Source organism: Agrobacterium sp. LR_9 (assembly GCF_041954855.1).
Classification (GTDB): domain Bacteria; phylum Pseudomonadota; class Alphaproteobacteria; order Rhizobiales; family Rhizobiaceae; genus Agrobacterium; species Agrobacterium leguminum.
The window spans coordinates 1-57671 of sequence record NZ_JAVAYA010000025.1 but is presented as its reverse complement, the minus strand read 5'-3'; the positions used below and the strand labels follow the sequence as shown (position 1 = coordinate 57671).

General features: G+C 58.8%; 52 protein-coding genes, 1 tRNA gene and 1 pseudogene. 30 read left to right on the top strand and 24 right to left on the bottom strand.

Annotated features, from left to right (window positions below):
• Window positions 1-98 precede the first annotated feature (98 nt).
• From RAC79_RS21905 to RAC79_RS21890, 4 genes are all read left to right on the top strand, one after another.
• On the top strand, window positions 99-551 hold the full coding sequence (locus RAC79_RS21905) for a GatB/YqeY domain-containing protein (RefSeq protein ID WP_003522833.1): 453 nt from the start codon (window positions 99-101) through the stop codon (window positions 549-551).
• Between the two features lie 380 nt (window positions 552-931).
• Complete coding sequence (gene dnaG / locus RAC79_RS21900) at window positions 932-2917, top strand: DNA primase (protein WP_078051817.1); 1986 nt, start codon at window positions 932-934, stop codon at window positions 2915-2917.
• A gap of 393 nt (window positions 2918-3310) precedes the next feature.
• A complete protein-coding gene (gene rpoD / locus RAC79_RS21895; RefSeq protein WP_065655752.1) occupies window positions 3311-5365 on the top strand; it encodes an RNA polymerase sigma factor RpoD in 2055 nt (684 codons plus the stop codon).
• A gap of 196 nt (window positions 5366-5561) precedes the next feature.
• Entirely contained in the window at window positions 5562-6479 is a 918-nt protein-coding gene (locus tag RAC79_RS21890) for a DUF930 domain-containing protein (RefSeq protein WP_174039512.1), read from the top strand.
• Between the two features lie 27 nt (window positions 6480-6506).
• Here the strand turns inward: RAC79_RS21890 and RAC79_RS21885 are convergent, their stop codons facing one another.
• Entirely contained in the window at window positions 6507-9059 is a 2553-nt protein-coding gene (locus RAC79_RS21885) for an HWE histidine kinase domain-containing protein (RefSeq protein WP_174039511.1), read from the bottom strand.
• Window positions 9060-9312: 253 nt separating this feature from the next.
• On the opposite strand from RAC79_RS21885, the gene RAC79_RS21880 reads away from it, so the two are divergent.
• On the top strand, window positions 9313-9735 hold the full coding sequence (locus RAC79_RS21880) for a secondary thiamine-phosphate synthase enzyme YjbQ (protein ID WP_174039510.1): 423 nt from the start codon (window positions 9313-9315) through the stop codon (window positions 9733-9735).
• Window positions 9736-9885: 150 nt separating this feature from the next.
• The gene (locus RAC79_RS21875) at window positions 9886-10221 is read left to right on the top strand and encodes a hypothetical protein (protein WP_065655756.1); all 336 of its coding nucleotides are present in this window, start codon (window positions 9886-9888) and stop codon (window positions 10219-10221) included.
• Window positions 10222-10405: 184 nt separating this feature from the next.
• Here the strand turns inward: RAC79_RS21875 and RAC79_RS21870 are convergent, their stop codons facing one another.
• Window positions 10406-11149: an SIMPL domain-containing protein gene (locus tag RAC79_RS21870; RefSeq protein WP_142846459.1), complete on the bottom strand. Its 744-nt coding sequence runs from the start codon at window positions 11147-11149 to the stop codon at window positions 10406-10408.
• 180 nt (window positions 11150-11329) lie between these two features.
• Between RAC79_RS21870 and RAC79_RS21865 the strand changes: the two genes are divergently transcribed.
• Window positions 11330-11405: transfer RNA gene (locus tag RAC79_RS21865), tRNA-Ile, on the top strand.
• Window positions 11406-11605: 200 nt separating this feature from the next.
• On the opposite strand, the pseudogene RAC79_RS21860 reads toward RAC79_RS21865, so the two are convergent.
• The 3 genes and pseudogenes from RAC79_RS21860 to RAC79_RS21850 form a co-directional block, all read right to left on the bottom strand.
• A pseudogene (locus RAC79_RS21860) lies at window positions 11606-11947 on the bottom strand (tyrosine-type recombinase/integrase); the annotation flags it as partial.
• A 601-nt stretch (window positions 11948-12548) separates the two neighbouring features.
• Window positions 12549-12815, bottom strand: coding sequence for an AlpA family transcriptional regulator (locus RAC79_RS21855; RefSeq protein ID WP_151688233.1), 267 nt, complete (start codon window positions 12813-12815; stop codon window positions 12549-12551).
• Window positions 12816-12825: 10 nt separating this feature from the next.
• Window positions 12826-13044 carry a helix-turn-helix domain-containing protein gene (locus RAC79_RS21850; RefSeq protein WP_097661063.1) on the bottom strand — a complete coding sequence of 73 codons (219 nt, stop codon included), beginning with the start codon at window positions 13042-13044 and terminating at the stop codon, window positions 12826-12828.
• A 95-nt stretch (window positions 13045-13139) separates the two neighbouring features.
• Between RAC79_RS21850 and RAC79_RS21845 the strand changes: the two genes are divergently transcribed.
• From RAC79_RS21845 to RAC79_RS21815, 7 genes are all read left to right on the top strand, one after another.
• Complete coding sequence (locus tag RAC79_RS21845; RefSeq protein ID WP_374997542.1) at window positions 13140-13550, top strand: helix-turn-helix domain-containing protein; 411 nt, start codon at window positions 13140-13142, stop codon at window positions 13548-13550.
• On the top strand, window positions 13547-13900 hold the full coding sequence (locus RAC79_RS21840) for a hypothetical protein (protein WP_374997541.1): 354 nt from the start codon (window positions 13547-13549) through the stop codon (window positions 13898-13900). Before RAC79_RS21845 ends, RAC79_RS21840 begins: the two co-directional genes overlap by 4 nt.
• A 193-nt stretch (window positions 13901-14093) precedes the next feature.
• Window positions 14094-14402: a helix-turn-helix domain-containing protein gene (locus RAC79_RS21835; RefSeq protein ID WP_374997540.1), complete on the top strand. Its 309-nt coding sequence runs from the start codon at window positions 14094-14096 to the stop codon at window positions 14400-14402.
• A gap of 237 nt (window positions 14403-14639) precedes the next feature.
• Window positions 14640-14855, top strand: a complete 216-nt coding sequence (locus RAC79_RS21830) for a hypothetical protein (RefSeq protein WP_374997539.1) — start codon at window positions 14640-14642, stop codon at window positions 14853-14855.
• On the top strand, window positions 14852-15982 hold the full coding sequence (locus tag RAC79_RS21825; protein ID WP_374997538.1) for a hypothetical protein: 1131 nt from the start codon (window positions 14852-14854) through the stop codon (window positions 15980-15982). Before RAC79_RS21830 ends, RAC79_RS21825 begins: the two co-directional genes overlap by 4 nt.
• Entirely contained in the window at window positions 15979-16962 is a 984-nt protein-coding gene (locus tag RAC79_RS21820; RefSeq protein WP_374997537.1) for a hypothetical protein, read from the top strand. Before RAC79_RS21825 ends, RAC79_RS21820 begins: the two co-directional genes overlap by 4 nt.
• Entirely contained in the window at window positions 16959-18041 is a 1083-nt protein-coding gene (locus RAC79_RS21815) for a DNA methyltransferase (protein ID WP_374997536.1), read from the top strand. The genes RAC79_RS21820 and RAC79_RS21815 overlap by 4 nt, the downstream gene beginning before the upstream one ends.
• A gap of 16 nt (window positions 18042-18057) precedes the next feature.
• Here the strand turns inward: RAC79_RS21815 and RAC79_RS21810 are convergent, their stop codons facing one another.
• From RAC79_RS21810 to RAC79_RS21795, 4 genes are all read right to left on the bottom strand, one after another.
• The gene (locus tag RAC79_RS21810; protein WP_374997535.1) at window positions 18058-20160 is read right to left on the bottom strand and encodes a helix-turn-helix domain-containing protein; all 2103 of its coding nucleotides are present in this window, start codon (window positions 20158-20160) and stop codon (window positions 18058-18060) included.
• 294 nt (window positions 20161-20454) lie between these two features.
• Window positions 20455-22308, bottom strand: coding sequence for a type IV secretory system conjugative DNA transfer family protein (locus RAC79_RS21805; protein ID WP_374997534.1), 1854 nt, complete (start codon window positions 22306-22308; stop codon window positions 20455-20457).
• Between the two features lie 66 nt (window positions 22309-22374).
• Window positions 22375-22707, bottom strand: a complete 333-nt coding sequence (locus RAC79_RS21800; RefSeq protein ID WP_374997533.1) for a hypothetical protein — start codon at window positions 22705-22707, stop codon at window positions 22375-22377.
• 3 nt (window positions 22708-22710) lie between these two features.
• Window positions 22711-22965: a hypothetical protein gene (locus RAC79_RS21795; RefSeq protein WP_374997532.1), complete on the bottom strand. Its 255-nt coding sequence runs from the start codon at window positions 22963-22965 to the stop codon at window positions 22711-22713.
• Here RAC79_RS21795 and RAC79_RS21790 point away from each other — a divergent pair.
• Complete coding sequence (locus RAC79_RS21790; RefSeq protein ID WP_374997531.1) at window positions 22940-24073, top strand: hypothetical protein; 1134 nt, start codon at window positions 22940-22942, stop codon at window positions 24071-24073. The two genes, RAC79_RS21795 and RAC79_RS21790, sit on opposite strands and share 26 nt — an antisense overlap.
• On the opposite strand, the gene RAC79_RS21785 is transcribed toward RAC79_RS21790, so the two are convergent.
• From RAC79_RS21785 to RAC79_RS21770, 4 genes are all read right to left on the bottom strand, one after another.
• Window positions 23956-24291 (bottom strand): MobC family plasmid mobilization relaxosome protein, encoded by a 336-nt coding sequence (locus tag RAC79_RS21785; RefSeq protein ID WP_374997530.1) that lies wholly within the window; start codon window positions 24289-24291, stop codon window positions 23956-23958. The genes RAC79_RS21790 and RAC79_RS21785 overlap by 118 nt on opposite strands.
• 143 nt (window positions 24292-24434) lie before the next feature.
• A complete protein-coding gene (locus RAC79_RS21780; protein ID WP_374997529.1) occupies window positions 24435-25196 on the bottom strand; it encodes a helix-turn-helix domain-containing protein in 762 nt (253 codons plus the stop codon).
• Between the two features lie 342 nt (window positions 25197-25538).
• Window positions 25539-25898 (bottom strand): hypothetical protein, encoded by a 360-nt coding sequence (locus RAC79_RS21775; protein WP_174039509.1) that lies wholly within the window; start codon window positions 25896-25898, stop codon window positions 25539-25541.
• 211 nt (window positions 25899-26109) lie between these two features.
• Window positions 26110-26742, bottom strand: coding sequence for an outer membrane protein (locus tag RAC79_RS21770; protein ID WP_065655776.1), 633 nt, complete (start codon window positions 26740-26742; stop codon window positions 26110-26112).
• A gap of 442 nt (window positions 26743-27184) precedes the next feature.
• Between RAC79_RS21770 and RAC79_RS21765 the strand changes: the two genes are divergently transcribed.
• On the top strand, window positions 27185-27637 hold the full coding sequence (locus tag RAC79_RS21765; protein WP_080856597.1) for a hypothetical protein: 453 nt from the start codon (window positions 27185-27187) through the stop codon (window positions 27635-27637).
• Window positions 27638-27848: 211 nt separating this feature from the next.
• Entirely contained in the window at window positions 27849-28409 is a 561-nt protein-coding gene (locus RAC79_RS21760) for a dual specificity protein phosphatase family protein (protein WP_080857058.1), read from the top strand.
• A 144-nt stretch (window positions 28410-28553) separates the two neighbouring features.
• Here the strand turns inward: RAC79_RS21760 and RAC79_RS21755 are convergent, their stop codons facing one another.
• Entirely contained in the window at window positions 28554-29801 is a 1248-nt protein-coding gene (locus RAC79_RS21755; protein WP_174044658.1) for an AGE family epimerase/isomerase, read from the bottom strand.
• Window positions 29802-29993: 192 nt separating this feature from the next.
• Here RAC79_RS21755 and metH point away from each other — a divergent pair, with 192 nt between their 5' ends.
• Window positions 29994-33767 carry a methionine synthase gene (metH, locus tag RAC79_RS21750; RefSeq protein WP_174039507.1) on the top strand — a complete coding sequence of 1258 codons (3774 nt, stop codon included), beginning with the start codon at window positions 29994-29996 and terminating at the stop codon, window positions 33765-33767.
• 190 nt (window positions 33768-33957) lie between these two features.
• Here metH and RAC79_RS21745 read toward each other — a convergent pair whose 3' ends face one another.
• Complete coding sequence (locus RAC79_RS21745; protein ID WP_174039506.1) at window positions 33958-35289, bottom strand: MFS transporter; 1332 nt, start codon at window positions 35287-35289, stop codon at window positions 33958-33960.
• Between the two features lie 78 nt (window positions 35290-35367).
• Window positions 35368-36144 carry an AAA family ATPase gene (locus RAC79_RS21740; RefSeq protein WP_174039505.1) on the bottom strand — a complete coding sequence of 259 codons (777 nt, stop codon included), beginning with the start codon at window positions 36142-36144 and terminating at the stop codon, window positions 35368-35370.
• 332 nt (window positions 36145-36476) lie between these two features.
• On the opposite strand from RAC79_RS21740, the gene RAC79_RS21735 reads away from it, so the two are divergent.
• Window positions 36477-37121: a hypothetical protein gene (locus RAC79_RS21735; protein WP_174039504.1), complete on the top strand. Its 645-nt coding sequence runs from the start codon at window positions 36477-36479 to the stop codon at window positions 37119-37121.
• 44 nt (window positions 37122-37165) lie between these two features.
• On the opposite strand, the gene RAC79_RS21730 is transcribed toward RAC79_RS21735, so the two are convergent.
• The 6 genes from RAC79_RS21730 to RAC79_RS21705 form a co-directional block, all read right to left on the bottom strand.
• On the bottom strand, window positions 37166-38209 hold the full coding sequence (locus tag RAC79_RS21730) for a zinc-dependent alcohol dehydrogenase family protein (protein WP_078051826.1): 1044 nt from the start codon (window positions 38207-38209) through the stop codon (window positions 37166-37168).
• A 95-nt stretch (window positions 38210-38304) separates the two neighbouring features.
• Window positions 38305-39363 carry an ABC transporter ATP-binding protein gene (locus RAC79_RS21725; protein ID WP_374997528.1) on the bottom strand — a complete coding sequence of 353 codons (1059 nt, stop codon included), beginning with the start codon at window positions 39361-39363 and terminating at the stop codon, window positions 38305-38307.
• A 12-nt stretch (window positions 39364-39375) separates the two neighbouring features.
• Entirely contained in the window at window positions 39376-40158 is a 783-nt protein-coding gene (locus RAC79_RS21720) for an iron ABC transporter permease (protein ID WP_003522814.1), read from the bottom strand.
• Window positions 40155-41039 (bottom strand): ABC transporter permease subunit, encoded by an 885-nt coding sequence (locus RAC79_RS21715; protein ID WP_065655785.1) that lies wholly within the window; start codon window positions 41037-41039, stop codon window positions 40155-40157. Before RAC79_RS21715 ends, RAC79_RS21720 begins: the two co-directional genes overlap by 4 nt.
• Window positions 41040-41138: 99 nt before the next feature.
• Window positions 41139-42245, bottom strand: a complete 1107-nt coding sequence (locus RAC79_RS21710; RefSeq protein ID WP_078051830.1) for an ABC transporter substrate-binding protein — start codon at window positions 42243-42245, stop codon at window positions 41139-41141.
• 291 nt (window positions 42246-42536) lie between these two features.
• Complete coding sequence (locus RAC79_RS21705) at window positions 42537-43415, bottom strand: MurR/RpiR family transcriptional regulator (protein ID WP_003522811.1); 879 nt, start codon at window positions 43413-43415, stop codon at window positions 42537-42539.
• A 174-nt stretch (window positions 43416-43589) separates the two neighbouring features.
• Between RAC79_RS21705 and RAC79_RS21700 the strand changes: the two genes are divergently transcribed.
• From RAC79_RS21700 to RAC79_RS21665, 8 genes are all read left to right on the top strand, one after another.
• Entirely contained in the window at window positions 43590-44363 is a 774-nt protein-coding gene (locus RAC79_RS21700) for an N-formylglutamate amidohydrolase (protein WP_142846467.1), read from the top strand.
• A 227-nt stretch (window positions 44364-44590) separates the two neighbouring features.
• Window positions 44591-46105 (top strand): amino acid permease, encoded by a 1515-nt coding sequence (locus tag RAC79_RS21695; RefSeq protein ID WP_065655788.1) that lies wholly within the window; start codon window positions 44591-44593, stop codon window positions 46103-46105.
• A gap of 65 nt (window positions 46106-46170) precedes the next feature.
• On the top strand, window positions 46171-47538 hold the full coding sequence (locus RAC79_RS21690) for a glutamine synthetase family protein (protein WP_174039502.1): 1368 nt from the start codon (window positions 46171-46173) through the stop codon (window positions 47536-47538).
• Between the two features lie 18 nt (window positions 47539-47556).
• Window positions 47557-48945, top strand: coding sequence for an aldehyde dehydrogenase family protein (locus RAC79_RS21685; protein ID WP_374997527.1), 1389 nt, complete (start codon window positions 47557-47559; stop codon window positions 48943-48945).
• Entirely contained in the window at window positions 48942-50087 is a 1146-nt protein-coding gene (locus RAC79_RS21680) for an iron-containing alcohol dehydrogenase (protein WP_104679546.1), read from the top strand. Before RAC79_RS21685 ends, RAC79_RS21680 begins: the two co-directional genes overlap by 4 nt.
• A 385-nt stretch (window positions 50088-50472) precedes the next feature.
• A complete protein-coding gene (locus RAC79_RS21675) occupies window positions 50473-51189 on the top strand; it encodes a ParA family protein (RefSeq protein ID WP_065655791.1) in 717 nt (238 codons plus the stop codon).
• Window positions 51190-51334: 145 nt separating this feature from the next.
• Window positions 51335-51982 (top strand): TetR/AcrR family transcriptional regulator, encoded by a 648-nt coding sequence (locus tag RAC79_RS21670; RefSeq protein WP_374997526.1) that lies wholly within the window; start codon window positions 51335-51337, stop codon window positions 51980-51982.
• Window positions 51983-52028: 46 nt separating this feature from the next.
• Window positions 52029-53234: an MFS transporter gene (locus RAC79_RS21665; RefSeq protein WP_020813639.1), complete on the top strand. Its 1206-nt coding sequence runs from the start codon at window positions 52029-52031 to the stop codon at window positions 53232-53234.
• A gap of 69 nt (window positions 53235-53303) precedes the next feature.
• Here RAC79_RS21665 and RAC79_RS21660 read toward each other — a convergent pair whose 3' ends face one another.
• Window positions 53304-54692: a L,D-transpeptidase gene (locus RAC79_RS21660; RefSeq protein ID WP_220317221.1), complete on the bottom strand. Its 1389-nt coding sequence runs from the start codon at window positions 54690-54692 to the stop codon at window positions 53304-53306.
• A 156-nt stretch (window positions 54693-54848) separates the two neighbouring features.
• Here RAC79_RS21660 and RAC79_RS21655 point away from each other — a divergent pair, with 156 nt between their 5' ends.
• From RAC79_RS21655 to RAC79_RS21645, 3 genes are all read left to right on the top strand, one after another.
• Window positions 54849-55682 carry an aldose 1-epimerase family protein gene (locus RAC79_RS21655; RefSeq protein ID WP_374997525.1) on the top strand — a complete coding sequence of 278 codons (834 nt, stop codon included), beginning with the start codon at window positions 54849-54851 and terminating at the stop codon, window positions 55680-55682.
• A gap of 117 nt (window positions 55683-55799) precedes the next feature.
• Window positions 55800-56138 carry a TIGR01244 family sulfur transferase gene (locus RAC79_RS21650; protein WP_003522797.1) on the top strand — a complete coding sequence of 113 codons (339 nt, stop codon included), beginning with the start codon at window positions 55800-55802 and terminating at the stop codon, window positions 56136-56138.
• Window positions 56139-56186: 48 nt separating this feature from the next.
• Window positions 56187-56528 carry a RidA family protein gene (locus RAC79_RS21645; protein ID WP_003494829.1) on the top strand — a complete coding sequence of 114 codons (342 nt, stop codon included), beginning with the start codon at window positions 56187-56189 and terminating at the stop codon, window positions 56526-56528.
• Between the two features lie 269 nt (window positions 56529-56797).
• Here RAC79_RS21645 and RAC79_RS21640 read toward each other — a convergent pair whose 3' ends face one another.
• Window positions 56798-57562 carry a HugZ family protein gene (locus RAC79_RS21640; RefSeq protein WP_065655795.1) on the bottom strand — a complete coding sequence of 255 codons (765 nt, stop codon included), beginning with the start codon at window positions 57560-57562 and terminating at the stop codon, window positions 56798-56800.
• Between the last annotated feature and the right edge of the window lie 109 nt (window positions 57563-57671).

Below are 57671 nucleotides of genomic sequence, written 5' to 3'. Positions count from 1 at the left end.
GCTTGAGCGTGTCTGCTCGTTTATGTCGTTTCGCAAAATGAGGTGGAAAGTTTCCGTATCGAGAAGCTGCGGAAAGCGCTTTCCCAAGGAGAAGAAAAATGATGCGCGACACGTTCGCAAACGCTTTGAAGGACGCATTGAAGGCTCGTGATGCACGCCGCACCTCGACCGTGCGCCTCATCCAGACCGCCATCAAGGATCGCGATATCGCCAATCGCGGCGTGGGCAAAGACCCCGTCAGCGATGAGGACATCATGCAGATCCTGACCAAGATGGTGAAGCAGCGGGAGGAATCCGCCAATATCTATGAAGGCGCCGGCCGCCCCGAGCTTGCCGCTCAGGAGCGCGAGGAAATCGTCATCATCAAGGAATTCATGCCGGAAGAAATCCCGGCCGAGAAGGTGCGCGAACTCTGCCAGGCCGTCATCACTGAGACCGGCGCGTCCGGCCTGCGCGACATGGGCAAGTGCATGAATGCGCTGAAGGAGCGTTATCCCGGCCAGATCGACTTCGCCAAGGCTTCCGGCGTCGTCAAGGATTTGCTGAAGTAAGTTCGGGCATCCTTAAAAAGTAAAGGCAGGGCAGATGTGGGCTGCCCTGCCTTTTTTCTGTCGACGAAAACGCATTCCGGCGGATCAAAATGCGGTCCTTCACAGGCTTTTTTCGGGGGACGTGCCTGCGGGCGTCGGCAGATTATACGGAGGTCAATTGCTGCCTTCGCTGATGTTTTTACATCGCCGCCGCGGCCGGCTCAAATTACAAAAACATAATTTTTGGTGATGCTGCGGTGCCATAAATTTGCCCGAAGCGGGCGCAATGGCGATGTGATTTCGCCGTCGTGGCCTGTGAATATCGGGTATTCCTGTTCTTTAAGTTTTGTGCTGGCCTCTTTCCGCGCATATATGAAAGACTGGCCTCGAATAGGTAACCCATGCGCTTTTCCAACTCTTTCCTTGATGAGATACGCGACCGCGTGCACATTTCCGATGTGATCGGCCGACGTGTGTCCTGGGACAAGAAGAAGACCAATACGTCGCGCGGGGATTATTGGGCCTGCTGCCCGTTCCATGGTGAGAAAAGCCCGAGCTTCCACTGCGAGGACCGCAAGGGGCGGTATCATTGCTTCGGTTGCGGCGTTTCCGGCGATCACTTCCGCTTTCTGACCGAGCTTGAGGGCCTGAGTTTTCCGGAGGCTGTGCAGCAGATTGCCGATATGGCCGGCATTTCCATGCCGCAGCCCGATCCGCAGGCGGAAAAGCGCGAGCGCGAGCGCACTTCGCTTCAGGACGTCATGGAAATGGCGACGCTGTTCTTTCAGGACCAGTTGCAGACCGCTCTCGGTGCGCGGGCGCGGGCTTACCTGCGCGATCGCGGGTTGACCGGGCGCACCATCGAGACTTTCCGGCTGGGTTATGCGCCCGATAGCCGCAATGCGCTGAAAGAGCATCTGGCGAGCAAGGGCGTGACGAAGGAACAGATGGAGGCCTGCGGGCTGGTGGTGCATGAGAATGTGCCGGTCTCCTACGACCGCTTCCGCGACCGCATCATGTTCCCGATCCTGTCTTCGCGGGAAAAGGTGATCGCTTTCGGCGGCCGCGCCATGGCCGCGGATGCGGTGGCGAAATATCTGAACTCCAACGAAACAGAGCTCTTTCACAAGGGCAATGTTCTCTACAATTTCGCCCGCGCCCGGCGCGCCTCGCAGGCGGCCGGCGGTTCGGTCATCGCCGTCGAAGGTTATATGGATGTCATCGCGCTCTATCAGGCGGGTGTGGAAAATGCCGTCGCGCCGCTCGGCACGGCGCTGACCGAAAGCCAGCTCGATCTCCTCTGGAAAATGTCGCCGCAGCCGATCCTCTGCTTCGATGGCGATGGCGCTGGCATTCGCGCCGCCAACCGTGCGGCCGACCTTGCCTTGCCGCATATCAAGCCGGATCGTTCCGTCAGCTTCGCGCTTTTGCCCGATGGCAAGGATCCAGACGATCTCGTGCGGCTGGAGGGACGCGCGCCTTTCGACCGGGTGCTGTCTGAAGCCAAGCCGCTGGCCGCGATGATCTGGAGCCGCGAGACCTCCGGCGTCACTTTCGATACACCGGAAAAACGCGCGCAGCTTGAAAGCCGGTTGCGGCAGATCGTGGCCGTTATCGGCGACGAGACAGTGCGCCGTTTTTACCAGCAGGATATGCGCGACAGGCTGAACGGCTTTTTCCAGCCGCGTTTTCAGCAGGGCGGGGCTCAGAACGGCAATTTTCGCCGCAACGGCGCGCAGCCCGCGGGACGCGGCTTCCAGCGCAATGCGCCGGGGCGGGGCGGGGCGATGGCCGCGCCGGCCAGCAGCATTTCCGACCGGCTTGCGCAGTCTGGCCTTGTCAGGGGCTATCAGACAAAGCCTTCGCTCCGGGAAAGCGTTCTTGCCATCACCATCGTCAACCATCCCGAATTGCTGCTCGAGGAATATGACGAGATCGCCGCTATCGACTACGAAAACCGCGATTTGCAGCGCCTGTGGTCGACGGTGCTGACCTATGCGGCGGAAAGTGCGGCGGAGATTTCGCGGGCAGGGCTGATCGAGCGCCTGTCACAGCAGGGTTTCGAGGTGCTTTTGAAGGCCATGGACCAGCAGGTGCGCAATGCCCGCCTGTGGACGGCGACGGAGCAGGCGGCGATGGAGGATGCGCGCGAGGGTTATGTGCAGGCCCTTTCCCTGCATAAGAGGACGAAATCCCTGCTCTGGCAGAAAAAGGAACTGGAGCGGGAAATCGCCGAGGCGACGGATGACGAACGCGGTACATTGCTGGTGCGGGCGCTGGCCGAAGTGCAGCTGGAAATCGGCCGTATGGAAAATCAGGAGGCGATCATCGATGGTTTCGGGGTCATGTCCGGCCGGGTGAAGGGGCCGGCCGTCGGCCATGGCTGAGGGCGGGCGACAGAATTGAAAGGTGTTTGGGGTTGCCTTTTGCGGCAGGCGTCCTAAATAGGGGATAGTCTGGTGATAATCCGCAAAATGCGGCTCTTTTTAAGAATTTCCTTGGCTGTCTCGCCCTCAAAGGCTTGACGGGGCGGGAAATAGCGGGAATCACCATTTCAGGAAAAGTAAGGTGGAATGAGCCTTGGCGGATAGAAATTGCATGAGCAAGCATTTCCGGGTGCACTGTCTTTGCATTCTGCCTGAGGCTGCCGTGGTTAATCGGCAATTAAAGATCACTCCGTTAGGTGTCTGACAGTGATTCGCGGCAATGCGCCGGATGCTCAAGGGGCGGACGGCGATGCTGCGGAACAGGTGTTAGCGTCAGGGAAAGCGACGAGATAGATGGCAACCAAAGTCAAAGAAAACGAAGAAGCAGAAAACGAACGCGACGGTGCGACGGACGGCCCGCTTCTCGACCTTTCGGATGACGCGGTCAAGAAAATGATCAAGGCCGCCAAGAAGCGCGGCTATGTGACGATGGACGAGCTGAATTCCGTCCTGCCGTCTGAAGAGGTGACCTCCGAGCAGATCGAGGACACGATGGCGATGCTGTCCGATATGGGCATCAACGTGATCGAGGACGAGGACGCCGAGGAAGCCGCCAGCAGCGACGACGACAGCGATTCCGATAGCGACGATTCCGAGGGCGGGGAACTTGCCCCTTCCGGCGGCACCGCGCTTGCGACCGCCAAGAAGAAAGAACCGACCGACCGTACCGACGACCCGGTGCGCATGTATCTGCGCGAAATGGGTTCCGTGGAGCTTCTGTCGCGCGAAGGCGAAATCGCCATCGCCAAGCGTATCGAGGCCGGCCGCGAAACGATGATTTCGGGCCTGTGCGAAAGCCCGCTGACGTTCCAGGCGCTGATCATCTGGCGCGACGAACTCAACGAAGGCACGACGCTGCTGCGTGAGATCATCGATCTCGAAACCACCTATTCCGGTCCGGAAGCCAAGGCGGCTCCCCAGTTCCAGAGCCCGGAAAAGATCGAAGCGGACCGCAAGGCCGCTGAAGAGAAGGAAAAGACCCGCAAGCTGCGTGCGCCGACCGGCGACGAGGATGTGACGGATGTGGGCGGCGATGGCCTTCCGCCGGAAGAGGAAGAAGAGGACGACGACGAGTCCAATCTTTCGCTTGCCGCGATGGAAGCCGAACTGCGTCCGCAGGTCATGGAAACGCTCGACACCATCGCTGACACCTACAAGAAGCTGCGCAAGCTTCAGGATCAGCAGGTTGAAGCGCGTCTTGCCTGCACCGGCACCCTGTCTTCCGGTCAGGAGCGTCGTTACAAGGAACTGAAAGATCAGCTAATCACGGCCGTCAAGTCGCTGTCGCTGAACCAGAACCGTATCGACAGCCTTGTCGAGCAGCTCTACGACATTTCCAAGCGCCTGATGCAGAACGAAGGCCGGCTGCTGCGCCTTGCCGAGTCCTATGGCGTCAAGCGCGACAGCTTCCTTGAGCAGTATCACGGTGCGGAACTCGATCCGAACTGGATGAAGTCGATTGCCAATCTGGCCGCGCGCGGCTGGAAGGAATTCGCCCGCGAGGAAAGCAACACGATCCGGGAAATCCGTCAGGAAATCCAGAACCTCTCCACGGAAACCGGCATTTCCATCGCCGAATTCCGCCGCATCGTTTCGATGGTGCAGAAGGGTGAGCGCGAAGCGCGCATCGCCAAGAAGGAGATGGTCGAGGCCAACCTGCGTCTGGTGATCTCGATTGCGAAGAAATACACCAACCGTGGTCTGCAGTTCCTCGATCTCATTCAGGAAGGCAATATCGGCTTGATGAAGGCGGTCGACAAGTTCGAATACCGTCGCGGTTACAAGTTCTCGACCTATGCGACCTGGTGGATCAGGCAGGCGATCACCCGTTCGATTGCCGACCAGGCCCGCACGATCCGTATTCCGGTGCATATGATCGAAACGATCAACAAGATCGTTCGCACCTCGCGCCAGATGCTGCACGAGATCGGGCGCGAGCCGACCCCGGAAGAGCTGGCCGAAAAGCTCGCCATGCCGCTGGAAAAGGTGCGCAAGGTTCTGAAGATCGCCAAGGAGCCGATTTCGCTCGAAACCCCCGTGGGCGACGAAGAGGATTCGCATCTCGGTGACTTCATCGAGGACAAGAACGCGTTGCTGCCTATTGACGCCGCCATTCAGGCGAACCTGCGCGAGACGACCACCCGCGTATTGGCCTCGCTGACGCCGCGTGAAGAACGCGTTCTGCGCATGCGCTTCGGCATCGGCATGAACACGGACCATACGCTGGAAGAAGTCGGCCAGCAGTTCTCGGTCACGCGCGAACGTATCCGCCAGATCGAGGCGAAGGCGCTGCGCAAGCTGAAGCATCCGAGCCGCTCCAGAAAGCTGCGCAGCTTCCTCGACAGCTAAGCGTTCCGCTTCCTTTAAAATTGAACCCGGTCAGTCAGCGCTGGCCGGGTTTTTTGTTTCCCGCACTGGCGAACTCTGCGACAAGCCTTATGTGTGAAAACAGGCATTCCGCTTTTGCTGGATAAGCCCGGGTTCGATTTGGTTCGATGAGATGCAACAGATTTCGGCAGGCAAATGGCGGAGGGGAGGATGGGCTGTGCCCGTCTCCGTGCTGCTGCATCTTGCCGTCGTCGCGCTTTTCTTTTTCGAGCTGCCGGAGCGGATAGCCGAGCCGCAGGAGCCGGAAAGCATCAGCGTCGATCTGGTGCCGCCGCCTGAGGAGAAAAAGGCGGAAGAGGCCCCGCCGCCGGGTGAAGAGAACGCGAAAGAGGAAAAGCCGCAACCCCCACCGCCGCCCGCTCCTCCAGCGAAAGAGGCAAAACCTTTGCCGCCGCCGCAGGCGACGTTGCCGGCCATCGCCATGAGGCCCGAGGAAGCGCAGGCGGACCCCGAGGACAAGCCGGGCAAGACGGAGGAAGCGGAAAAGACCGAGCCTTCCGCGGAGCCTGCAAGCCAGCCTGAAAAAACGGCTGAGGAAAAGCCCGCAGCTCCTGCCGCCAACAGCGATCTTCAGGCTTCCGCCGCACAGGGGGAGATCACGGTTTCACCCGTGAAGGAAGAAGCGCAGCCCGATCAGCCGCCAGTGCCGCAGGCCAAGCCGACTGAGGAAAAGCCGGCGGAAGTGACGGAAAAGAAGCCCGCGAAACTTCCGGCGGCCAAAAACCTCCTGTCTTCGTCGATGCTGTCACCGGCCCAGAGACGCCAGATGTTTGGCGATTTGCCACCGCGTCGCCGCGTCGTTCAGCTTTGCAGCACTGAAGCTCTGGCCCAGATTCAGGGCGCGGGATTTGCCGCCAGGGGCATGATCCCCTATTCGGACACGGGCGGCAGGATTTCCGGTAATTCGATCGATGCTTCCGGCGGCGCGTTCAACACGGGCAGTGGCTGGCATGACGTCTCGTTCCAGTGCGAAGTCGATCTGGAAAATTACACGGTGACGGAGTTCCGGTTTAAAATCGGAAATGAGGTCAGCCCGGAAGACGCGAAAAAGCGGGGCTTTACGAGATTTCAGTGAGGGCGGGTTTTCCCAATCATTAGTCTCCTAAACCCGCTCCGCATCCCCCACCAGCAGCCCAATGCCCGCCATCAGCGCATCCTCATCATAGGGCTTCCTGATCACCGGCACGGTGCCGAATTCATCCGGCACCATGCTGCCATCCGCATAACCGGTGGCGAAGAGGAAGGGGATGCCGCGGCGGTGGAGTTCCCGGGCGACGGGGATCGATGTATCGGAGCCGAGATTGATGTCGAGAATGGCGACATCCGGCACATAGGTCTTCAGCTTTTCAATCGCCATTGCCGACGAGGTTGCCGTTTCGATTGCCTTGATGCCGTTGTCTTCCAGCATGTTCTCGACATCCATGGCGATCAGCATCTGGTCTTCGACGAGTAATACTTTCAACGGCTCCTCCCGGTTATAGCGCCTGGGCTGTGGCGCGGTTTCATCTTCGGTTTGCGTGTCGGCGACTGCCATGGCCGAAGAAACGTGACGGGAGGGCAGGAGAATTTCCGCCTCCAGCCCATCGGGCAAATAGCGTATCGTGCTGCGCCCGCCGAGATCGTATGGGATGCTGCGGCTGATGAGTGCGGTGCCGAAGCCCGCGCGTGATGGCGGGGGCAGTTTGGTGGGCAGGATTTCGCGCCACTCAATCTCGCAATCGCGGTTCTCGTCGATGGTCCAGCGCACATGTAATTGCCCGCCATTTTGCGAAAGCGCACCGTATTTGGCGGCGTTCGTGGCCAGCTCATGCAGAACAAGAGCCATGACGGAGAAAGCGCGCGAATCGAGTGTGACTTGCGGGCCGGTCAATTTCACAACGGTTTCCGGTGAGCGATGCGGCGACAGCTCGGCATCCAGAAGATCGCGAAGCGCGCCGCCGCCTTCACCGCGAATGATCTGGTCATGGGCAAAGGACAATGCCTGAATGCGGCCCTTCAGGGCGGTCACATATTCCTGCAGGGTCTTGCCCTCCTGCGAGGGATTGCCGACCAGCGATTTGATGATGGCCAGAACATTCTTGACGCGGTGATTAAGCTCCTCGTTCAGCATGCGCTGGCGCACTTCCGCGCGCTCCCTTTCGCCCGCCATCAGCTCGCTGTGATGGAATGCGACCTCGACCAGCGCAATCCTCGCCGCTTCGGCGATTTCCCGGTCGTCTTCCGACCAGGGCTGAGCCTGCCAGCGCACCGTCTCTTTCCAGATTGCAAAGCTTTTGCGCGGCGTGAGACGATCCCCCATCGGACCGGTTTCATAGGATTTTTCCGGATTGCCTGCCCAGTTCAGGTTCTGCACGATCTCCTTGCGGAAAAACAGAAGATAGTCGTTCTTCACCTGCGAGAGTGGAATGGCGAGCATTCCGGCTGCGGTGCCGGCATAGATTTCCGCCTCCGGTATGGCCTGCGACAGCGCGTGCGTTGCCCAGACCCTGCCTTCTGAAGCCGAGGCAACAAAGCGCGCCAGCCTTGGAATGGCGTCATGCGGTGGCGTTGCACCCTGGCCGTGCCAGTTGTTTCCCACCCATAGGCCGACGCCATCGCAGGGCATCAGATCGGCAAAATCCTGAAAGCTGTCGATCAGCAGTTCTTCGATGTTGGCGTGATGGGCGGCAAGCCGAAGGAAGCGGTCGAGCGCGGCGTGGGCGTGGTTGACGGTATCGAGCCGGCGTTTCTGTTTCAGGACCTGCAGGTGCATGGAGAAAAATTCTCCGAACATTTCCGCGGCGATCCGGACCGGCATGGTCAGCACGCGTGGGGAATAGTGATGACAGGCGATCAGGCCCCAGAGCGCACCGTCGACAATTACCGAAATCGACATGGAAGCGCCGACCCCCATGTTGCGAAGATATTCGCAATGGATGGGCGAGACGCTGCGCAGATGGGCAAAGGACATATCGAGAGGTTCGCCCGATGCGTCGAGTGCCGGAAGGACGGAGACCCGGGCGCCGCTGGCATCGGAGATGATGCGTAGTGTGTTCTTGAGATAGAGCGCGCGGGCCTGCTGGGGTATGTCGCTGGCGGGGAAATATTGACCGAGAAAGCTTTCCAGCTCCGGCTGCTTCGCTTCCGACACGACCTTGCCGGCGCCGTCTTCCTCGAAACGATAGATCATCACCCGGTCGTAACCGAGCGTCGCCTTTATCAGCCGTGTCGTTCTGGAGATCAGGCTGTCGATGCTGTCCGCCTCGCGGATGCGGTCCACCATCTTGCGGGCGGTCCCCAGCGGCTGCGTTTCGCTGCGCGAGGGCTCGAATTCGATGATCGTGGTGGATTTGTAGCGATGCAGGGCAATATCGAAGCTGCGGCCGTCTCTCATTTCCATTGCGGGCAGCATGGCGGGACGCGTGGTTCTGCCGGTGACGGTGAGCGCATTGCGAAGATCGTGGACGAGTTTTTTGCCGAGCACCTCCTCGGCCGTCCTGCCATTGATATCGCCTTCGACGCCCAGCAGTTCGCGGCAGTTTTCAGAATGCCGCAGCACCATGCGCATGGCGTTGTCGCAGGCGATGAGACAGCCATGCGGTTGAATATAGCCTGGGATGTGGATGGGTTCGCGGTCGCAATTGGTCAGGTCGACATGATAGTCACTGGGGGCCATGAATCAGTCTTTCGCACCCTGTGCCTGTCTTGTACGGGGAATATTGTGTTCGTCGAGGAACGGGTAAGCTTGAATAATTCATTCTGATAGTGCCAACCCTTCCCCGTTTTTTGCAACTGTGACGCCGGTTTTCCGTTCTGCTTTTATAGGCCGTCGTCACGCTATTGTCGTATCCATTACGTCATTGGATACAATTTGACATGCTGAAACGTTGGCAGCGCCGATTTTGTTCCAACACGTTGAAGGAAAAAATGTGCCGCAGAGAAAAATCATAGTCGCCACCCGGGGGCAGGGTTTTTATGAATTCACATCCGAGGCCAAGGCATTCGTCAGCCAAGCCGGCTTGGAAGAAGGCCTGCTGACGATCTTCGTCCGGCACACATCCTGCTCGCTGCTTATTCAGGAAAATGCCGATCCCGATGTGCGGCGCGATCTCACGATGTTTTTCTCCCGTCTCGTGCCGCCTTCGGACGATCCTTCCATGCGCTGGATCATACACACGCTCGAAGGCCCCGACGATATGCCCGCCCATATCAAATCGGCGCTCACCACGGTTTCCATCGGCGTGCCGATCACCGACGGCAGGCTCGTGCTCGGCACCTGGCAGGGCCTTTATCTTTTCGAACACCGCGATGAGCCGCATCGACGCGAAATCGTGCTGCATATCTCGCCGTGATATCCGGATCCGGATCGAGGCGTTCCGCGTTAACCTCCCTGAACGCCTGCTGAACATTCGGTTCTGCTGATATTCAGGCGGGCGAGTCTAGGGTCTCGTCAATCGCCGGGGGATGCTCCCCTGTCGGCAAAGAAACAACGGAGTGAGTTCATGTTCAGCACCTTCGCAAAAGCCGGCCTGGCTGCCCTCATCGCCCTCGGTGGAATTTCCTTTACTGCGCCGGCGGCTTCCGCGGGCTCGGATGTTCAGTTCAGAGTTCAGGTTCAGGATGGCTATGGCCATCGTCCCGGCTGGGGTCGCCCGGATCGCCCGCGCCGTGGCTGCTCGCCCTGGCTGGCGGAAGAAAAAGCGAGCCGCATGGGCCTTCGCCGCGCCCGCGTGGTTGATGTATCGCCGCGCCGTGTCGTTGTGGCAGGCTTCAACCGTTACGGCCGCGACCGCGTCGTTTTCGCCAATGAGCGCGGCTGCCCCGTCATCCGCCGCTAAAATGTAATCCGCCGCTAACAGCGGCGACCTTATCGATCTGCCGATATCCCCGTATGGTAGATGGATCAAAAATGCCCCTCGCTTGTCCGGAAAGGCAGGCGAGGGGCATTTTATTTCGGGTTATGTGAATGGCTGAACGCAAGATGGGGCAGGAGCGGCGCCGAGGCGCCGCCCGCCGTCGATCTTATTGCTCGAGAGCGAAGGTGACGTTGACCACCACGCTGTAGTTGTTCTCGCCCGAAGCGATCGGAACGCTGTCGGCTTCCTTCATCATCGAAGCGCGCATCGCGCCCGCCGGTACCGGCATCGGGCGCTGCGAGTTTTCGCTGATCTGAATGACCCGGCCAAGCTTCACGCCCGCCGCTTCCGTCAGCGTCTTCGCCTTGGCCAGCGCATCGGCAACGGCCAGCTTGCGGGCATCGGTCACCGTCGCTTCGGGCTTGTCATTGGTGAAGGTGATGTCGCCGCCCTGGTTGATGCCGAGCTTGACGGATGTATCGAGGATCGTGCCGAGCTTTTTGAGGTCGCGCACCCGCACGGTCAGGCCGTTGGACACCTGATAACCGGTGATCTCGGGCGCGACATAGACGCCATCCTTGGGTTCATAGTGCTTGTAGAGCGGCTGCACCGAGAAATTGCTGGTCTGCAGGTCGCGCTCCTCGATGGCGGCCTCTTTCAGCGCCTTCAGAACATCGGCAAGCGCCTTGGAGTTTTCGGTCAGCGCCGCAGCTGCGGTCTCCGCCTGCTTGACGACGCTGAAGGACAGGATCGCCATGTCGGGGGCAATGGCCGACTGGCCCTCACCGGAAACACTAATGGTGGCTTCGCGAGGAGTAGCCTCCTGCGCAGACACCTGGGCGGCGAGCGGCATCATGGCTGCTGCGGTCATTGCGGTGAGTGCGAAAAGGCGGGCCGTTTTTGTCTTCATGGTGTTTCCTCGTTGATTGAGTCCCTTTGAAGGGTATTGCCTTAGATTGTGTAGCTAATACGGCGGCACTGCTTTGCGAAAGCATCATTGGCTTGTCGGGCTCAAAAAATTACGTTAGAGCGTGACCCACCGGATTCGAGCCATTGCGAAACCGGTGTTTCGGACTGGTTTTTCCGAAAAGGGCCTGTAGCTCAATGGTTAGAGCCGGCGGCTCATAACCGCTTGGTTGGGGGTTCGAGTCCCTCCGGGCCCACCATTCCGATCTTCTGACGTTGTTTTTCCATCGTTTTTTCCTCGATTTGTCTCACCGGAATTCCGGCTCGATGAAAGTGGGACATTTTTGCGGGCCACGTAGGTCTTCCGACGCTCGAAACCGGCATCGATAATCCGTTTTGACTGGGCAGCCTTCGTGTAGTGCTGCGCCATCTTGGAATCAGACCAGCCGAAGATCGCCATCAATTGATGTTCGGTAGCACCGGCCTCGGCGAGGATGGTGGCAGACGCCTTTCTGAGGCCGTGCGACGAGCATTCCGGCAAATCAGCATCATTGCACCACTGGCGCATCTTGTTGCCGAAGCCGTTCCCGCTGAACGCCTTGCCGTATTCGGTGATAAGGAAGGTCGGCTGATCATGCGTAATCGCGTCCAGCGCCTCGCGAAGCTCGTCCGTGACCGGCAGGCTAAGCGACTGCGCATATTTGCCGGAGCCCTTCTCCGGCATAAATTCGATGCGGTCGCCGACCAAGTTGCGGCAGCCGAGCTTGACGAGGTCCGACCGGCGGACGCCCAAATTCAACATCAGTTCCATTGCAAGCCGGGCCATGGAGCCCAGCGGATAGGCTGCGCGATAGCGCGCCAGTTCCGCTTCGCTCCAGGTGTGGAAGCCGGGCGACTTGTGGATTTTCGTCACGCCGTTCGCGGGGTTGAAGGTCGCCAGTTCGGCGCTGATGGCCCAATTGAAGAGCGCTTTCAGATACTTCACCAGCTTGTCGGCGGCACCGGGCGTGCCGCTGCGCTTCATCTGACTGGCTTCGATGTCTGATTTGCGGATCTTCTTGAAGGGGAGTTCGCCCACATTGCTGCAATAGCGATTGAGGACGCTCTTTTTGTCTTTCTGCGTGGCCGTCGACTGGCTTTGAAACGCCTTGGAGCGATAATAGGTCTCGACAAGCCAGCGAACCGAGCCGGGCTCCAGTCTTGAAATCGGGACCGTCTTTTCACCACGATCGCCCGCAAGTACGCGATGATATTCCTCGGTAAACGCCTGGGTGACGCTGCCAGCCTCGTCCAGATAAACGGACGTCATGCGATATTTCGGCATACCAGGCAGGCGGAGATAGAACCGCTCGTTCCCGTGGCGATCAATATCCCGCGAGCAATATTTGAAGGGGACGCGCTGATTACCCGACCGCGTAATCAAACGGGTTTTCGCCATCGTCTTCGTCTCCGCTCAGGCCCTGTTCTTTGATGTCGTACCAGGACGCGCGGATTTCCTCGGCATCCCAACGGCGCAGTGCGCCGATCTTCACGCCTTTCGGCATAAGGCCACGGCGAACCCAGTCGTCAAAGGTGCCCGTCGAGACGTCAAGAAGTTCCGCCGCACGGACGCGGCTGACCGCGACCTTGTAAATGGGGCGTGGGACCTGCGCTTCTGCTTGCTGCTTCATGTGCTGCTCCTCACGCTCTGGAGGCGCTATCGGCAAGCGCCAAAGCCTTCTGCTTGGGCTCGACCATATTCGCTGCAAGATACTCATCCACGGCATTTTCCGGCAGGAACAGACTTCCTCCGATCCGGACATGCCGGATTTCTTGCTTCGCAATCAAGTTGCGAATGCGTGCGACCGGCCATCCGGAGCGATCTGCGAGCTGTTTAGGTGATAAAAGCTGAGATTGCATAACTGCCCAACTCCATAGAGATAATTCGACACAAGACAGAACGAATCATATAATCGCGTTAGTCGCAACATTTTTATCGCATTCGAGATATTTTGATGCAAGACGGATTTTTGGAGGCGATGGGGCAAAGGCTCGGGAAAATCCGGAAGGACTCCGGGCTCAAGCAAGTACCCTTTGCCGAAGCGCTTGAGGTGTCGCAAAGCGCTTACAACACTTACGAGCGCGGAAATCGCGAGATACCTGCGAAGCTTCTCCGCCTCCTGCATGTGAAATTCAACGTGAATCCCGCGTGGATGCTGACAGGAGAAGGAAGCCCTTACAATCGGGACAAGGTCGACCTGTATCACCATGTCACTGTGTCGGTTGACGCATTCATCGCAAGGGAAAACTGTCAGGTGGAACCGGTGAAGCGCTTGAAGCTCATCCGGTTCCTGATCGACTACGCCGAACAACACGGTGAATTTACAGAGGAAATCGCAGAAAAATATCTGAGGTCAGCGATATGAGTAAATCGAGCTTCGAAGAGCAGATGATGCAGGGGATATACGCGCTTGGTCGCCAGCGCGACGAACTGGCATCCGATAGACGTAGGCTGGCAAGGCAGTTGCGCTACGCCCAACATTCAGCTCGGCTCGCGAGCCTTTCGAAGCAATACGATTTCGGGATGGTCTTCTTCGCAGCTATGGGAGCCGTTTCGCTCATCCTGTTTGATGCAAGGAGCGGCTCCGCTGCTTGGTTGACTCCTGCGTTCAGCCTGTCGCTCATGCTGTTCGCTTGCGGTAGCGCGTTGCGTGGCCGGAAGATGGTCTGCCGGATCAGAAGCTTCCATAGCCGTTTCGGTAGCTGGCAGTTCTGACTAGGATTGAAATTCGATCCATCTCAATGGGTTGAATGTTTTCCAAAGTCACATTATTTGCCCCACTAAAGGGGTCAATAAATGTGACTAACGGGGCAAGGCCGATTTAGAGATGGGTCACGCCGCTGCGCTGGAAGCCGAAATGACGCCCCGGGGGTATTAAGGCACCGGCGGGCTAGAGGATGACCGACGCATGGCTCGTTGGACGAAGCCAACCAAAGATGAAGTCCTAGAGAACCGCCGGACGCTGGCGGAGCGAGCGCGCTGCGGTGATTTGCGTTTACCTGGTGCCGTGGTGGAAATCCGCAAAAGCATAGGTATGACTCAAGCTGAGTTCTCTAAAGTCCTTGGTCTAACGAGAAGGCAAATTGCTGAAATCGAGGCTGGATCAGCCAATCCAACACTGGAAACACTGGAAAAAATCGGTCGGCTCTTTGGATTCGGAATTGGATTCGTGCCGAAATTTTCCCGAGACGATGAACCCAGGTCGCCGATTGGGTGAAGAAAAAGCCATCGCGCCAATATCGCTTATCGAGATGCACTCAAGCCCGCGAGGTCTTTGGAAGTCGTTTGTTTACATCCATCACTAGTCATCGCCCGCTGGGTCAGCCAATCATTTCTTGGCCATGCTGCCAGCAGGAAACGGGATTGACGAGCATTTTAAACAGTAACTGGATCGGCGTAAGGACATTGTAATCTTTATAAAGTTTGGTAAGTTGTGCTGAATCTGGGGGAAGACATGCCTGAAGAGAAAAAGGACCAGCGCGTCACGATCATGATGTCGGCGTCAGAGCTTGAGCGCCTCGATGATTGGGCGTTCAAGGAGCGGATACGCTCCAGAGGCGAAGCCATTAGGCGAATAGTAGCTGGTGCAGTCTCTGAGGACGGTGCGACTCATCTTCAAAAAGCCAATAAAAGTGGCGCCAACGGCCGCCCTACAGGGAATAAAATATGACTTGGTGGCAAGCAATCCCGCTTAGAGAAGCTGCAAAGGTTGAGGTTTCGAAACTAAGCTTTGATCAGTCCAACCCTCGGTATTCAAGCGACAAAGGTATGCCGCATGAGACAGATGAGGATATTGTCACATTTCTGAATGAGACATCCGACCTAGGCGAGCTTCTCCAATCGATATCGACCAGCGGCTATGTCGATATCGAGCCTCTGATTGTGCTCGGCCAGGATGAAAAGCTGATCGTTCTGGAGGGCAACAGACGATTGGCAGCTCTGCGCGTCTTGAGTGATCCAACTTTGGCTGCTCGTTGTGGAATTAATGCTCCTCCCGTCGCGCCGGACAAAGTCGACACTCTTAAGGCAGTTACCGTCTACCGGGTGCCTGACCGTGGTGAAGCCCGTGACTTCATCGGCTTCAAACACATCAATGGCGCTCACCGTTGGGATTCAATCGCTAAGGCGCGGTATGCAGCTGATTGGCTTGATGAGGAAAGAGCGAAGGGCGATCAAGGGCTAAGTCTTCAAGAGATTGCTCGCCGAATGGGCGACCGCCATTCAACGCTTCAGAGGATGGTAAGCGGCTACTATGTCTTGGAGCAGGCCGAAAACAAGGGGCTCTTTTCAGTCGAAGATCGAGAGCCGGGAAAACAGTTTGCCTTTTCGCATCTGTACACAGCTCTCACCCGGCCTGGTTACCGACGCTATTTGGGCCTAGCTGAAGAATCTCGTGCTTCAGAGCCGACGAAAAACCCTATTGGTGAGGAGTACTTAGCGAACCTGCGGCAGGTGATGCTTTGGCTTTATGGTTCCGATTCGGATACGGTCCCTGCGGTTATTCGTTCACAGAATCCGCATATAAAGCAACTCGGAGAAATTCTTGATAATCCGAAGGCGCGAAAGATCATGCTTGAAAGCAACGATCTTCCTCGCGCCTACTCCGAAGTGGAGTCTCCACAACGTCAATTCGAACGGCGGTTGGTAGAGGCTCACGGAGCAATTGAAGAAAGTCTGAAAAAGGCTTCCGCATTCGACGGCAAAGATGCAACTTTGTTGGAAATTGCAGATGAAATTCAGAAAAATGCTAGAAATTTGGTTCTAATAATGAAGGCTGCCGGCGGGGCTACTGAATGAACATAGATCCGCCTGAAAAAAATTCCGGCGAGGTTGCGTTAGCAGATTGGCTTGAACTTGTTGCAACTTTGTCTGGTGACAGAGCTGCCAATCTCGACCTGATAGCTGATGCTGCGGATATCGCGGAAGATACCGAAATTGACGATATCGCCGACGACGATGCGGCGAATGAGGCATTGATTGAAGCAGTGACAGAGGAGATTCGGCGGAGAGCTCGTGTGCTCCACGAAGCTGCTTATCCATTCAGGATGTCCGCGAATGGAGAAGTACTACATCTCAAGAACGATCTCACCTATGGTCAGGAAGCTTATCTCGCCTGCTTGGTCATCAACCACTCTTGGACTTCAGGCAAACTTTTGGCTCCGACTAAGTTGACTGATGCCGAAGCACGAGAGGCGCGCAACCATTTCGAAATCCTTACTGCGGTTGCGGCTATTGGGATTGCGAATGGCCCTGCTTTCCTATTGGGAACGAATCGCCGCGGCGCCGCTGGATTGCTTCAGAGAGTGAGTGAAATTTGCGCTCACGTCGGTGAGGGGAGAGCGCGCGCGGCATTAGATCCAGCCGCGCCGGCACGCGCAAATGACGACAGCGTAGATGTCCTGGCGGTAGAAACTGAAAACGATGGTCCACCGCACAGGTCGTTTTGGTTCTGCCAATCAGCTGCGGGAGCAAATTTCGACAGCAAGCCCATTATAAATGAAATTGAAAAGTTTATGGAAATTTGGATGGAAGTGCGTCCAGCACATACCAACGGTGCGCTCTTCTTCCCTGCAATCGTGGATGATAACTTTCTTCGATATAATACAAGAAGGCTTGGGCAAATGTACCATCGCCTGAGACTGCCCCTTCAAGCACAGAGGGGTTTTGAACTCTTAGCTGCTGATGCTGCGCTCCTACATTACGTAGACGATGTTAACGCACCCAAGGTTTGGTTATCAACCTACCTTGCACGAGCAGGCAGAGGGGTAGCATTGTGAGACATCGTTTTCATGCTATCTGCCCGTATTTCGCGATGTTTCCGGAGACGTTTGTCGAAAAATATCTCGTGTTCTCCAAACCCGGCGATTTGGTGTTTGACCCTTTCAGTGGCCGTGGCACAACAGGTTTTCAATCTTTGTTGTCGGGGCGGCGCGCGATATCGTCTGACCTAAGTGCTGTTGCTGCCTGTATTTCGCGAGCGAAGATGCAGGCTCCTCCGCAGCGAGATATAGTAATGCGGCTTGCTGAGCTATCTGATGGATTTTGTGAGGTAGACGACGCCGCTCACGATGATGAATTCTATAAGGCTTGTTTTGCTCACCACACCCTCCGCCAATTGACTTATCTGCGCGCGACCTTGAACTGGCAGAACGACATCCGTGATGGATTTATTGCCGCGTTAATCCTCGGACGTCTCCACGGGGAAAGCCACAAAAGCAGCCGATATTTCAGCAACAGAATGCCAAGAACCATTGCCACAAAACCAGACTACTCAGTTAGGTGGTGGAGCAAATACGGCTATGTCGCGCCTGAGAGGGATGTATTTCAAATTCTAAAGACAGAAATTTCATACCGGTTCGACACCGGAAGGCCTGAAGCGGTCGGAGAGGTGGTTCAAGCTGATGCACGTCAGGCAAACGGAGCATTCGCGCACTACAAGAATGAGGTGAAGCTAGTTATTACCTCCCCGCCGTATCTGGATACGACACATTTCGCTGAAGATCAGTGGCTCAGAAACTGGTTTTTGGGTGGCCAGGCACGCGCACGGAAAATGCCACGCGGTGACGACCGCCACACGTCCAAGGCACAATATTGGAAGTTTCTTGGTGAGGCATGGGGAGGAATGAAAGAGCTCCTTGCGAGAGAATCAGTGGTAGTCGTCAGAATCGGTGGTTCAAAGATCGACTTTGAAGAGGCGAAAAACGGCGTCTTGAATTCTCTCGCTGCTGGCCTAGAACGTGATGTTAGTCTTAGGTCTGCTTCTGAGTCGGAAATTATTGGCGGTCAGCTTAGGTCGTTTCGTCCCAGCGCTGCTGGGACAAAACGCGAGTATGACATCGTAGTCAACGTCAACTAGTGAAGCGGAATAGGCGTTATTCTTCAGTGAATGCGGAGCTCGCGATCAGCGCGTCAATAATGATCTGCTCCCAAAGTATTTTAACTTGATTCTCGACTTTTACTGCTGTTGCCAGCGCATCGGTATCGGTGTCGAAGTGAGCCTGGAACTGCTGCGAGACATCGATACGATAGCCGCTGCCTTCTCCATATCGGTCATGGCATGCCTGCCAAAGGTCACCTGCATGGTTTAGGAGGTGAGGCGCATAAAGCATCCGCCCAGCTAGGGCGACACGTGAGAGCAAGTCCTTTCGCCATTCCTGGCTATCTTCGCACATATTTTCCAAAAATTGCGCCACATCGGCGAGGTGACCGAAGTCGTCCTTCAACCCCTCAATGGCCTCATCGATACGGACAAATATATCGTTGGTGCGCAGATTGACGTCGCGCCGAACGCCCTGGCCAAGGATATGCGCGGCATTAAATTGAGGCCAGTCGCCGCGACGGCTGACAGACGCCGCGACCGAGCTCTGATGAGTGTTCTTCACCTCTGCCACAAGGTTTGAGGCGGCCGGCCGCATCACTGGTGGCAGATCGCGAAACCGCTCAGCAGCCTTGCGCATGGTTTCCGCGATGGTCGTACGAGCCTCGCGCGTCTTCGCAACATCAGCATTCGTTATAAAACTATCAGCGGCTTCTACATGACGCCCGATGCGTTCCACTTTTGCTGCGCGTATCGCTCCAATTCTGTCGATCAGCCATTCCCAAACGTCTTGCGCAGAGTCCGTTTCGACATGGAAGAAATTGACTGGCACTGATGGCAGCCCTTCGGTCGCGAATTGTTGTTCGATCTGGCCTTCGCGGATAGCGTAACCCTCCTCGGTCGAGCTAGGTCTATTGCCCATGTCGTCAACAATTTTAAGGGCTTCGTCATTTCGCGGAAGCGCGAGCAAGCAAATGCGGTCGCCCTCGATTGCGCCCGTTCCGGTGTCCAAGGCATCACGCATAATCGACAAAGGTACATTACCGGGCGCATCGGAGAAGGAGCAGCACAGTACTGTAACAGTGCGCTCATCTTCGATCTGTCTCATCAAGTCTGCGCGTTGCGTAGTGCCCTCGACGCCTTTGGTGTCGATAACGCTGAGCGCATAAGGGGTATCTCGCAGCGCATCGAGCGGAAGCAACACTGTAATCCGCTCCGGCACTGAAAAATCTGGATGCTGCCCATAGTTGATACGTGAGATGTTCTTAGACAGCCACTCCATGCTGTCCTCTGTGTCTTTTGAGAGAATTATCTGCGTACTGGTTCGCGACTCTAGCTTCATTCGCGCAACGACCTCTGCTATCACGGCATCGACGTCGCCCATACGTTCAATGAGTTCCTTAAGATGATCGACAGTCGTCGGTTTCTCACCCGCCTTGCGTGATCGAATCGTTACTCTGCGGACATCCGCCATGTTGCGAATAACGCGATCGAGTTCGCTAGGCAGCCCGCCTTTCCCGGTGGCAATTCCGTTGACAAGATCGGATACCAACATTCGGATCTCGTCTTCTTTCATGCTGTCGACCGCGATTCCGTAGGCCGGCGCAATTTTAATCGCCACTTCGCATACGGTCATGCGTCCGCTTCCAGTAGGGAACACGCTTGTCTTTTTTTCACCGTCAGGGACAAGCAAGTTCGTCACGAAGGAGAGCGCAGTCGTTTTGCCAACACCGATTTCGCCGAGAAATGCAATGCCATGCTCGGTATGCCGGATGAAGTCGACATCAGCTGAAAGCCGTTTGCGCAGGTTGTTCAGCGGGTTCTGAAGAATCGGATCGAATTCCTTTGACTTTTCAAATCCATCCAGCTTTTGCAGGGCCTGCTCAGCGGCCCAGATAGCCTCTCGGTCCGGGTGCCTAAAGTCGGGGCGACTGAGATGCCGCCACCGGCGCTCGAAGAACGAGATGATCTCCTTTCCCAGATCCGTATCAAGTGCTTCGAGGTAGCGTTTTGCCATTTTTGCGTCTGTGGTTTCAGAGGCCTCCAGTCGCGAGAGCACGCTCGCGCTAATGCCTAACTTGGTAGCTAGATCGGCTTGCCGAACTCTAGACCGGTCGCGCGCCATTCGAATAAGCGATGTAGGGATCTGGTCATCCATTCGGCAATCCTCGTTTAATGTTGTGAATGCATTCACGGTATGACGGATGCATGACGAATGCAACCACAAAAATTGACAAAGTTTATCGGGCGTAACCAGTTCAATGTCGATGTTTTCGAGATGGCAAGTTTGGCAACCACTGGTTTCTACGGCAACATGAAGAGCGCGTTCCGCCAATGAGGGTGAGAGAATCGGCGAAGCCGCGGTCAAATAGGACTGATTGATCTGCTTAAGGCGTAGAATGGGCGGCTCGCTTTGCTCTCACTGCTTTTCGGTACCTCCGGGCAATCCCATTCATCGCACCATAGGATTACGGTCTAGCTTCCTTCGATATGCCGGATGCCGGTGCGAAACGACTGCGTCAATCAGCGCTGGCGGCTTTGACCCCGTCAACAAAAGCATACTGACCGTCTTCATTTCGAGAATCTGATCGGCCGTCATGAGCTTCTGGCGCTGTTCGGCGGTCGAAGTCTTCTGGCTCTCCCCAAATTTGGCGGCTGATTGCTTGGTACGGGTCAACACCGTCTGATCGCCGAGCGCGTTCGCTGCCCAGTTAGCGGTTTCGAACTCGGCGCGGCCGAGACCGAAAATGCGGGTGGTGACGCAGGAGCCTAGAATGCTGGCTGTGTCGCCCTTGCCGTAGACGCTTTCGATCTGGCCCTTGTCCTGGGTGATGAATAGCGCCTCGATGCCGCAGCCAGCGGCGACGTTGGCGATGTTGATCAGCTTCTCCATGCGGCCGAGGCGGACAAACTCGTCCAAGACCAGCAGCACATTCTTTTTCGGCTTCTTCGCGCCTTCAAGACGCACTGCCATGCCGAGAATGATGTTTGTCAGCAATCGGAGAAAGACAGCCTGGGCGTCTACCTGGTCGAGCGGCACGACCATGAAGAGATCGGCGCGGCCCTCGAACATGCTTTCGAGCGAGCATGTGGAGGCGCTGAGGAAACTGCGCAGTTCGTCGGAACGCGCCCAATCGAAGGCCTTCTTGATCGTCGTCTTGATCGCGCCGCGCTCGTTCTCGCCGGCTGCAAGGAAGGTGGCAGCGGCGGCGGCCGGGCGGGTGCCGAATGTCTCCGGCGCACCGGCCCATTCCGTCAGTGTTTTTTCAAAGCCGGCGGAAAACAGCAGGTCCATGACGGTGATTAGGTTGCGATCCGCTTCCATGCGCCTGGTCATGACGACCTCGATCACGGCGGCGATCATGGACTTCGCCATTTCGGCAAAGTGCGCGCCGTTTCCGCTTTCCGGTCGAACAAGCCCCTCGGCAATTACCTCGATGTCGCGGACCAGGTGCGCTTGCCGGATATAGTCGAGCGGATTGAAGCGATCCTTCGACGGCTCGATGACACCGAAGGGATTGAGAACCACGACCTGACGGCCGAGCGACTGTCGATATCGGCGCGTCACGGCGAAGTTTTCGCCCTTGATGTCGAGGACTGCGACTGGCCCGTCATGGTCGATGATGGCGGGAATGACGACGGACACGCCTTTCCCGGCGCGCGTGCCTGCGATGGCGACGTGATGGCCGGCACGCCATCCGGTCTTCGGGTTGGGGCGATAACGCAGCATTGCGCCGCCGGAGAGACCGAGCGGCAAGCCGCTGTCGTTGTGCCGGAGCTGGCGCAACTCCTGGCGATTCATCCATCGGGCGCGCCATGGGCCTTGTTTTGAAACCCGGCTTGACGAAGCGGGGGCGGCTATCGAGATCGCTCGCAGAATGAGGAACAGCGGCACAGGCAGGCCGATGGCGAGGCTGGTTTGCACGCCAAGCTTTTGCGCCTCGGTGAAGCGATCCCATGTCGAAACCATGCCCCGGATGCTCTCGATTCCGGAATAGCCGGCATTGCGCCAACTCTTGAAGCTGTCGAGCAGGACGCCTGCCGCAATGGTCGGGTCGATAAGGGCGAGAGCAGACGCGGCAAGGAGGGCAGCCCCCACAGCTAAGCCCGACGCGCTGCGGATGCGGCCCTGGGTGTCTCCTGCCAAGGTCAGCAGCGCAAACCCGCAAAACATGACCAGGATCGCTGCGCGCGCATTCTGGTAGATGGGTGGCCAGAACAACGGCGTGGTCTCCATCAGCAGGAAACCGGCGGCCACGACGGCAAGGGAAAGGGCATAGCGATAGGGCTGAATAATCAAATTCATAGCTCGAAACTCCGGACGGGAATGAGGATCAGTTGCGGCCGCGACTTGGCGCAGGCGATCGGGCTGTCACGTCGGCGGCGCGACCGTCTCCAGCATCGCTTCGGCTTGCTCCAGCAGGGCGAACGCTTCCGCCAGCTCGGTCGAGGCCGTGTCGCTGGAATGACTGTTTAAGGCGAGCCAGGCGTTCATGAACGTAGCCTGTGACGCGATGAGCGATTTCAGCGATCTTTCCAAAGCCGCTTGCCGGTTTTCGATCATGTCGGTCGAGCGTTTCTCCAGCGCCTCGAACTGCGCGGTTCCGCTCTGCAAGGTGTTCATCAACGTCTCGACGTAACCCAGCAATTCCCGCTCCAGCGGCGACAGGGTCTCGGGCATCGGTGGCCTGGTGGTTCCGGTCATCGGTCAATCTCCCTGGACGATCTTCAGGCATGGGGTTTTGGCGGTCCCTGCCTGACAGGTGATCAGTTGAAGGCGGTTGACGTCCCATGTCAGGACCTTGCCGTTGCTGGTGTGGTTGATCTGCAAGCCCATCTGCCAGAGGCTGGCGCTCTGGGCTCGGTCGATCATCAGCCCCGCCCAAAACCAACTCGCGGTGAAGCTCAACAGGACGATCAGCAGTGCCACCGCACCCATGGTCAGGAAGAACGGCTGTACCATCGACCGGAGCCTGTTCACGTCCGCCTCGGTCGTCGCCAGCGCCTCGCTCAAGTGCTGTCGGTTCGCGTCCGTGAAGCTGCGGATATCGGTCTCGATTGTAGCTTGCGCGCGCCTCAAGGCTTCGCTCCAATCGGGCTCGAAGCTCGTCGAGGGCGATGGCATCGAGCCGGCTTCCGGAGCGGCTGGGCTCGCCAGCCGATCTTTCAAACGCTCGCTCAAGGGTATTCTCTCGGGTCCAGTCTTCACGGAACAGGTCTCCTTTCAGGCGCCAGCGCTCGTTCGTCTCCGGATCGCGCACGGTGATGTAGTTTTTGCCGGCGCGCGGCAGGTCGAACCCCGCCGCCGTCAAGGCTTCGGTCATGCTCGGACGGTCATGGATTTGGCCGGTCTCGATGCGCTGGACGATCCAGTCATGGATCAACTCACGGGCATCGCCGCGCCTGACACTCTCGATGAGGCTGACGGTCTCGCGGGCACGCTCCGGCGCCATCGGATCGTTCCAGCCGTGTTCCTTGTTCAGAACATCGCGCAGGGCGTCGTAGTGCTTCTGGTAGCCGGGTGGCGCGATATTGAGGCTGCGCCCGCTCGCAAGCTCCATGCGTGGCGTCACGAAATGCAGCTCGACGCGGCCCTCGTGGGTATGGCGGACCCAAAGCATATCGTGCTGGTCGGCTTCGAGGCCGGCAAAGGCAAGGCTCTCGAAGGCGTCCATCACCTGCCGTTGCTGGACAGGGCTCGGCGCGTCTTCCGCCGTGAAGGCGATGACGCCGGCGCGATAGGTCCATTGGTGCGGGCAGGCGTCGATCAGCGCGCGCATGCGGTCTGCATCGCCGCGCAGCACCTCCGGCAGAGGCTCGCGGGCAAACAGCAAGATCTCGCCGCGCTCGTCGCGGATCGCGTTGCGGTTCTGGTCGTAGGCGACGACGTCGCGCTCGACCAGGTAGTCAACCGGTCCCGATCCGCCGCCCTGGCCGTTTCGGAAGAACTTGATCAGCACGGCGCGCCATCCTTGGCCGTGAACTGCTCAAGCGTTTCCGAAAGCGCCCGCTCGATCGCGACCAGGCGCGCTGCAACCGTGATTGCGTCGATGGCGGACACCTGGCCCTGAACCTGGGCCGTGTTCAGCCATCGCGCGATCTGGTTGAGGTTGCCGCCGATCCGGGCGACGGCGCGCACCAGCTCAGGGTCCACCTTGGGGACCGGACGGCGGCGGCGCGCCTCGGTGAGGCCAAGCGCTTCCCGCATCAGCGTGGCGAAGGGCAGACCAGCCCGCGCCGCGCGTGCGGTCAGCGCCTGCTTTTCCGATGCCGTGCAGCGGAAAACCACGACGGCATTGAGGTCGCCTTTGGGCGATCGCCGCGTGCTCTTGGTGGGGTTTGAAGGGGAGGCTTGCCTCCCCTCACAAGGCTCCCTGTCAGAAGGCTCGCCGTATGACAGGGGTCGCCTTGCTCCCTTCAAATCGCCGTCCGTCATGACGCCCTCCGAAGGTCGGTTTGTCGGGCAGTCTCGGTGGCAATGTGGTCACGGCGGCGGCTGAAGAAAGCGATCCAATCCAGCGCACTCGGGCTTGTCTCGTCCGGTGGCCAATAGCTGGGCAAAGCATAGCCTGCCTTCCCGGTTTTCACCGTCCGCATGCCCAAGGCGTCGATCGAAGGAAAGCCGTGTCGTCGCAACCAGGTGCGCCACTGATCGACCTGATCCGCCTTGGTCTCGGCCACGAAAACGAGCGGGACGGCTCGCGGCGTCTCGACGCGCGGCGGGGCGTCCTCGCGCGGGTTAGGTTTATTTATTTTTTCTTTCTCTAAGTTTGGTGGACATATTTGTCCCCCTTCGCCGGACACATCTGACCGCCTTTCCGGACGATTTTGACCGCCTTTGTCGGGGTAAAGGGTGACAACTTTGTCCGTCTTTTCGCGGGCGTCCGATGCGCGTAAAATCGACGCTGCTGAGGGACGATATTCTGTGTTGTGCCCGACGCCATTTCCGCGCTGGACCTCGAACCATCCTTTGACCTCAAGTTCACGGACGGCGCGCTGAATGGTCTTGACGCTCTTGCCGGTCGCGTCGGCAATCGTTTGATAGGACGGCCACGCCTTTTCGGTGTGGCCGTTCAAATGCGTGGTGATGATATAGAGTGCCACGGATCGCGCGCTGTCGCTCAAATCCTTGTCGCAGCTCAATTGCTGAAGCCATTGCAGCTTCACGTCCCGAAACGGCCGCGCCCCGCTCATGCGCGCCTCCCTGGGCGCAACGCGACCGGGAAAGAAGGGCCGGAAACGGCCGGAAAAAGTGGGACGGCGGCTTTACTAAGCCATTGATTTTTATAAAATGGGGTCTTCGTCCCACACAGGGTTAAGCTGCTGATTTTCTTCGAATTCGGCAGGCCCTCCGGGCCCACCATTTTCTTTCAAGATCAATTGCTTGGGATGTTTTGCGGCTCTTCGCGAGCGCGCGTCTGTCACGTCTGACGCGTGATCTCTGCTATGCCGATGGCACAGCCCGGCTGGGGAATGAATGCGTCGGAGCCGATCCGGCGTGCCGATGGGGCAAGCCGGATCGAGAAAGCTTTAATATCAGTCGCAGACCCGCATACTTTCCGTATGCCAGCCGCCGTCATAGGAATTGGGAACGCGGCGGTCTTCGAACCAGCAGCGCGGGCGGGGCGGCGGTGGCGGCTCGTAGTAGCGCGGGCCGTTATTGCTATTGGCGATGGCGCCGCCGATCAGGCCGCCGATGACGCCTGCGGCGAGGCCGCCGGCGATCGCTGCGCCGTCATTGTGGCGGCGGTGTTCGCGGTAGGGCGGCGGGGGTGGGCCGCCGCGGTCATAGCGTGGGCGATAGGGATAGTCCTGCGCGGCAGCGCTGCCATAGGATGCAAAAATGCTGCCGGTGGCGACCAGCGCGGCAATAGTGGAAAGAATTATCTTTTTCATCGGGGCTACTCCATAAGCCTGCTTCGGGAGATAGAGGCTCATTATGCCCGGATCATGGCACGGGACGGGTGAACGGCCTGTGAATATTCCATTTCTGCACAGTTCATATTTCTCTGATTTCAGAATGTAAGAATTCAAACCGGTTCAGGCTTTCAGTCACGAAAAAGCCCGGCGGATCGCCGGGCTTTTTGTCGAAGTCGATTGGTCGCGATCAGAACTTCACGCCGAGACCGACCTTTACGGTGTGCTGGTCGACATCGGTGTTGATGCCGAAGATGTCCTTGTCGCTATAGTCGTTGTAGCGGTATTCCAGCCTGCCGAACACATTGTCGGTGAAGGCATAGTCCAGACCCGCGCCAACGGTATAGCCGTTGAAGGTGGTGCTGTCCTTGCCAGCGCCGGGCGTTTCGATGAAGCCGCGTGTCGCGGTCCAGCCGGCGGTGGCATAGAGCAGGGCATGGTCGAAGGCATAACCGACGCGGCCGCGGACGGAGCCCTGCCAGTCGGTGCCGATCTGCACACCGGCATAGTCATTGTCGTTCCAGTTATAATCGACGTCACCTTCGATGCCGACGACGAAATTATTGTCGAACTGGTAATTGTAACCGGCAAAGGCACCCAGAATGCCGCCATTGAAATTATCCGAAGCGACGGGGCCGCCCGCCGAAAAATCGCCATTCGCCCAGCCCGCGCCGCCTTGGATACCAAGATAGGGGCCAGACCAGGTGAAGACCGGCAGGGTTTCCTGAGCGACCGGAGGTGCCGGCGTTTCGTAGACGGCATCCGCGGCCATTGCGGTGCTGGCGGAAAGGGCCAGAAGTGACGTTACGATCAGCGTTTTCATCGTTTTCTCCCTGAGCTGACTGACATCCATAGCATAGATTAGCTGCTTTTAATATGGGGCGGGGTTCGGCGGTTCCAAGATGCGCTCGTGTCCTCCCGGCGTTGCTGGCCGTCTTGCCCCGGATCGCGGCTTTTTATCGCCCCGCCATGCTGTTCTGATGCGGCGAACGTCTTTGGCCGTGTTTGGTTCCCTTCGCCGTTTCGTCAAAAGTCCGGCAGAGCGCCCAGCCGACGTCACGCTTGGTTGTCTTGACAGCGCAGGGCGCGACCATAGAGTTGTGGTAGACTATGGCGGAGTCGATGTTTTCGCCGCATCGCCGGCGGCATAAGCTGCGGTTGAGACTACACCGTTGCGACTTCCCGGTGAGGGGGATCGTTGCGGGCGGAAAGGGCATGGGAGGATGAGATCGTATGAGGCTTTATTTTAGCGGAGGAGGGGCGACGTGATTGTCGGAGCCGTTCTCAGCGCCATTCTTCTTCTCGCCCTCATTGCATTTCCGCGGCATCTCAAATCCGTTGTCATTTGCCTGTTGCTGATCTGGACGGTCACCGCCGCCTTTGTGATTTATGACTGGTGGCGCGGCAACCAGCGGCTCGACCATATCGTCGCCAGCGCCGGATTCGATGCGGCCTGCCCGGATGCGGCACTGCCGATCCGCGTCAGCTTCCGCAACGACAATGATGTCGCCGTACAGCGGCTGACCTATACGCTCGAAGGGTTCGAACCGGCCTTCCGTGCCTCCGTTTCCTTCGATCCCTATCAGGTGAGCGAAAGACGGATCGAAGCCGGGGAGACTTTCTCGGCCTGCCGGGCGTTCCGTATGCGCAACAATGAAAGGGTGGAGCCGCAACGGCTGGAATGGCGTGTTACCGTCATTTCCGCGGAATTCGACTGAGCGGTTCGTGTGGCTGCCCGTTATCACGGCATTTTGAAAAATTTCGCGCCGGTGAGCGGCGGCCGGAAAATCCCTGCATCACAGCGGTTTCGGGCGGATGGGTAAATTCCCATCGTCCGCAACGGAACCGGCTGGGGCAGTCGCTGACTTGTTTTCGTCCATTTGCGATGCCATCTCCCCCTCCATTCGATGAATGTCGCGGGTTGATGTTTTGCGTAGTGTTCTGAAGTTTCTGAAAATAACCGCCATCGGCCTTGTCGCCCTGCCGGTTCTGGCGGGTGCGCATATGGGCATCGGTCAACTGACCGGAAATTTTCATGAAGTCATTCCCGGAGAGCTTTATCGTTCGGCCCAGCCGAGCGGCAAGGACATCGCCGCCTATGCCAAGGCTTATGGCATCAAGACGATCATCAACCTGCGCGATGAAAAGCGTGAAGGCTGGTATGATGCCGAAAGCCTTGCGGCCAGGAACAACGGCATCCGGCTTGTCGATTATCCGCTGAGTTCAAGCGAAAAGGTCTCGGTGGACGATTCGGAAACGCTGGCGGCCGTGCTGCGCAATGCGGAAAAACCTGTTCTCATCCATTGCGAACATGGCGCGAACCGCACCGGGCTTGCCTCCGCCATCTATGTGGCTGCCGTGGCCGGCAAGAGCGAGGCGGCCGCAGAATTTCAGCTTTCCCCCTATTACGGGCATGTGCCGATCCCCGGTATCGGGCGTTATGAAATGTACCAGTCCTGGGACGATTTCGAAGAAACCATCGGGTTTTGACGCCGCCATACATCGTCACCCCGGACTTGATCCGGGGTCCAGTGCGATCAAGTCATTGATCGCAAAAGACTCTTTTAGGGCGCAGACGCGCCGTGGCTGGATGCCGGCTCAAGGCCGGCATGACGGACGGTTGCGCAGAGCGCCTCAATAATCCCCGCCGCTTTCCCTGATCACCTTCGTCAGGCTTCCCGTCGCCGGGAAAAGCGGGATGAGGCACGCCTGAAGCGCGTGATAGATATCGCCCTTGCCGGGGAACAGCGTGTGTGCGGGAACCAAATCTTCCGTCAGCTCCTCATGCCAGCCGCCATTCTCATGGTCGATGAAATTGTTGGCGATGGTGCTCCAGATGCGGCGATAGCTGTCTTCATAGAAGTTGTCCGCCGGCAGGTTCTCGTTGAGGAAGTGGGCAGCGCCCGCCGCCTCGGACATGGGCCACCAGAGCTTCGCCCGCTTGTCGGGATCGTCGTTCCAGTCGAGCGTATAAAAGAAGCCGCCCTTTTCCCGGTCCCAGCCGAGCGCCATGGATTGCACGAACAGCGATTTCGCAGCCACCGGCATCCAGTCATGGCGGCGCTCGCCCAGCACCCATAATTGCAGGATGAGGCGCGCCCATTCCAGCCAGTGGCCGGGGGTGGAGCCGGAGGGGCGGAACATTTCGTTGCCGCGATACTCCTTGTCGAGCGTCCAGTTCTCATCGAAATGCTCCGGTACACGGAAGTCCAGCTCGCCGGCGCGACGGCGGATGACGAGATCGGCGATGCGCTCCGCCTTGCTGAGGTAGCTATTGTCGCCGGTAACCTCATAGGCCGCCATCAGCGCTTCGGTCAGGTGCATGTTGGAGTTCTGGCCGCGATAATTCTCGATGGGGGACCAGTCCCGATGGAATTCCTCGGCGATGGCGCCGTGTTTTTCTTCCCAGAAGCGGGTTTCCAGAACCTCGGTAATATCGGCCAGCATCTTGTCGGCCAGTGGGTGGCCGACGGTCTTGGCGGAAGAGGCGGCCAGAAGCACGAAGGCATGGCCATAACCCTGCTTGGTGGCGTCCACTGGGCCGGCATCGTTCACCTGCCAGAAATAACCGCCATGCTCGCCATCGCGGTGCCTGTTCCAGAGGTAGGTCATGCCGTGATCGACGATATCGCCGCAGCCCGGACGGCCAAGCAAGTGGCCGATGGAGAAGCAATGCACCATGCGGGCCGAAGCATGGATGCCGCGCACGGGGTCGTTTGGCTGCAACGGCGCGCCTTTGGCATCGAGATCGAAGAAGCCGCCGGCAGGGTTGAGGACACGATACTGGAAGAAATCGAAAAGTCCCTCGGCCTGTTTTACCAGCCATTGGCGATGCCAGGGCAGGGTGTTCCAGTTGCGGCTGTTGTGATCGTCCTCGGGCATTCTCGTCCTCCATGCGGTTTGCTGCTTCGGCTTATATCCTTGCTGTATAAACCTGTCATCTGTCAGCGATATTTCGTAACGTGCTGCAACTGCGCAAAGCCATGCCTGTCTCTTGAAGATATATTGACATAAACATATCTTTATGTGACTTGACGGCTTGCGATCTTGCAAATCGAAATGAGGAGTGTGCCCGTGTTTGACGATCTGTTCGGCCCTGAAGGGGCAAAGCGTGACGGCGCGGAAATTTTCAAGGCGTTGCGCGATGCCGCCAGCGAACGCATCCTCATTCTCGATGGCGCCATGGGCACGCAGATCCAGGGGCTGGGTTTTGACGAAGACCATTTTCGGGGCGATCGTTTTATCGGCTGTGCCTGTCACCAGAAGGGCAATAACGACCTTCTGATCCTGACCCAGCCGGATGCCATTGAAGACATCCATTACCGCTACGCCATGGCGGGTGCGGATATTCTCGAAACCAACACGTTTTCGTCGACGCGTATCGCGCAGGCCGATTACGAGATGGAAAATGCCGTCTACGACCTCAACCGCGAGGGTGCCGCGATTGTCCGCCGTGCCGCCCAGCGCGCCGAGCGGGAAGATGGCCGCCGCCGTTTCGTGGCGGGCGCCATCGGCCCGACGAACCGCACGGCGTCCATTTCGCCTGACGTCAACAATCCCGGTTACCGCGCCGTCAGTTTCGACGACCTGCGTATTGCTTACGGCGAGCAGATCGACGGCCTGATCGATGGCGGCGCCGACATCATCCTCATCGAGACGATTTTCGATACGCTGAACGCCAAGGCGGCGATTTTCGCCTGCGAGGAGCGTTTCGAGGCGAAGGGCATCCGCCTGCCGGTGATGATCTCCGGCACGATTACCGATCTTTCCGGCCGCACACTTTCCGGCCAGACGCCTTCGGCCTTCTGGAACTCGGTGCGCCATGCCAATCCCTTCACCATCGGCCTGAACTGCGCGCTGGGTGCCGACGCCATGCGTCCGCATCTGCAGGAACTGTCTGACGTGGCCGATACATTCGTCTGCGCCTATCCGAATGCCGGCCTGCCGAATGAATTCGGCCAATATGACGAAACGCCTGAGATGATGGCGCGTCAGGTCGAGGGCTTTGTCCGGGACGGTCTCGTCAACATCGTCGGCGGCTGCTGCGGTTCGACGCCGGAGCATATCCGGGCGATTGCGCAGGCTGTGAAAGGCTACAAGCCGCGCGAAATTCCCGAGCACAAGCCCTTCATGTCGCTTTCGGGCCTCGAGCCTTTCGTGCTGACCAAGGACATTCCCTTCGTCAATGTCGGCGAGCGCACCAACGTCACCGGCTCGGCCCGCTTCCGCAAGCTCATCACCGCCGGCGATTACACGGCGGCGCTGGCGGTTGCCCGCGACCAGGTGGAAAACGGTGCGCAGATCATCGACATCAACATGGATGAGGGTCTGATCGATTCCGAAAAGGCGATGGTGGAGTTCCTGAACCTCATCGCCGCCGAGCCGGATATCGCCCGTGTGCCTGTGATGATCGACTCATCCAAGTTCGAAATCATCGAGGCCGGCCTGAAATGCGTTCAGGGCAAGTCGATCGTCAATTCGATTTCGCTGAAGGAAGGCGAGGAGAAGTTTCTCCAGCAGGCGCGGCTCGTCCATAATTACGGTGCGGCGGTCGTGGTCATGGCCTTCGATGAGGTCGGGCAGGCCGATACTTATGAGCGCAAGGTCGAGATCTGCTCGCGCGCCTACAAGCTCCTGACCGAGAAGGCGGGCCTGTCGCCGGAAGACATCATTTTCGATCCCAACGTCTTTGCCGTTGCGACGGGTATCGAGGAACACAATAATTATGGCGTGGATTTCATTCAGGCCACCAAGACCATCCGCGAAACCATGCCGCTGACGCATATTTCCGGCGGTGTTTCCAACCTGTCCTTCTCCTTCCGCGGCAATGAGCCGGTGCGTGAGGCGATGCATGCCGTGTTCCTTTACCACGCCATTCAGGTCGGCATGGATATGGGCATCGTCAATGCCGGGCAGCTTGCGGTTTACGACAATATTGACCCTGAACTGCGTGAGGCCTGCGAGGACGTGGTGCTGAACCGCCGCGACGACGCGACGGAACGGTTGCTGGAGGTCGCGGAGCGTTTCCGTGGTACGGGCGCCAAGGATACCAAGGTTCAGGACCTTTCCTGGCGCGAGCTGCCCGTTGAAAAGCGGCTGGAACATGCGCTGGTCAACGGCATCACCGAATATATCGAGGCCGATACGGAGGAGGCGCGCCAGAAGGCGGAGCGTCCGTTGCACGTCATCGAAGGGCCGCTGATGGCCGGCATGAATGTGGTCGGCGATCTCTTCGGTTCGGGCAAGATGTTCCTGCCGCAGGTGGTGAAATCCGCCCGCGTGATGAAGCAGGCGGTTGCCGTGCTTTTGCCTTACATGGAAGAGGAAAAGCGCCAGAACGGCGGTGCGGAACGCAGCGCTGCCGGCAAGGTGCTGATGGCGACCGTCAAGGGCGACGTGCACGATATCGGCAAGAACATTGTCGGCGTCGTTCTCGCCTGCAACAATTACGAGATCATCGATCTCGGCGTCATGGTGCCGACGACGAAAATCCTCGAAACGGCGATTGCCGAAAAGGTGGATGTGATCGGCCTTTCCGGCCTCATCACCCCGTCGCTGGACGAGATGGTGCATGTGGCGGCCGAAATGGAGCGGCAGGGTTTCGACATCCCGCTGCTGATCGGCGGCGCGACGACGAGCCGTGTGCATACGGCGGTGAAAATCCATCCGCGTTACGAGGCGGGGCAGGCAATCTATGTCACCGACGCCTCGCGTGCGGTGGGCGTCGTGTCGGCGCTTATCTCTGCCGAGCAGAAGCCCGCTTACATCGACGGTATTCGCAGCGAATATGCCAAGGTGGCGGAGGCGCACGCCCGCAATGAGCGGGAAAAGCAGCGCCTGCCGCTTTCCCGCGCCCGCGAGAATGCGCACAAGATCGACTGGTCGGCCTATAGCGCCGTCAAGCCGCAATTCTTCGGCACCAGGGTGTTCGAAACTTATGATCTGGAAGAGCTTTCCCGTTACATCGACTGGACGCCGTTCTTCCAGACCTGGGAGCTGAAGGGTCGTTTCCCGGCCATTCTCGATGACGAAAAGCAGGGCGAGGCGGCGCGGCAGCTTTACAGCGATGCGCAGGCGATGCTGAAGAAGATCATCGAGGAAAACTGGTTCCGGCCGCGGGCGGTGATCGGCTTCTGGCCGGCCAACGCCGTGGGCGACGATATCCGGCTGTTCACGGATGAAAGCCGCGGCGAAGAGCTGGCGACTTTCTTCACGCTGCGCCAGCAGCTTTCCAAGCGCGACGGTCGCCCCAATGTGGCGCTGTCCGATTTCGTCGCGCCTGTCGATAGCGGCGTTGCCGATTATGTCGGCGGTTTCGTGGTGACGGCGGGCATCGAGGAAGTAGCGATTGCCGAGCGTTTCGAGCGGGCGAATGACGATTATTCGTCCATTCTCGTCAAGGCGCTGGCCGACCGTTTCGCGGAAGCCTTCGCTGAGCGCATGCATGAGCGGGTGCGCAAGGAGTTCTGGGGTTATGCGCCGCAGGAAAACTTCAACGGCGATGAGCTGATTGGCGAAGCCTATGCCGGCATTCGCCCGGCACCCGGCTATCCTGCCCAGCCCGATCACACCGAAAAGAAGACGCTGTTTGCCTTGCTGGATGCCACCAATGCGGCGGGTGTGGAACTGACGGAAAGTTATGCCATGTGGCCGGGCTCCTCCGTCTCGGGCATCTATATCGGCCATCCCGAGAGCTATTATTTCGGTGTCGCCAAAGTGGAGCGCGATCAGGTTCTCGATTATGCGCGCCGCAAGGATATGCCGGTGGAAGAGGTGGAACGTTGGCTTGGGCCGGTACTGAACTACGTACCGACGAATGCTGCCGAGGAAATTGATAGCGCGGCGTGAGGTTTTGGGCAAAGGTGGTCAAATAGCTTTCAGGGACTAAGCCCTGAAACCTCTCTTCCGTAATGCTCGGGCTTGTCCCGAGCATCTGCAACGTTTCGATTTTATCGACTGTGATTAGATCCTTGGGACAAGCCCAAGGATGACGTCGAGCGACGCGGGCATGCCCCGCGCTTTTCGTTGATGTCGTCTTTTACGACTTTAACGCGGCCAGTTCCTCGATGCCGACATGGCTCTCCACCTCGCTGCCGCGCAGATAGAGGTAAAGGCCAATGCAGAAGGCGAGGACGGCGATGAAGACTAGATACCACGCGTGGGCCATGGGGTTGATCGCAAGCGCCGTGGTCACGCCAATCGGCGTCAGCCCGCCGAAGACGGCATAGGAGACGTTATAGGCGAAGGAGAGGCCGGAAAAGCGCACCGAGGCCGGGAAGGCGCGGACCATGACATAGGGCACCGCGCCTGCCATGCCGACCGAAAGGCCCATGACGCCGTAAAGCACGAACATGGTTTGAAGCGATGTGCCGGCATAGCTGTAGAAGGTGAAGGTGGCGATGCCGAAGAAGATGCTTGCCCCCATGAAGAAGATGCCCGAGCCGACGCGGTCGATCAGCGCACCGGCGATGATGACGCCGAAGATCAGGAACAGCGTGCCGAAGCTGGTGCCGGCCAGCGCCTGTGTCGGGGTATAACCGTAAAGCTTCTGCAGGAAGGTGGCCGTCATCAGTGTGGTCACGACGATGGCGGCCGAGAGAACCCAAGTCAGCAGCGCGGAAATGACCACGCCGCGCATATGGTGCTTCAACACCAGCCCGAGCGGCAGCTTGTCCGTCAGTGACTTCGACTTTTTCATTTCCATGAAGATCGGCGTTTCTTCCAGCCAGCGGCGCAGATAAACGGCGATGAGGCCGAAAATACCGCCGAGCAGGAAGGGAATGCGCCAGGCGTAACCGGCCACGTCTTCCGGCGTGAAGAGCGAGTTGATTGCGAAAGCGATCAGCGATCCCAGCATAATGCCGAAGGAAAGGCCCGATGTGAGGAAGCCGCAGGCGAGCCCGACGCGGCGGAAGGGCACATGTTCGGCAACAAAGGTCCATGCGCCCGGCACTTCACCGCCAATGGCAGCGCCCTGCAGCATGCGCAGGACGATGAGCAGGATGGGGGCGGCCACGCCGATGGTGGCATACGTCGGCATCAGCGCCATGCCCAGCGTGGAGAGCGCCATCAGCAGGATGGAGAAGGCGAAGACCCGCTTGCGGCCGTAACGGTCGCCATAATGCGCCAGAACGATGCCGCCCAGCGGCCGCACCAGATAACCGGCGGCGAAGATGCCGAAGGTCTGGATCATCACCAGCCAGTCGGGCATTTCCGGCGGGAAGAACAGATGGCCGATGACGGTGGCGAAAAATACGAAGATGATGAAATCGTAAAATTCGAGCGCGCCGCCGAGGGCCGAAAGGCCAAGAGTTTTGTAATCCTGACCGTTAAGAGGCCGGGCTGCCGCCGGTGTGGTGGTGGGAGACATGAGGCTGCTTCTTTTCTAAATTACGTAGTACTTATGGGCATGCGGCAAGAGCGGCACGATTTCAAGCCTTATCGACGCTCAATCACTCAGGTATTTCGAGGGGCGATCGAGAAAGCGCCGCAGAAAGCTGATGTTTTCCAGTTCGTCATAGAGGCGCTCGGTGATGCCATCCTCATCGAAGTAATAAATCGTGGCCTCGGGAATGGCCAAAAGCACCGGCGAATGCGAAGCGATAATCAATTGTCCGCCGCTATCGGCGGCGTCGCGGATAAGGGCTGCCAGTTCGAGCTGCTTTTGCGGCGAAAGCGGGCTTTCCGGTTCGTCGAGAAAATAGAGGCCGGCGCCATGCAGGCGCCGATGCATGATATCGAGGAAGCCTTCGCCATGCGATCGCCGGTCGAGGCTGTTGTTCCTGACAATCCCGCGAAATGTCTCCGGCGTTTCCTCCGGAAAATACTCGCCGTTTTTTAAAGCCTTTTCCCGCTCCCAACGAAAATCGTCCAGTGCTTCCTCGTTCTGTCGACGGATATAGCCAAGCACGTCTTCCGCGCGCAGAAACATGCGGATCTTCGGATATTTTTTGCGGGCAAAATAGAAGGCCTTCGCCACGGTTTCGGCATGCTGGAGATAGAGATCACCCTTGACCTGGCCATGATTGCCGATGGCATAGGCCGTCATTCCCGCCGCCAGACCCTCCAGCAGTGTCGATTTTCCCGAGCCGTTATTACCGGCGAAAAAGGTGATCGGCGTCTTGAATTCGAGGCGTTCCAGGTGGCGTAGCGCCGGAACGGAGAAGGGATAGTCGTCTCTTCCGTCCGGGGTCTCTTTCATGGTTACGCTATCGAGAAACAGCATGTCGCGTTCCTTATCTAATCCCGTCATGTTCGCCGACGCTGCGCTCTGTCGCATCATCGCGGCGCTATGCTCAAAGCAATTGCGTGTGATTGCGGCTTAACGTGGGGCGCTGTTCGCACCAATGGTTTGGCACTTTGGCGGAGATACGTCATGCCGAATCGTTCGAAGTTCATTTTATTATAAATTAGTACAGTACATTTCTGGTGAAAAATCGATCAATATTAGATATATTCAATACTTATCTTAAAATTAGGATATTATCGTAAGTATAAACTTCAAATTAATTCAGCAATGCCAGTTGTTGTCATTCTCGTTGTTGTTGGAGAGAGTGAATGAAGCATATTGCGCTTTTTTCGGTCGCGTTTCTATTTTCCGCGATATTCGTGAGCGAAGCTGAGGCGCGGAAGTCCCGCTTTTTTGCCATCCCCGGATTCGGCGGCGGCGAGACGATCGATCTCGTTTACGATCTGCCGGATAACGAGCCTTTTCTTCGCGACGGGGAAGCATTCGACATTGGTTATCTCAACAGCGGGGATAGGAGCGGTTATGTGCTGTATCGCGGCGAGCGTTACAGCAGACTCAGCGATGCTGACATCGCCAGGCTGAAGGCGACGCTTGGTTTTGATCCGACGACAAAAGACCGCATGGAGCGGGCGGCGAGGGCCAGCGACGCGCCCTGGAACCTCGTGATTATCATAGCGGTCGCAATTGCTGGTATCTTTGTGCTTGTGCACAAGGGCATGCAGCTAGTGCGGTGGATTTCGCGTTTGGCGACGATCTCCGCAATTGCGGGAAATAAGCGGCAGGAGGAGGAGGACACCCCCGACCCGCTGGAGGTCCGCAAGAAACAGCTGGTAAACCGTCAATGGAGCGATAGCCAGACGGATCACGCGGCGCGTATCCCGGCAGCATCGCCGGCCCATGCGTCTGCCCGAGGAACCACTGCGGTCCGGACATTCGGACGCAGGAGCGCCTGAGCGGTGCAAAATCCCTAAACCTCAGGCGGTCTCAGGAGCCTGCACTATTCGAACCGGTCGATGATGCTGATGCCGCTTTCCTTAAAGCTGTCCATGGCGGGCAGGGCGGTTGCGGCCTCGGAAAGCGTGATGTGGCGGCCGATCAGCTTTTCCGGCGCGAGCCTGCCGCTTTCGATCATCGCCAGCATGTCCTCATAACGCCATGCCTGCATGCCGTGGCTGCCATAGATCTCCAGCTCATGCGCGATCACCCGGGCCATGGGGATGGCGGGCATGGCGTGATCGGCCAGCATGAGGCCCACCTGTACATGGCGGCCGCGCCGACGCAGGTTGCTGATGGAGTTGCAGCAGGTCTGCGGGTGGCCAAGCGCATCGACAGAGACATGCGCGCCGCCGCCCGTCACCTCGCGAACCGCCTCGGCAACATCGGCAACCGCGCGGCTGTTGATGGTGGCGGTCGCGCCGAGCTGCCGCGCAAGTTCGAGCTTGTCTTCGGCAATATCGATGGCGACGACCTGCGCGCCGAGGCCAGCGCCGATCATGATGGCGGAGAGGCCGACGCCGCCGCAGCCATGGACCGCCAGCCATTCGCCGCCCTTCAGGCGTCCCTGATCGGTCACGGCCCGGAAGGAGGTGGCGAAACGGCAGCCGAGGCCGGCGGCGGTGGCATAAGTCATCGATTCCGGCAGGTGCACCAGATTCTGATCGGCATAGTCGATGGCGACATATTCGGCGAAGGAGCCCCAATGGGTGAAGCCGGGCTGGAACTGCGCCTCGCAGACCTGCTGGTTGCCGGAGCGGCATTCATGGCAATGACCGCAGCCGGAGACGAAGGGCACGGTGACGCGGTCGCCGGTCTTGAAGCGGGTGACGTTTTTGCCGACGGCGGCGACCACGCCTGCGAATTCGTGGCCGGGAACATGCGGCAGGCGGATATCCGGGTCATGCCCCATCCAGCCGTGCCAGTCGCTGCGGCAGAGGCCGGTCGCCTTTACCTCGATGACCACGCCGCCATCGGTCGGTTCCGGATCGGGCAGCGATGCAACAACCGGGGTTTCGCCGAACAGTTCGTAAAAAAGCGCGCGCATCATGGCCTCACATGTTTGGTATGCAGGTTCGAAGTCATACCTGCTCTACCATGTCCCGCAAATGGGCGAAGCGGTTTTACGTCTGGAAAAGCGCTTTAGTCCTTGATGACCATCAGGTCGCCGGCTGCGAATTTCAGCGTCACCTGCTCGCCGACGGCGGGCGGTGCTGTGCCGGGATCGTTGAACATGTCGAAAGACAGGGTCGAGCCGCCGAGATCGAGGCGGGTGCGGATCACGGAGCCGAGGAACTGGCTGGAGGTGACGAGGCCGGAAATGGCGACATCGCCTTTCGCATCGCTGCCGAGCGAACCCGCTTCCGGCCGAAGGGCAAGGGTGATTTTTTCGCCGTTCGCCGCATCGACTGGCTTGTTGAGGGTGATCTGCTGCTCTCCGACGCGGATGGTGTTGGATGAGGAATCGACCACAGTGGCGTCGATGAGGTTCAGGGTGCCGACGAAAGAGGCGACGAAGCGGGTCGCGGGCTTGTTGTAGATATCGAAAGGGGAGCCGATCTGGTCGGCGCGGCCGCCATTCATGACGACGATGCGGTCAGAAATCGACAGGGCCTCTTCCTGATCGTGGGTCACGAAAATGGTGGTGATGCCGAGTTTCTGCTGAATCTGGCGGATTTCTTCGCGTAGCGACACGCGAATCTTGGCATCAAGCGCGGAGAGCGGTTCGTCCAGCAAAAGTACTTCCGGCTTCGGCGCGAGCGCGCGGGCAAGCGCCACGCGCTGCTGCTGGCCGCCCGACATCTGGTAGGGGTAACGGTCCGCCAGATGCTCCAGATGGATAAGCTGGAGCATTTCCTTCACGCGGGCGTCGATCTCGGCTTTCGGCTTGCCGGCGACTTTGAGCCCGAAGGCGACGTTTTCATAGACATTCATGTTGGGGAACAGCGCATAGGCCTGAAACACCATGCCGATATTGCGCTGGTTCGGTCTGAGCGCCGTCTGGTCCTTGCCGTTGATGACGATCGATCCGCCGCTCGGGGTTTCTAAGCCGGCGATCATGCGCAGCACGGTGGTCTTGCCGCAGCCCGATGGCCCGAGGAAGGAGACGAATTCGCCCTTTTCGATGGCCATGTTGAAATCATGCACGACCTGCACGGAGCCGAAGGATTTCTTGATGTTGCTAAGTGTCAAAAATCTCATGAAATATTGTCCTCAGGCCTTGGGAGGCGCGCCCTTCTGGTAGCGTGAAACGAGTTGGATCAGACCCAGGCAACCCCAGGTGATGCCGAAGGAAATCACGGCAAGTGCGGCCGGTTCATAGGCGCGGTTGGCGCCGAGCAGCTGCATGTAGGGGCCGAAGGCCGGGCGGTTCAAAAGGGCCGCCATGGTGAATTCACCGATAACGATGGCGAAGGTCAGGAAGGCGCCCGAGAGCACGGCGACCAGAACATTGGGGAGGATGATACGCGAGAGAATGGTCGTCCAGCCGGCGCCGAGACTTTGAGCTGCTTCCGTCAGCGTCGCCACGTCGATGGTTCTGAGACCGGTATCGACGGCGCGGTACATATAGGGCAAGGCCAGCGTGGCGTAACCGAACATCAAAAGCAGGTTGGTGCCGAAGCTCGTGCCGGTCAGCGGCAGCCAGCTCGAGGTGTTGTAAAGCCGGATATAACCGAAGACGATGACGATGGCCGGGATGACCAGCGGCAAGAGCGTAATGAATTCGATATAGGGCCGCAGACCCGGCAGTTTCAGGCGCACCCAATAGGCGGTGGGCACCACCAGCAGAACGCCGAAAACGATGGTGAACAGTGCCATCACCACGGAATAGCTGAAGGTCTCCTGGAAACGCGGATCGGTCAGCACCTTGCCATAGGCGTCGAATGAGTATTCGCCGCGCCGCATTTTCAGCGAGAAGTTGGTCATGCCGATCAGCGGCAGGGCGAAATAGAGCAGGCCGAAAATCAGCGCGCCCCAGGCGAAGAAACGCTTCATTTCAGCCACCTTTCGCTGCGGGCGCGCAGCCAGATATAAAGTGTGTTGGCGACACCGGTAACGACGATCATGCCGAAGGCAAGCGCGTAACCGAGATGGGGATCGCCGAGCACGTCGCCACGTATCTGGGCAAAAAGCAGAATGGGCGCAATATTAAGCGAAGAGCCGGTCAGCGCTATTGCTGTCGCAACAGCACCGAAAGCATTGGCGAACAGGAGCGCGAATGTGCCAAGCAGTGACGGCAGAAGGATGGGAAATGCGATAAATCGCCAATATTGCGTTCCCGTCGCGCCAAGAACTTCCGCCGCCTCACGCCATTCACGCTTCAACCCATCCAGGGCAGGAGCGATGATCAGTATCATCAGCGGAATTTGGAAGAAGAGATAGGTGATTGTCAGCCCCCAGAAGGAGATGAGGTTGAAGCCCATCAATCTGAGGTCTATCCCCAGCTGGGATTTCAGGAACACCGTCAATATGCCGACCGGGCCGAGTGTGGCGAGAAATGCGAAGGCCAGCGGAACGCCGGCAAATTGCGACGCAACCCCGGAAAAGGTCATCAGCGGCCCGCGCAACACATTGGGAAGACCACCAAGTATGACGGCGGCTGCGACGGAAAAGCCGATCAAACACCCCAGCAATGACGACGCGAGGCTGATTTTTATCGATATCGTAAAAGCGCCCATGATCGCCGGCGTGAAAAGCCCAGCAATATTGGCGAGGGTGAAACTGCCGCTCGGATCCTGAAATGCACCGATGACGATCTTCATCGTCGGCATGATCAGAAACATCGCAACAAATACGACAAATGGCAGCACACCTATCCAGTGAAGCGGCAGCTTTCTGCCCGCGTCGGATGGTCCGCCGGTGTTGGTTGATGGCATGCCTTGTCCCCACACGCCGTTTTAAAACGGTCTATATATTGCGGTTATCACGAAAGAAACACCCCGGCCTTTCTTCAGCCGGGGTGCGTTTTCAACAACTTACTTGACGTTCGCGCCGACTGTCTTGTCCCAGCCACCGGTAACGGCAGCCTTGTTGGCGTCAACTTCCTCGAGTGTCGGGAAGATAGCCTTTTCGTAGGCCGCTGCCGGCGGCAGGCTGTCGATCAGTTCCTGCGGAACCTTGCCAGCCTTGACCATTGCGTTGAAGCGGATCGGGTGGCAATAGCCCTTCAGCCAGCCGAGCTGACCGTCGTCGGAATAGAGATGCTCCATCCAGAGCTTCGCTGCGTTCGGATGCGGTGCATAGGCAGAAATGCCCTGCACGTAAACGCCGGCCAGAACACCCTTTTCAGGCACGACGACTTCTGTCGGCGGGTTGTCGTTCAGCGTCTTTTTCCAGGACAGCGCGTTGTAGTCCCAGGCGATGATGATTGGTGTCGAACCCTGTGCGAGCGTACCGGCCTTGCCGACGGTCGGAACGAAGTTGCCTGCCTTGTTGAGGTCGGCGAAATACTTCAGACCGGCTTCACCGGCTTCCTTGCCGGACTTTGCGCCCTGGCCAAGACCGGCGGCGAGAACGCCGAGAATTGCCTGGTTAGATGTCAGCGGGGGACCGGCAAGTGCGACCTGACCGGAATATTCCGGCTTCAGCAGGTCGGCCCAGTCCTTCGGCGTGTTCTTCACGAGGTCCTTGTTCACAAAGAACGACATGACGCCGTAATAGTCGCCGTACCAGTAACCTTCCGGATCCTTGACGTTGTCAGGAATTTCGTCCCAGGTCGAGACCTTGTAAGGCTGCAGGAGGCCTTCGGCCTTCATCTGCGGGCCGAAAGCGAGACCGACGTCAACGACGTCAGGAGCCTGCGGGCCCTTGTTGTCCTTGTTCGCCTTGATGGCTTCGACTTCATCGGCGGAGCCGGCGTCGGGGTTCAGTTCGTTGACGGTGATTTCCGGATATTTCGCCTTGAAGGCGGCAATCACGTCGCCGTAACCGCACCAGTCGTGCGGCAGGGCGACGGTGGTCAGCATGCCTTCCTTCTTGGCGGCCGCGATCAGCTCGGCGCTCGGTTCAGCGGCGGCAATTGCGGTGGAGGCGATGACCATTGCAGTGGTCGTAGCAAGCAGTCGGCGGCAGTGAGAGATCACTTTTTTCTCCTCTTCGTGTTCTCATATTGCGGACGCTGATACGGATTCTCAATGAAGCTAATGTGACGGCTGGATTGCAATTTATTTATCCGGATTCCGTCACTTTACGCCCGTTTTCCGCCATCACCCGGCTTTTTTGCCTGCAATTGCGGGAGATTCCCTCATGATCCGTGGTGGCCAGATACGTTCCCCAGCTTGGTTTCTTATCCTGTTTTATCGTGCTGGTAGCGATGACAGGTATCCAATCAGCGTGCGGCATCCGCGTCAAGCAAGTTGCCCGGCTATGTAGTTTCATGTTCTGTCCGGCCTGCGGAACAGCCGCGTCTGTTCAAACAGGCCTTCAAGCGCGTTCATGCGTTCCCTGGTTTCATCCCAGGTGCCGTTCTGCACCGCTTCGATCAGCGCTTCGACCACGAACAGCGTAACGACCGAGGAATCCCATGCCGAGGGCGCTTCGATCCTGACACGGAAAGTGTGCAGCGCATGGCGCGCCACCGGCGATGTCCATTGATCGGTGAAGAGAATGATCTGCACGCCGTTAGCCTTGGCCACTTCAGCCAGCGTCGTCATGTCGTGCTCGTAGCGGCGAATGTCGAAGATAACCAGTATGTCGCCGGCGCTCATGTTCAGCATATATTGCGGCCAGGCGCTGGAATTCGACGACATCAGCGTCGTCTTCGGCCGGATCACCTGCATGTGGGTGAAGAAATATTCGGCTATCGCGCCGGTGATGCGCCCGCCGACGAAATAGATGCTGCGCTTGCGATCGGAAAGCAGCGCTGCGGCATTGTCGAAGACGGCGGTGTCGAGATCGCTCAGCGTATCGCGCAGATTGCCGGTGATGGCATCGGCGAAGCGGTTGAGAATGTGCAGGCCGGGCGCATTGGTTGCCCAGCGATCATGTTTGGCGATGGGGCCGGAGATCGTCGCTTCCAGTTCCTGGTGCAGATGCGCCTGAAATTCCGGATAGCCCTTGTAGCCGAGCTTCTGCACCATGCGCGCCACCGTCGGCGTCGAAACGCCGGCATTTTCCGCAATGGTGGTGATGCTGCCGAGGCCGGAGACGGGGTAGTTGCCGAGCAGGCTCTCCGCCAGCCGTTTTTCCGAACGGGTCAGTGCGTCGTAATGGGCATGAATGACATCCGACACGGTCGCCGTCGTGCTGCGCAAATTTTTCCCCTTCCGGTCTTCTGCCGGTGCATGGCTAAAATAAACATCTGTGCCAGCTATCGAGTCAATGGGAAAATGAAGAGAAAATTTCAAAATTCCATTTGACACTCGCAATAATGTGAAGAATTCTTTTCGGCGTTGACGGAACGCGGGGGTTCCGGGTGGGGTTCGTGCATGACGCTGCGGTCACGGTTTTTCACAGAAGCAGAAGGGCAGGCCGTCGGTATCGAGAATGCGGCGGCGAAGGGCGACGTCCTTCTCGTCTGCGAACATGCCTCTGCCACCATTCCGCAGAAATTCGGCACATTGGGTCTTTTGCCGGAGGTGCTTTCGAGCCATGCAGCCTGGGATCCGGGCGCTCTGGCCGTTGCCCGGCTGCTTTCGGAAAAACTTGACGCCACGCTCGTCTATCAGCGGTTTTCGCGTCTCGTCTATGATTGCAACCGGCCGCCCGAATCGCCTTCCGCCATGCCGGTGAAAAGCGAGATTTACGATATTCCCGGCAATTTCGATCTCAGCGAAGCGGAGCGGTTCGCCCGCACCTCCGCACTTTATGTGCCGTTTCATGACCGGGTGAGCGAGATCATCGCCGCGCGGCAGGCGGACGGCCGCAACGTGGTGGTGGTGACCATCCACAGTTTCACACCGGTTTATCACGGCCGGTTCCGAAAGGTTGAGATCGGCATCCTGCACGATACCGACAGCCGCCTCGCGGATGCGATGCTGGCGGGTGCCGACGGGTCCTCGCTCACGGTCAATCGCAACGATCCTTACGGCCCAGAAGATGGCGTGACGCATACGCTGCGGCTGCATGCGCTGCCGGATGGGCTTTTGAACGTCATGATCGAGATCCGCAACGATCTCATCACCAATGAAGGAGAGCAGGCGGCAATCGCCGGTTTTCTCCACGAGCTTATGGGGAAGGCGCTCTCATCGATCGATGAGTGAGGGAGCTATGGCCGGCCGATGGTGAAAACACCGGGGCCGGCTGCCAGATGAGACTGCCGCCATTTTTATAAAAGCCGGCCATGCAGCCGGAAAAACACGAAGCGGCAAGGGAACAGCAAGTGCGTGCGGCCAATCGCGGGAGACTCCCGGGTGAAGCCGGAAACTGGGGCACAATCGGCCAATAACGGCTGACTGGCTTGTTTTTTTCTTATTCAGGAGAGAAGGGCATGGACAGTTCATCGTCAGGCGTCAGCTACAAGAAGGCTGATGCATCCTATTTCGAAAAACGCGGACTATCCCGTTATGCGGGCGTGTGGTCGCTCTGGTCGCTCGGCGTCGGCGCGGTTATTTCCGGGCATTTTTCCGGATGGAATTTCGGCTTTTCCACCGGCGGCTGGGGCGGCATGCTGGTGGCGGGCATCATCATCGCCATCATGTATCTCGGGCTGACATTTTCTATCGCGGAAATGAGCCCGGCCTTGCCGCATACCGGTGCGGCCTATTCCTTCGCCCGCACGGCCATGGGTCCATGGGGCGGCTTCATTACCGGGCTTTGCGAGAATGTCGAATATGTGCTGACGCCGGCGGTCGTCGTCACCTTCATCACGGCCTATGTGAACTCCATTCTCGGGCTCGATCCGGCCTATTCACCTTTCGTGTGGATAGCGTTTTACGCGATATTCCTTGCGCTCAATGTCTTCGGGCTCGAGCTTTCCTTCAAGGTGACGCTGGTCATCACGCTGATTTCGCTTGCCGTTCTGGTGTTCTTCTGGATCAGCGCCATCCCGAACATCGATTTTTCGCGTTTCGCACTCAATATCGGTGTCGGACCTGACGGCAAGGCGGTGGAGTTGCCGGAGGGCGGCGGCTCCTTCTTCCCCTTCGGGTTCTCAGGCGTTCTCGCCACGCTGCCTTTCGCGGTCTGGCTGTTCCTCGCCATCGAGCAACTGCCGCTGGCGGCGGAAGAATCGGTCGATCCCAAGCGCGACATGCCGAAGGGCATCATCCTCGGCATGGTCACGCTGATGGTTTCGGCCTTCATGATCGTATTGCTCAACCCGTCCCTGCCGGGCGTCGGCGCCTTCCATCTCAGCTCCTCGCTTGAGCCGCTGCTCGATGGTTTCAAGGCGATCTATGGCGATGGCGGCGTGGTGGTGCTGGGTCTCGTTGCCTTGACCGGCCTGATCGCCAGCTTCCATACGATCCTCTACGCGCAGGGTCGCCAGATCTATTCGCTGTCGCGTGCGGGTTACTTCCCGACCGTGCTGTCGATTACCCATTCCAAGTATCGCACGCCATACGTTGCCAACATCACCGGCGCGATTGTCGGCTTGGCGGTCATGCTCGTCATCTGGTTCGCGCTGGGTGCGGAACAGGGCGGTAGCATCATCGGCAGCGTGCTTTTGAACATGGCCGTCTTCGGTGCGATGTTCTCCTACATCATGCAGGCGATTTCCTTCATCCTGCTCAGGAAGAACCTGCCGCATATCGAGCGGCCGTTCCGCTCGCCCTTCGGCATTCCGGGCGCGGTGCTGACGGTGATCATCGCCATCGTCACGCTGCTTTACCAGATCCAGGATCCGAACTTCACCAAGGGCGTGCTCTGGGTGGCGGTCTGGTTCGCCGTGGCAATCGCCTACTTTGCCTTCATCGGCCGCCACCGCCTCATCCTGTCGCCGGAAGAGGAATTCGCGCTGGAGCACAAGCAGGCTGCGGTTGCCGCAGCGGCTGCAAAGGCCTGATGCTCAAACGAAACGGGCGGCCGCATCCCGGCCGCCCGGCCACGACAATAAAGGGAACGGACAAAATGACGAGCTACACATTCGACGCGCTTAAGATGGATGTCGCCGAGGGGCGCATCGACACGGTTCTGGCCTGCCTTGTCGACATGCAGGGGCGTCTGATGGGCAAACGGTTCCAGGCGGAATTCTTCGTTGAAAGCGCCTTTGAGGAAACCCATAGCTGCAATTACGTGCTTGCCACCGACATGGAGATGGAAACCGTTCCCGGTTACAAATCCTCCAGCTGGGAAAAGGGTTATGGCGACTATGTGCTGAAACCCGATCTTTCGACGCTGCGGCGTGTGCCGTGGCTGGAAGGCACGGCGCTGGTGCTGTGCGATGTGCTCGATCATCACACCCATGAAGAAGTGCCGCATTCACCGCGCGCGCTCCTGAAAAAGCAGGTGGCGCGGCTGGAGGCCATGGGGCTGAAGGCCTATATGGCGACCGAACTGGAATTTTTCCTGTTCGACCAGACTTTCGATGCGGCGCGCGCCAGCGGCTACAGGGGGCTGAACCTCGCCAGCGGTTACAACGAGGATTACCACATCTTCCAGACGACCAAGGAAGAAGACGTCATGCGGGCGCTGCGCAAGGGACTGCAGGGCGCGGGAATTCCGGTCGAGAATTCCAAGGGCGAGGCCTCTCCCGGTCAGGCGGAAATCAATGTGCGTTATGCCGAGGCGCTGACCATGGCCGACCGGCACGCCATCATCAAGAACGCCACCAAGGAAATCGCCTGGTCCAAGGGCAAGGCCGTGACGTTCCTCGCCAAGTGGAACTACAATGCCGCCGGCAGTTCTTCACACATCCACCAGTCGCTATGGAGCCTCGACGGCAAGACCCCGGCGTTTCTGGACAAGGACGCCAAGCATGGCATGTCGGAACTGATGCGGCATTATGTTGCCGGGCTTCTGGCCCATGCCAGCGAGATCACCTATTTTCTGGCGCCCTACATCAATTCCTACAAGCGGTTCATGGCCGGCACCTTTGCGCCCACCAAGGCGATCTGGAGCCTCGACAACCGCACGGCGGGATATCGTCTGTGCGGGGAGGGCACCAAGGGCATCCGCATCGAGTGCCGTGTCGGTGGCTCCGATCTCAATCCCTATCTCGCCATGGCTGCCCTGCTTGCAGCAGGCATTGACGGCATCGAAAATAAACTCGAACTTGAGCCCGCTTTTGTAGGTGACGCCTATGGCGGCAAGGACGTGCGCGAGATACCCAAGACATTGCGTGACGCCACTGTCTTTCTGGACGGATCGAAAATGCTGCGCGACGCCTTTGGCGACGATGTGATCGATCATTACGTCCATGCCGGACGATGGGAGCAGGAAGAATACGACCGCCGCGTGACCGACTGGGAAGTGGCGCGCGGTTTTGAACGAGCCTAATCATTACGGGAAAACATCATGACCATGATCCAGAATATCTCGCCCATCGACGGCTCGGTTTATGCCGAGCGGGAGGCGATGTCGCTGGAGGCGGCGCGCGTCGCCGTTTCGAAAGCGCGCAAGGCGCAGAAGGACTGGGCGCGGCGTCCGCTTGAGGACCGCGTTCAGCTGGTTCTCAAAGGTGTGGCGCGCCTTAACGAAATGGTGGCCGAGGTTGTGCCGGAACTGGCGCATATGATGGGCCGTCCGGTTCGTTATGGCGGCGAGTTCAAGGGCTTCAACGAGCGCTCCAACTATGTCGCCTCCATTGCAGCCGATGCGCTGGCGCCGCTCGTCATCGAGGAAAGCGGCAATTTCGAACGTCGCATCGAGCGCGAAGCGCATGGCGTGGTCTTCGTCATCGCGCCGTGGAATTATCCTTACATGACGGCGATCAACACCGTCGCGCCCGCCTTGATGGCCGGCAATACGGTCGTCATCAAACATGCGGCGCAGACGCTACTGGTGGGCGAGCGCATGGTGCGGGCTTTCGTTGAGGCCGGCGTGCCTGACGATGTCTTCATCAATGTCTTCCTCGACCATGGCACGACCTCGGCGCTCATTTCCGAGGGACTGTTCAATTTCGTCAACTTCACTGGTTCGGTGGAAGGCGGCCGTGCCATCGAACGTGCCGCTGCCGGCACCTTCACCGGTCTCGGGCTTGAACTCGGCGGCAAGGACCCCGGTTACGTGATGGAGGATGCCGATCTCGACGCCGCCGTCGATACGCTGATGGATGGCGCGACCTATAATTCCGGGCAATGCTGCTGCGGCATCGAGCGCATCTACGTCAATGAAAACCTCTATGACGCATTCGTCGAGAAGTCCGTGGCGTGGGTTTCGAACTACAAGCTCGGCAATCCGCTGGAGCAGGAAACGACGCTCGGGCCGATGGCCAATAAGCGTTTCGCCGAGGTGGTGCGTGCGCAGATCGCGGACGCCGTCGCCAAGGGCGCCAAAGCGCTTGTCGATTCGAAGCTTTTCCCCGCCGATGATGGCGAAAGCGCTTACGTCGCGCCGCAAGTGCTCGTCAATGTCGATCATTCGATGGAGTTCATGACCGAAGAAACCTTCGGCCCGGCGGTCGGGATCATGAAGGTCAAGAACGACGACGAAGCCATCGCGCTGATGAATGACAGCAAATACGGGCTGACCGCCTCGCTCTGGACGCAGGATGCCGCCCGCGCCGGGCGCATCGGCCGCGAGATCGAAACCGGAACCGTGTTCATGAACCGCGCGGACTATCTCGACCCGGCGCTTTGCTGGACCGGTGTGAAGGAAACTGGCCGCGGCGGTTCGCTCTCCGTTCTCGGTTTCCAGAACCTGACCCGTCCGAAATCCTACCATCTGAAGAAAGTCACGAAATGAATATCGTCGCCAACTGGAGCTACCCCACCGCCGTCAAGCTTGGCCGTGGCCGGATCAAGGAACTGGCGGAAGCCTGCAAGACGCTCGGCATCAAGAAGCCGCTGCTCGTTACGGATCGCGGCCTTGCCAATATGGCGATAACAGCGCATGCGCTCGACGTGCTGGAAGAGGCGGGTCTCGGCCGGGCGATCTTTGCCGAGGTCGATCCGAATCCCAACGAGATCAACATGGAAGCCGGCGTGAAGGCCTATCGCGATGGCGGCCATGACGGCGTCGTCGCCTTCGGCGGCGGCTCTGGCCTCGATCTCGGCAAGACCATCGCCTTCATGGCCGGGCAGACGCGCCCGGTCTGGGATTTCGAGGATATCGGTGACTGGTGGACCCGAGCGGACGCTTCAAAGATCGCGCCCATCGTCGCGGTTCCGACGACGGCGGGCACCGGTTCGGAAGTCGGCCGCGCCAGCGTCATCACCAATTCGCAGACCCATGTGAAGAAGATCATCTTCCATCCGAAGCTTCTGCCCGGCGTCGTCATCTGCGATCCGGAGCTGACGGTCGGCATGCCGAAGGTCATCACGGCGGGCACGGGCATGGACGCCTTTGCCCATTGCCTCGAGGCCTATTCCTCGCCCTTCTATCATCCGATGAGCGCCGGTGTGGCGCTGGAGGGGCTGCGGCTCGTCAAGGAATTCCTTCCGCGCGCCTATAAGGACGGCACGGATATCGAAGCGCGCACCAATATGATGGCGGCGGCGGCGATGGGGGCGGTCGCCTTCCAGAAGGGCCTCGGCGCCATCCATTCGCTCTCGCACCCCATCGGCGCGGTCTACAACACCCATCACGGCATGACCAATGCCGTCGTCATGCCGGCGGTGCTGCGCTTCAACCGTCCAGCCATCGAGGACAAGATTGCCCGCGCGGCCGCCTATCTCGGTATCTCCGGCGGTTTCGATGGTTTTTATGACTATGTGCTGGAGCTTCGCAAGGAACTCGGCGTGCCAGAGAATCTCACCGCCATGGGCATCAAGCCGGATCGTATCGACGAACTGGCGGCGGAAGCGATCAAGGATCCGAGCTGCGGCGGTAATCCGGTGCCGATGACGCTGGAGAATACGAAGAAGTTGTTCGAGGACTGCTTTTGATGAGCGACCTTTATTCGTCAGGTTTGTGAGAGGTTGAGAGGGTGCCGCTTGTTTCTTCTCCCCGCCGGGGAGAAGGTCGCGGCAGCGGGATGAGGGGGCAAGCTCTCGGTCTCTCGCTGACGTTGCCCCCTCATCCGACCCTTCGGGCCACCTTCTCCCCGGCGGGGAGAAGAAACGAGTGGCAACGTCGTGCCCTGCACGGGGAGCGAGCCACGTACGATCTCTAATTCATGAAGCCCGCGACGACCCGGTCGCGGGCTTTTCGTTGCGCGGCATAACCGTTCTTAGCCTTTTCTTAACCATGTTCGTTAAGGTTATGGAAAGCACCATGAATTGCTTCGGTGCGTGAATGAGCATGAAACGGCTCTGACCAACAGGGGGTGTCATGTCAGTCATCACTTTCGCCAATACCAAGGGCGGCGCCGGAAAAACGACAGCAGTGCTGCTTCTGGCAACCGAACTGGCCCGCAGCGGTCACCGCGTGACCGTTCTGGACGCCGATCCGCAATTGTGGATTTCCCGCTGGCACGACTTGTCCGGCGAGATCGAAAATCTCTCGGTGATTTCGCATGTGACGATGGCTTCGCTTGAAGGCCATATTCGCGAGAATAAAACCAATACCGACTGTTTCATCATCGACCTGCCGGGCGCGAAAAGCCCGCTGTTGACCATGGCGCTCGGTATTTCCGATCATGTGCTGATCCCGGTTCAAGGTTCAGCCATGGATGCGCGCGGCGCTGCCGAAGTTCTGGATCACATCGAATTCCTGAACCGCAAGATGGGCAAGGCTATCGCCCATTCAATCGTACTGACGCGGGTGAATGCCATGGTGGCGACGCGTTCGCTGCTGCTCGTCAAAATGCTGCTGGCGGAAAAGAACGTCTCGGTTCTCAATACGCCGATTGTCGAGAGAGCGGCCTATCGCGATATTTTCGATTATGGTGGTACGCTCCTCTGTCTCGATAAGGACAAGGTCAGCAATATCGACAAGGCGGTGGAGAACGCGAAAGCCTTCGCCACCGAAGTTGTCGGCCTGCTGCCGAAACGTCTTTTGCGGCTCGGCACGCAACCGGCTCGCCTTTTCACCCGCAAGGCCGCCTGAAACATTGATTTCGGCCTTCTATCCTTCTGCGGTCTTCATCACCGCAGACGGATGATGATGCCTTGGACCATTGGCGGCCGTTGAGCTTGTCCGGGCATCGGTCGACGCTTTTCCGCGCCGGTTTCATTATTCGCTTGATTTGGAAATGATCGTTTCCTATATTCCGGCCATGAGCAATATCAACCACACCAATTCACCGGAACAGCGCTATCGCGGCAGGCCGCGCGAGTTTGACGTCGACCGCGCGCTCGATGGGGCGATCCGCGTTTTTTCGCGACGGGGTTATCACGCCACCTCCGTCGGTGACCTTACCGATGCGATGGAGCTGGCGCAGGGCAGTCTTTACAAGGCTTTCAAGGACAAGAAAGCCATCTTCATCGCCACGATGGAACGCTACAGGATCGTGCAGACCGAGCGTTTCGAGGCGGCGGTAGCTGTTTTCGATACCGGTTATGAGCGCATTAGGGCAGGCCTGATGTTCTATGCGGAACGGTCGCATGGCGGTGTCGGTTCCGATGGATGTCTTGTGGTTGGTGCTGCTGCCGATCTGGCGGCTCTGGATGACGATATTGCAATCGTGGTCGAGCGGGCGGTGAAGGCGAGGGAGCGAATTGTCGCCCGCCTCGTTGCTGAAGGGCAGAAGGATGGTTCCGTGCGTTCGAAGGCCGATCCCGATGATCTCGCCCGGGCGATGCTGTGCATGATGTACGGCATGCGCGTGGTTGGAAAGACGGGGCGCAGCCTCAAAGACATGGTGGCCGTGGTGGATATCGCCATGAAGCTTGCCGATTGACTTTGTGACTATTTAGGAAACAATTGTTTCCATATTGGAGAAAATGATGACGACGCGTGTAATTGAAGGGGATGATGTCGAGGCAACATCCATTTCCCCGGCCTTGACGTTCCTCTTGGCGACAGCCTGCGGACTGATTGCCGCCAATCTTTATTATGGCCAGCCGCTAGCCGGCATCATCGGGGCGGAGCTTGGTCTTTCTGCCGGTGCGACGGGGCTGATCGTGACCCTGACCCAGATCGGTTATGGCATCGGTCTGCTGTTTGTCGTGCCGCTCGGCGATCTTGTTGAAAACCGCAAGCTGGTGGTCAGCGCCGTTGCGATGGCGGTGCTTTCCCTTGTGGCGGCAGCATTTGCGCCGCATGCGGCCCCGTTTCTGATTGCGGCCTTTCTGGTCGGCGTCAGTTCCGTGGCGGTGCAGGTCATCGTTCCCTATGCCGCCCACATGGCGCCGCATGCCATTCGCGGCCGGGTGGTCGGCAATGTCATGAGCGGGCTGATGGCCGGCATCATGCTGGCGCGCCCGGTTTCCAGCCTGCTGTCTGAAGTGGTCTCCTGGCGCGGTGTGTTTCTGACCTCGGCGGCCGTCATGGCGCTTCTTGCCGTGGTGCTTTTCCGGCTTCTGCCCGCCCGTATGCCCGATGCGCGGCTGAGCTATGGGGCCTTGATGGCTTCGATGGGCCGGCTGGCGCTGCACACGCCGATCCTGCGGCGGCGGGCGATCTATCACGCCTTCCTGTTTGCGGCCTTCAGCCTGTTCTGGACCACGACGCCGCTTTATCTGAGCGGACCGCATTTCAATCTGAGCCAGGGTGAGATCGCGCTTTTCGCGCTGGCCGGTGCGGCCGGCACCGTGGCCGCGCCGATTGCCGGGCGGATGGCGGACCGTGGCTGGACGCGTGCGGCCACCTTCTTTGCCCTGGTGGCGGTGGCGCTCTCCTTCGCCGTCACACATCTTGCGCCCGAAGGCTCGCATCTCGCGCTCGCCATTCTGGTGGTCGCCGCCATCGTTCTGGATTTCGGCGTCACCACCAATCTGGTGCTTGGCCAGCGTGCCATCTTCACGCTCGGAGCGGAATTCCGCAGCCGTTTGAACGGCATCTATATGGCAACGTTCTTCATGGGCGGCGCAATCGGCTCCGCCGTTGGCGGCTGGGCCTATGCCGTCGGCGAATGGCAAGCCGCCTCTTGGATCGGCTTCGCCTTGCCGGTGGCAGCCCTGCTTTATTTCCTCACGGAAAAACGTGACTGAAACGCCACCAAATGAAAAAAGCCCGGCGGACCAAACCGCCGGGCTTTTTCTTTTTTCTTTCGGTCGATCCTATTCCGCGAATTCGACCACCACGCCGGGGCGGACCATTTTCGCCAGTTCGGTCGCATCCCAGTTGGTCAGGCGGATACAGCCGTGGCTGTTGGTCTTGCCGATCTTCGAGGGTTCCGGCGTGCCGTGAATGCCATAGGTCGGCTTCGACAGCGCAATCCAGACCGTGCCGACCGGGCCGTTCGGACCCGGCGGGATTTGCAGGATCTTGTCGTTCTGGCCCTGCTTGAAGTTGATCTTCGGATTATAGGTGTAGCCGGGATTGAGCGCGATGCGCTCCACCGTGTGCGTGCCGCTTGGCGAGGGCGTGTCCGTGGAACCGATGGTGGCCGGATAGGCGGCAATCAGATTGCCGTCCTGACCATAGGCGAAGACCTGCTTGATGCCCTTATGCGCGACGATGCGGGCAACCTGTCCCTTTTTCGTCTCGCCCGGATTGACGACCTTGATGATGGTGCCGGGCACGGAAAAATCGATGCCGGGGTTCAGTTCCTTCAGATAGTTCTCATCCATGTGGAAACGTTCGGCGAGCGCTTCCGACGTTGAGGTGAAGGAGAGGGCAGGCAGTTGCGACTTCTCGGCATAGTCGTCCGGGATGGAGGCGACGTAGGGGCCGGCGGCGTCGGCGGCGGTAATGGTGTAATCGACGATCGGCATGCCGCCGGATGCGCGCAGACGCTCCAGAATGTCATCGGAATTGTTGGGGTCGAGCTTCTCGCCGGTCATGTCCTGCCAGGCGGCAATCGCCTTGTTGACGTTGTCGCCCATCTTGCCGTCGATAACGCCGGGCGAGATGCCTTCACGGTCGAGGAATGTCTGGAGCGCGACGATTTCCTGGCGCGAGCGATTGACGGGCGTTGTTACCGGCGTATGGCGCTCGATCAGGTGGTCCGGCTGCGGAACGGCGGCGGTGGTGCTTTCGCCCGGCATCGGCTGGCCGAGCGGACCGCTTTCCACCGCACCGGGTGCGGGAACGGAGCCGGTGTAGAAATTCTCGTCGGAACCATCGCCGCGATATTCGCGGTAATCGCGCACGCTGCCATTCTCCTGATAGCCGTAGTCGCGCTGCGGCTCACGATACTGGCCGCCGGGGGCGGGCGGATAATAGGTGGTGTCGCGCTGGCGCGCCTGCTGCCGCTGCTGGTAGCCCGAGGGCATTTCGGTGGCGAGGAGATTGCCGTACTGGTCGTAAAACACCGTGCGTCCCATGGAATCGCGGCTGATGACGATATCGCCGCGCTCCGGCATGAAGTCGAGCACACGACCATCAGGGGTCACCAGCATCGTCTGCTGATCGCCATAACGCTGCTGCGCGCCAGCCTGTAGCGGGGCGATAGCTGCCGCCAGCGCGACTGTCAGACCCAGAGCTGCGTTAAGAAACTGTTTCACGATTCTGCTATCCCTTACTTGTTCACCGATAAACACACCGCAATCTTGACCCTATTGTGAAAAAGGTGAATTCGCGGTTAATGCAATCTTAATTTCCGTCACGGTTAGTAGCGTTTCCGTGAAGCATGCGTTTTCAAGGTCACAGGGAGGTTTATCTTGCGTTCGTTTCAGGCTGGCAGATCGCCACGCATTTTCCTCGATGAAACCTCCGTTTTCGATATCGGCTCCTGCGTCGTCGATGGCATCGACATCGCGCCCGGCCGCGCCATTCCTGACGATGGCGATGCGCGCATCGACCACTCTCTGGAAGGCTTTCTGTTCACCTGCGGCCCCGACCATATCCGCCATCCCGAGCCGATCGATGGCGACGGTGAGGGACGTCGATATCCGCTGCATGGGTCCTTTTCCTCGCATCCCGCGACGGTCATTGCGTTCGATGTTCAAGAGTCCAATGCATTGGCGCGCGTCGAGGTTCCCGTGAAGCTTGCCGATGGCGGCACGGCCCTTCTGGAACGGACATGGCGTATCGACGGGGAAAGCGGCGAAGTGAGCCTCGATGACCGGATCGTCAACACGTCCGAGCGGCCCATCCCGGTGTTCCTGATGTATCATATGAATGTCGGCGCGCGCCTGTTCGACGATGCCGTGCGACTTGAGGGCGCGATGTTGGACGGTGGCGGCCACTGCTGGCGTTTCGGCGAAGAGCCGGGCAATGTTTTCTGCGTTCCCGCCGGTGATGACGAGTGGGCGTCGCTTTCGCTCGGACCGATTGCGGCCATTGGCGGGAAAACGCTGACGGTGCGTTTTCGCACGCAAACACTGCCCTATCTGCAGATGTGGCGCAACCAGCAGGCGCCGGCCAATGTGCTCGGCATCGAGCCGGTATCGCATCGCTGGGTGGGACGGAGCGAGCTTGAGGCGGCCGGCGAGTTCAATATTCTCCAGCCGGGCGAAAGCCGTTCCTTTGGCCTGCGCTTTTCCATCCTCTGAGCCGTACCGAATGAAGATGCCCTGTCATTGACGCAGGGGGTTTGACCGCTTACATCGGATGCGGATTTCAAGGGTGACAGCCAGCGGCGCGGACGCCGGTTTCAGCGGAGGCATGACATGGATATCAGGCGCATAGACGACGAATATTCGGTAACGGGACAGATCAGCGTCGCCGATCTCGACGAGATCAAGGCGCTCGGCTTCAAGTCGATCGTCTGCCACCGCCCTGACGGCGAAGAAGACGGCCAGCCGCTTTTCGCCGATATTGCCGAGCGTGCCGAGCAGCTTGGCCTCACCATCATGCATGTGCCGGTTGGCCGTTACGGCGTCGATGCCGATGCCGTTGCCGGCATGGTGGATGCGCTGGACGAATTGCAGCGCCCGATGCTCGGCTATTGCCGTTCCGGCGCGCGCTCGACGGCGATTTACGAAAAGACCCATCACCTGCGCGGCTGATTTTCCGCGCATCGTTCTATTTTAAATGCCAATCAACAGGAGTTTTCCATGACCATCAAGCGTATCGAGCCGGGCAAGCGCATGAGCGGCGCCGTCGTTCACGGCAACACCGTTTATCTGGCCGGCCAGGTTGGCGAAGGCACGAGCGTTACGGAACAGAGCAAGTCTGCTCTCGCTGAAGTCGACCGCCTGCTGGCCGCTGCCGGTTCTGACAAGTCGAAGATCCTGCAGACCATCATCTACCTTTCCGACATGTCCACCTTCGGCGAAATGAACGCCGTCTGGGAAGGCTGGATCGACCCGGCAAACCCGCCGGCCCGCGCCACCAGCGGCGCACCATTGGCGACGCCGGACTACAAGGTTGAGTTCATCGTGACCGCTGCTCTCTGAGCATCCGTCTGAGTTTTCAAGAAAAGGCCGGGTCGCGGAAAGCGGCCCGGCCTTTTTTGATGGAATGGGGTCAAAAACTCTCCCCGTCATGCCGGGCTTGACCCGGCATCCAGCCACGGCGTGTCTGCGCCGTGAAGAGAGTCTTTCGCGATCAAGGACTTGATCGCGCTGGACCCCGGATCTAGTCCGGGGTGACGGCGCGGCGTGGTGACATGGCCACAAAATCCCAAGTAGAAGTAATTTTCATGTTTTTGAATCGCTTGCGTCCGTCACCTCACCGGCGAAGCAAGCGCCTTCTCAAACTGCTTCAACGTCGTCACCCGCTCCGCAAACCACAGCCTGGCCAGATCGCTCGCCGAGGCGAGATCGATGCCATCCGGGTCGATGGAGGTGATCGTCCAGCGGCCAGTTTTTGCGCCGGCCAGAACGGCGAGCCGGGACGCTTCGCCCTTGATGGCGTTGAGGCGGGTCGCTTCGCTTTCCGCCGCCGCCATCAGTTCGTCTGCGCCTGAGAGATTGGTGCGCAGATCGGCCGGGGTGATGTTGCTGGCATTGCGGGCCGGGCCGCCATTGATCTGCACACCTTCCGTCCGCAACCGGTAAAGCCGCGTGTCGGGAAGGGAGAGATAAAGTTTCGCTTTGGGGTAGCGGGCAATGTAGCGCGCGATGGCGAGCGGCGCTTCATCCGGGCCGATTTGTTCCGCCTTGCCCACCATTGTCAGCCGCGGCAGCGTCAGCGCATCTCCCTTGCCGAAGGGGGCGAGCGTCAGCGAGATGCGCGCGTCCGCCTCCATGTTGCGGGCGTGCAGCGTCAGCCCCGCCGCGAAGAAAAACGGCGTGCCGTCCGGCTCGATGCCGATATTGGTGGCGGTCGTATAGGGATAACCGCTGACCGGATCGAGGGTCGCAAGCGCTGCCGCGCGGGAAGTGTGCAAGACGTCCCGGGCCACGCGCACGGCCTCGAAAGGCGCACCGGCCGAGGACTCGATCTTTGCGCCGCGCGGGGTGATGACGGGAGAGGCTGCATCCGGCATGTCGTTTCCTGATCCAAAGGGCTGCTGAAAGAAGTGTGAGGCCCCTCCTTCGTCATGCTCGGGCCTGTCCCGAGCATCTGCAACCGATGAACTTTACGATACGTGATTG

Excerpts from the sequence above, each read along its gene's own strand:
- RAC79_RS21905 (WP_003522833.1), top strand. The coding sequence starts at position 99 with ATGATGCGCGACACGTTCGCAAACGCTTTGAAGGACGCATTGAAGGCT.
- dnaG (WP_078051817.1), top strand. The coding sequence starts at position 932 with ATGCGCTTTTCCAACTCTTTCCTTGATGAGATACGCGACCGCGTGCAC.
- rpoD (WP_065655752.1), top strand. The coding sequence starts at position 3,311 with ATGGCAACCAAAGTCAAAGAAAACGAAGAAGCAGAAAACGAACGCGAC.
- RAC79_RS21885 (WP_174039511.1), bottom strand. The coding sequence starts at position 9,059 with ATGGCCCCCAGTGACTATCATGTCGACCTGACCAATTGCGACCGCGAA.
- RAC79_RS21875 (WP_065655756.1), top strand. The coding sequence starts at position 9,886 with ATGTTCAGCACCTTCGCAAAAGCCGGCCTGGCTGCCCTCATCGCCCTC.
- RAC79_RS21870 (WP_142846459.1), bottom strand. The coding sequence starts at position 11,149 with ATGAAGACAAAAACGGCCCGCCTTTTCGCACTCACCGCAATGACCGCA.
- RAC79_RS21855 (WP_151688233.1), bottom strand. The coding sequence starts at position 12,815 with ATGAAGCAGCAAGCAGAAGCGCAGGTCCCACGCCCCATTTACAAGGTC.
- RAC79_RS21850 (WP_097661063.1), bottom strand. The coding sequence starts at position 13,044 with ATGCAATCTCAGCTTTTATCACCTAAACAGCTCGCAGATCGCTCCGGA.
- RAC79_RS21845 (WP_374997542.1), top strand. The coding sequence starts at position 13,140 with ATGCAAGACGGATTTTTGGAGGCGATGGGGCAAAGGCTCGGGAAAATC.
- RAC79_RS21840 (WP_374997541.1), top strand. The coding sequence starts at position 13,547 with ATGAGTAAATCGAGCTTCGAAGAGCAGATGATGCAGGGGATATACGCG.
- RAC79_RS21835 (WP_374997540.1), top strand. The coding sequence starts at position 14,094 with ATGGCTCGTTGGACGAAGCCAACCAAAGATGAAGTCCTAGAGAACCGC.
- RAC79_RS21830 (WP_374997539.1), top strand. The coding sequence starts at position 14,640 with ATGCCTGAAGAGAAAAAGGACCAGCGCGTCACGATCATGATGTCGGCG.
- RAC79_RS21825 (WP_374997538.1), top strand. The coding sequence starts at position 14,852 with ATGACTTGGTGGCAAGCAATCCCGCTTAGAGAAGCTGCAAAGGTTGAG.
- RAC79_RS21820 (WP_374997537.1), top strand. The coding sequence starts at position 15,979 with ATGAACATAGATCCGCCTGAAAAAAATTCCGGCGAGGTTGCGTTAGCA.
- RAC79_RS21810 (WP_374997535.1), bottom strand. The coding sequence starts at position 20,160 with ATGGATGACCAGATCCCTACATCGCTTATTCGAATGGCGCGCGACCGG.
- RAC79_RS21805 (WP_374997534.1), bottom strand. The coding sequence starts at position 22,308 with ATGAATTTGATTATTCAGCCCTATCGCTATGCCCTTTCCCTTGCCGTC.
- RAC79_RS21800 (WP_374997533.1), bottom strand. The coding sequence starts at position 22,707 with ATGACCGGAACCACCAGGCCACCGATGCCCGAGACCCTGTCGCCGCTG.
- RAC79_RS21790 (WP_374997531.1), top strand. The coding sequence starts at position 22,940 with ATGGTCAGGAAGAACGGCTGTACCATCGACCGGAGCCTGTTCACGTCC.
- RAC79_RS21795 (WP_374997532.1), bottom strand. The coding sequence starts at position 22,965 with ATGGTACAGCCGTTCTTCCTGACCATGGGTGCGGTGGCACTGCTGATC.
- RAC79_RS21780 (WP_374997529.1), bottom strand. The coding sequence starts at position 25,196 with ATGAGCGGGGCGCGGCCGTTTCGGGACGTGAAGCTGCAATGGCTTCAG.
- RAC79_RS21775 (WP_174039509.1), bottom strand. The coding sequence starts at position 25,898 with ATGAAAAAGATAATTCTTTCCACTATTGCCGCGCTGGTCGCCACCGGC.
- RAC79_RS21770 (WP_065655776.1), bottom strand. The coding sequence starts at position 26,742 with ATGAAAACGCTGATCGTAACGTCACTTCTGGCCCTTTCCGCCAGCACC.
- RAC79_RS21755 (WP_174044658.1), bottom strand. The coding sequence starts at position 29,801 with ATGCCCGAGGACGATCACAACAGCCGCAACTGGAACACCCTGCCCTGG.
- RAC79_RS21745 (WP_174039506.1), bottom strand. The coding sequence starts at position 35,289 with ATGTCTCCCACCACCACACCGGCGGCAGCCCGGCCTCTTAACGGTCAG.
- RAC79_RS21740 (WP_174039505.1), bottom strand. The coding sequence starts at position 36,144 with ATGCTGTTTCTCGATAGCGTAACCATGAAAGAGACCCCGGACGGAAGA.
- RAC79_RS21735 (WP_174039504.1), top strand. The coding sequence starts at position 36,477 with ATGAAGCATATTGCGCTTTTTTCGGTCGCGTTTCTATTTTCCGCGATA.
- RAC79_RS21730 (WP_078051826.1), bottom strand. The coding sequence starts at position 38,209 with ATGCGCGCGCTTTTTTACGAACTGTTCGGCGAAACCCCGGTTGTTGCA.
- RAC79_RS21725 (WP_374997528.1), bottom strand. The coding sequence starts at position 39,363 with ATGAGATTTTTGACACTTAGCAACATCAAGAAATCCTTCGGCTCCGTG.
- RAC79_RS21720 (WP_003522814.1), bottom strand. The coding sequence starts at position 40,158 with ATGAAGCGTTTCTTCGCCTGGGGCGCGCTGATTTTCGGCCTGCTCTAT.
- RAC79_RS21715 (WP_065655785.1), bottom strand. The coding sequence starts at position 41,039 with ATGCCATCAACCAACACCGGCGGACCATCCGACGCGGGCAGAAAGCTG.
- RAC79_RS21700 (WP_142846467.1), top strand. The coding sequence starts at position 43,590 with ATGACGCTGCGGTCACGGTTTTTCACAGAAGCAGAAGGGCAGGCCGTC.
- RAC79_RS21695 (WP_065655788.1), top strand. The coding sequence starts at position 44,591 with ATGGACAGTTCATCGTCAGGCGTCAGCTACAAGAAGGCTGATGCATCC.
- RAC79_RS21690 (WP_174039502.1), top strand. The coding sequence starts at position 46,171 with ATGACGAGCTACACATTCGACGCGCTTAAGATGGATGTCGCCGAGGGG.
- RAC79_RS21685 (WP_374997527.1), top strand. The coding sequence starts at position 47,557 with ATGACCATGATCCAGAATATCTCGCCCATCGACGGCTCGGTTTATGCC.
- RAC79_RS21680 (WP_104679546.1), top strand. The coding sequence starts at position 48,942 with ATGAATATCGTCGCCAACTGGAGCTACCCCACCGCCGTCAAGCTTGGC.
- RAC79_RS21675 (WP_065655791.1), top strand. The coding sequence starts at position 50,473 with ATGTCAGTCATCACTTTCGCCAATACCAAGGGCGGCGCCGGAAAAACG.
- RAC79_RS21670 (WP_374997526.1), top strand. The coding sequence starts at position 51,335 with ATGATCGTTTCCTATATTCCGGCCATGAGCAATATCAACCACACCAAT.
- RAC79_RS21665 (WP_020813639.1), top strand. The coding sequence starts at position 52,029 with ATGACGACGCGTGTAATTGAAGGGGATGATGTCGAGGCAACATCCATT.
- RAC79_RS21650 (WP_003522797.1), top strand. The coding sequence starts at position 55,800 with ATGGATATCAGGCGCATAGACGACGAATATTCGGTAACGGGACAGATC.
- RAC79_RS21645 (WP_003494829.1), top strand. The coding sequence starts at position 56,187 with ATGACCATCAAGCGTATCGAGCCGGGCAAGCGCATGAGCGGCGCCGTC.
- RAC79_RS21640 (WP_065655795.1), bottom strand. The coding sequence starts at position 57,562 with ATGCCGGATGCAGCCTCTCCCGTCATCACCCCGCGCGGCGCAAAGATC.